Here is a 56,394-nt window from a genome sequence, read left to right as displayed (position 1 = left end):
GCGACCGCGGACGGACGCTGGCGCATCGTGGCGTTCGCCGACCGGCCGGCGGCCGGCCAGCCGTCTCGGTTGGCCGCGTTCGGGGAGTGGCTGGGCAGCTCGCCGGACTCCCCGGTGGTGCGCTTCACGCCCGCCGGCGGTGACGAGGACGCCTGGTTCGACGCCAAGGTCGTGTACCAGCAGCGCCACGCCGAGGTCGACATCAACGGCGTCCCGGCGGTCTTCAAGCCGCGCGTCGGCCGCTTCGGCCTCCACAACTGGGAGAAGGTCTACGCGATCACGCGCGACAGCGACATCTTCGAGGAGCGGGGGATCGGCCGCGACGGCGCCGTGGTGGTGGTGCGTCCCGACCAGTACGTCGCCCACGTCCTGCCGCTGGACGCGACGGACGAGCTCGCGGCCTTCTTCGCGGGGATCTTCGACCGTCGATAAGCTCGCACCATGACGTACAAGTTGATCCTGCTGCGCCACGGCGAGAGCGAGTGGAACCAGAAGAACCTGTTCACCGGTTGGGTGGACGTGGACATCAATGAGAAGGGGGTCGGCGAGGCCAAGAAGGCCGCCGAGCTCCTGTTGGCCGAGGACCTGCTCCCCGAGAAGCTCCACACCTCGCTGCTGCGCCGCGCGATCCACACCGCGTACCTCGCACTGGACGGCTGCGACCGCCACTGGATCCCGGTCTCCCGTAGCTGGCGCCTCAACGAGCGCCACTACGGGGGCCTCCAGGGCCTCGACAAGGCCGAGACCCTGTCGAAGTACGGCGAGGAGCAGTTCATGGCGTGGCGACGCAGCTACGACACCCCGCCGCCCGTGCTGGAGAAGGATGCCGAGTACAGCCAGTGGGACGACCCGCGCTACGCCGACATCCCCGAGGATGAGCGTCCGCAGACCGAGTGCCTGAAGGACGTCGTCGCGCGCATGCTCCCCTACTGGGAGTCCGACATCAAGCCCGACCTCGCGGCCGGGAAGACCGTCCTGGTCACCGCCCACGGCAACTCGCTCCGCGCGCTGGTCAAGCACCTCGACGGGATCTCGGACGCCGACATCGCCGGGTTGAACATCCCCACGGGGATCCCGCTGTACTACGAGCTCGGCGAGGACTTCATGCCGCTCACCAAGGGCGGTCGCTACCTCGACCCGGAGGCCGCCAAGGCGTCCATCGAGGCCGTCAAGAACCAGGGCAAGAAGTAGTCTGAGACAAGGGGGCGGACGAACGGATGACCGTTCGTCCGCCCCCTTCGTTCGCCGTGGGTCAGGCGATGGTCCAGTTCTCGCCCTCGGGGTGGAGGCCGGTGACGATGTAGATCACGCGGCTGCCCATGAGGACGGCGTGGTCGGCGATCCGTTCGTAGTAGCGACCCAGCAGGGCGCAGTCCACGGCGGCTTCGACGCCGTAGCTCCACGAGTCGTCCAGCAGGACCGCGAACTGGTGGGTGCGCAGCTGGTCGATCTCCTCGTCGTGGTCCGCCATCTTCTCGGCGTCCAGGACGTTGCGCTCACGGAGGGTGCGCCCGGCGACCTCCACCATCTCGCAGGCCAGCACGGCCATGCGCTGGAAGTTCGGCTGCATGGACTCGGGCACAGCGCCCTTGGGGTACCGCATGCGGGCGATCTTGCCGATGTGGGCGGCCAGGTCTCCCATGCGGGCGAGGTCCGCCACCATCCGCAGGGCAGCCACCAACGTGCGGAGCTCCCCGGCCACCGGCGACTGGCGGGCCAGCAGCGAGAAGCAGCGTTGTTCCAGGTCGTCGTGGAGCCGGTCGAGCACGGCGTCATCGCCGATGACCTTCTCGGCCGCGGCGAGGTCGGTGGTCAGCAGGGCCCGCGTGGCGTCCTGGACGGCGACCAGCACCCGGTCGGTCATGGTGATGAGGTCGTCGACCACACTGGTCAGTTCCTCGTGGTAGCTCTCGCGCATGTTGGGATCCTTCGCCTGGTGTCGTTCGGGGGTCGGCCCGAGCGAGCAGTGAGCCGCAACCCTACGGCCCATGCCCACCATAGTGGGACGCCTGTTGGAACGCAGGATGAACACTCGGTGAACGCTCGCGTTGCGACTGTGACTGGGGCGGACGGTGGGAACCCGGGATGCTCCCACCGCCCTATGCTGGGGCTCGTGACGCCCGCTCTCGCTGCCCTCATCGGTGTGGTCGTGGGACTCCTGGGTGGTTACCTGATCGCCTGGTCGATCCTGCGTCCCCGCGCGGATGGGGTTGCCTCCGACTCGCTCAGCGAGGCGCGCCGGGTGCTGGCGGCACTGCGGTGTGGTGGCGCACTCGTCGGGCACATGGACGAGATCCTCGTGGCCAACGACCAAGCCGTCGACCTGGGTGTCGTGCGCGGGAACCGCGTCGCCATCCCCGCGCTGCTCGACCTGGTCCGCGAGGTCCGACGCACGGGCGAGGGCCAGGCCATCAACCTCGATCAGACCCGGGCCGGCCGGGCGGAGCACCGCTTGGCCATCCGCCTCCTGCGGCTCACGGACGGGAACATCCTCGTCATCGCCGACGATCGCGGCGCCGCCCTGCGCGTCCAGGCGTCCGCGCGCGACTTCATGGCCAACGCCACCCACGAGCTGAAGACGCCGGTGGGTGCCATCACCCTGCTGGGGGAGGCCGTCGAGCAGGGGGCCGACGACCCGGAGTCCGTGGTCCGCTTCGCCCGCAAGATCCAGGCCGAGGCGGGACGGCTCTCGCAGCTGGTCGCCCAGATCGTCCAGCTCTCGCGCCTGCAGGGACAGGCCGTGGCCAACTCGGAACGCTTGGGCGTCGACGAGTTGGTCGCCGAGGCGCTGGACCGCAGCCGGCAGTTCGCCGAGACGCGCCGCGTCAGCCTGACCCGCGGCGGCATGCGCGGCTTGGCCGTCCGCGGCGCGAGGGACCAACTGGTGACCGCGCTGGCGAACCTCGTGCACAACGCGATCGCCTACTCCGACGAGAAGTCGAGGGTGGTCGTCACCACGCGTCCGGTCGAGGACCCGCAGGGGGACAAGGTCGCGATTGCGGTCTCCGACAACGGTATCGGGATCGCGCCGGAGGACACCAGGCGTGTCTTCGAGCGCTTCTATCGCGTTGACTACGCCCGCAGCCGCCAGACGGGCGGGACGGGGCTGGGCCTGTCGATCGTGGCGGAGATCGTGGAGGGGCATGGTGGCGAGGTCGCCGTGTGGAGCAAGCTGGGCAGCGGGTCGACCTTCACCATGACGCTGCCGGCCGCACCCGTCGAGGAGGAGGAAGTCGCATGAGCGTGGTCCTGATCGTGGAGGACGAGGAGAGCTACCGGGACGCCCTGAGCTTCATGCTCACGAAGGAGGGCTTCGAGGTCATCCTGGCGGCCGACGGGGAGGAGGGGCTGGCCCAGTTCGATCGACACGGCGCCGACATCGTGCTGCTCGACCTGATGATGCCCGGGCTCTCCGGAACCGAGGTCTGCCGCCGCCTGCGCCAGCGCAGCTCGGTGCCGATCATCATGGTCACGGCACGGGACGCCGAGATCGACAAGGTCGTGGGGCTCGAGCTGGGCGCGGACGACTACGTCACCAAACCGTTCAGCCACCGTGAGCTGGTCGCCCGCGTGCGGGCCGTCCTGCGGCGCGGCATCGAGACCGAACTCGTGCCGGACGTCATCGAGGGCTCCGGCGTCCGGATGGACGTCGAGCGTCATGAGGTCTGGGTGAACGGCGAACCCGTCCGGTTGGCACTCAAGGAGTTCGAACTGCTCGAGATGCTGCTCCGCAACGCGGGACGCGTCATGACCCGGGGCCAGCTCATCGATCGCATCTGGGGCGCTGACTACGTGGGGGACACCAAGACGCTCGACGTCCACGTCAAGCGTCTGCGCGGCAAGATCGAGCCCGACCCGGCCAACCCGCAGGTCCTGGTCACCGTTCGTGGCCTGGGGTACAAGTTCAACGGTTGAGGAAGCGTCGTCGTGGCGTGCGTCCTTGCGTAGGATGCGGCCCGTGACCAACGAAGTCGTCGTCTTCTCGGGCCAGGCCCATCCGGAGTTCGCCCAGGAGATGTGCGACCTGATGGGCGTCGAGCTGTCGCCCACGCGCGTGCAGCGCTTCAGCAACGACTGCATGCAGGTGCAGTTGCGCGCCAACTGCCGCCAGCGCGACGTGTACATCGTCCAGCCGCTCGTCCCGCCCACGCAGGAGAACCTCTTCGAACTGCTGATGATGGTGGATGCGGCTCGTGGGGCGTCCGCCGCCCACGTGAACGTGGTGATGCCGCACTACGCGTACGCCCGGTCCGACAAGAAGGATGCCCCGCGCATCTCCGTGGGTGGCCGGCTGGTCGCCGACCTGCTGGCAACGGCCGGTGCGACCCGGGTGCTGACGATGGCGTTGCACTCCGAGCAGGTGCACGGCTTCTTCTCCGTGCCGGTCGACCACCTGACGGCACTACCCGTCCTCGCCGACCACTACCGCGGACAGGACCTGTCCAACACGGTCGTCGTGTCACCGGACTTCGGCAACGCGAAGGAGGCCGGACGGTTCGCGCGCGCCCTGGGCGTCGAGGTGGCCGCGGGCTCCAAGCGGCGCACCGCGGACGACAAGGTCATCATCGACTCGATCGTGGGGGACGTCGCCGGCAAGGACTGCATCGTGCTCGACGACGAGATCGCCACCGGCGGCTCCATCGTCACGCTGATCAGGGCGTTGGAGAAGTACGGGGTGAACAGCGTCTCGGTGGCCTGCACGCACGGCCTGTTCACCGGCGCGGCACCCGAGCGGCTCAACGGGCTGACGGGCGTCAGCGAGGTCGTGACGACCAACACGGTGCCCCAGGGCAAGCAGGTGGACCGCCTCAAGGTGCTCTCGGTGGCCCCCCTGTTCGCCGAGGCGGTGCGACGCATCCACCTCGGCGAGTCGGTGAGCCGGCTGTTCTCCGAGGAGAACACCTACGGCCAGTGATGCCGGATCAGGGGGTCGGCGTCGCGGACGGCGTGGGCGCCGGGGAGATGGAGGCGTAGATCGCGCTCTTCGACGACATGACCGGGGCGATGGCCGACGCCTGGACGCCGGACTTGAAGGTCAGGGTGAGGTCGGCGGTCAGGCCCGGCTTGAGGTCGGAGCCTGAGACGGTGAAGCCATCGATGCCGGCCTCGGTCAGGACCGCCATGCGATGGGGCAGGAGTTCGACGGGACCTCCGCTGACGCGCAGCGGGGAACCCAGCGAGTTGTCGGCCTTGTGGGCCACGCCCTCCACCCTGACCAGCGTGTCCGCCACGGGGGAGACGATGGAGGCCGACAGGACGCCCTTGCCGGAGTCGTCGGCGACCACGAGGAGGTTGCGCACCTTGAGCTGGCGCCCGGCCTCGCCGGCGGCGACGTCCACGTTCACACCGTGCGCGGGCGTGTAGGGCTGGAGGGTCTGTGCGTTGAACCCACATCCGGCCAGCAGGAGGCTGACGCCGACACCGGCGACGAAGGTGCGTGCGGCCCGGCGACGGCGACGGGTGCTGGAATCCATGGCGGGAGCCTCCTGGGTCGGGACTTCGAATCTCGACGCCACAATAACGAAACAGCGCTGGGGATGGTTAGCCACATCATCCCGTCGCGGACAACGTTGCGAAACCGCGACCCGACGTGGGTTTCGCTGCCCTCGGCAACAGGGCTGCAACACGGGGTGTCGCTGGCGTCCGGCGGGTCGCGGTTCTAGGGTGGGGTCACGCGCTTGGATGGGGCTCACTGTGCCCAGCAGCACACTCCGAGCCGCTTGTCAAGACCTCGAACTTGCGTTGACAACGCCTTTCGGCCTCACCCGGCCATCGGAGGGCGTGGTAGACTGGTCGGCGGGAAAGGGGTCTATGAATATGACTTTTCAGGTCGGTGAAACGGTCGTGTACCCGAACCATGGTGCCGCTGTCATCGAAGACATCGAAACCCGGACGATCAAGGGGCAGGATCGCCTGTACCTCGTCCTCCGCATCGTCGGCCAGAACGACCTGGTGGTACGGGTCCCCGCCGACAACCTCGACTTGGTGGGCGTACGCGATGTCGTCGACGCGGACGGGTTGGAGCGGGTGTTCAGCGTGCTGCGTGCCCCACACACCGAGGAGCCGACCAACTGGTCGCGTCGGTACAAGGCCAACCTCGAGAAGCTGCACTCCGGGAACGTGATGAAGGTTGCCGAGGTCGTCCGCGACCTGTGGCGGCGCGAGCGCGAGCGTGGCCTCTCGGCCGGCGAGAAGCGCATGCTGGCGAAGGCCCGCCAGATCCTGGTGTCCGAGCTGGCCCTGGCTGAGAAGGTCTCCGATGACCGCGCCGAGGTCATGCTCGACGAGGTGCTCGCCTCGTAGCCGATGGGTGAACAGAACAACTCCGTGCCGGTCGTCGCCATCGTGGTGGCGGCCGGTTCCGGTTCACGACTCGGCGCCGAGGTCCCCAAGGCGCTCGTCCCGGTAGCCGGCATCCCCCTCGTGGCCCGCGCGGTCGCCCGGTTGGCGGCCGGGGGCGTCGACGAGGTGGTGGCCGTCATCCCTGCCGCGGAGCGGGACGCCTTCACCGACGCGCTCGCCGCGTCGCCCATCCCCGTGGTCCTGGTCGACGGGGGCTCGGAGCGCCAGGACTCGGTGGCCAACGGGATCGCCGCACTGCCCGACCTGCCCCAGGAGGACGCCGACGGCCAGGTCGTGCTGGTCCACGACGCGGCGCGCGCCTTCGTGCCCGCGGAGGTCGTCGCCCGGGTGATCGCGGCGGTGCGCGCGGGCGCCGAGGCCGTCATCCCGGTCGTCCCGGTCTCCGACTCGATCCGTGAGGTCACCGACGGGGGCAGCGCCGTCATCGACCGGTCGCGGCTCCGGGCGGTCCAGACGCCGCAGGGTTTCAGCCGGGGCGTCCTCGAGGACGCCCATGCCGCGGTCTTCGAGACCAAGGCGTCCGTCACCGACGACGCCGCCGCGGCCGAGTACATCGGGTGTGAAGTGACCCTCGTGGAGGGATCCCGCGACGCCTTCAAGGTCACCGAGCCCGTCGACCTCCTGGTCGCCGAGGCCATCGCCGCGCGAGAGGAATCCGCATGAGGGTCGGTATCGGCACGGACGTCCACGTCCTCACCGCTGGGGTGCCCCTGTGGTGCGCGGGCCTGCACTTCCCGGACGAGCCCGCCGGCCTGGCCGGCCACTCCGACGGGGATGTCGCCGCCCACGCCGCCTGCGATGCGCTCCTGTCCGCCGCCGGCCTCGGTGACCTGGGATCCAACTTCGGTACCTCCGACCCCGCGTGGGCGGGGGCGTCCGGCGTGGCGTTCCTGACCGAGACGGTCCGGCGCGTCCGAGAGGCGGGGTTCGAGGTCGGCAATGTCGCGATCCAGGTCATCGGCAACCGTCCGCGACTGGCCGGACGCCGGGCCGAGGCCCAGCGCGTCCTGTCGGACGCCGTGGGTGCGCCGGTGTCGGTGGCCGCCACCACGACGGACGGCCTGGGCCTCACCGGCCGGGGCGAAGGCGTCGCGGCGGTGGCGACGGCGCTGGTGCGCGCCGCCGGTTCGGCCGGGTGACCACGCTGGGCGGGGTCAGCGCACCTCGTCCGCCGGCGCCACGAACGCATTGCAGACCGAGATCGCGTCAGAGGACAGGCCTCGGCTGAACCAGTCCTGACGAGCGTTGCCGCTGCCGTGCCCGCCCGAGTAGCCGGGCTGTCCGGTCAGGACGTCGTCGCCCAGGTTCCACGCCAGTTCTCCCAGGGCGCGGAGCTGGTCGGGGCCCAGGGACTGGCTCTGGGCGACAGACCGGACGTACTGGCCCGACAGGCAGTCGGCCTGGACCTCGGTGCGACGGGACAGGTCCAGGGCGGCGCGCTCGGTGCGGGCGTCCTGCTCGAGGTACTTCTCCGAGATGAGGATGGCCGTCCGCGCCTGGACGGCGTGCCCGAACTCGTGGGCCAGGACCATCTCCGCCGCGTAGTGCGCGTTCGCCACGTTCGCCGGGAATGCGCGGAGCAGCGAGTTGGCGTAGTAGATGCGCTGGTCGCCGGTGCAGTAGGCGGCGTTCAGATCGGAGAAGTCGCCGCACGCGGTCTTGATCGGACGCGTGTAGACGGTGACGGGCGGGCGGGGCATCGCGAAGCCGGACGCCTCGACGGGGTCGGCGAACACGGCCATCAGGCAGCCCATGAGTTCGTTGAAGTGGTCCTGCTTCTGGGCGGCGGAGGCGCCGTTGATGTCGATCGCGTCCATCCGGCAGTTCGTCGGAGTGGGGATGGTCTCCTCGTAGAGGGGATTGGCCACGACGAGGCGACCGGCGGCGTCCAGCGTGCGGGGGCCGGGGACCGCGGGTGGGTTCCGGGAGGGGGGCGGGGGCGCGTAGCCCTCGTTCCGGTAGGGGGAGTTCGGGTCACCGGGTACCTGAGGGGCCGGAGCGGGGGCGTCCGGACGCGTCGGCTCGGGCCGGGTGGGGAGTTCGAGGCCGGTCGCCTCGTCGAGCAGGCCACGGACGAACGAGGCGAGCATGAGGATGGCCACCACGGCCATCACCACGCGGACGGCGTTGCCCAGCCCGCTGCGGCGCCGGCGCGGGGGTCTCGGCGGCCACGGCTGCTGCGGAGGACGCTGCCACTGCTGCTGGGGCCACTGCTGCTGGGGCCACTGCTGCCGGGGCGGCGGAGGGGCTCCCCATGGCGTCTGGCTCACGCCGCCACCCTAGCGGGCCTGCGATAGGTTCACCCCCGTGAGCATCGTCCGCACCGCCCTGCCCCGCCTCGTCACGGCGCTGGTCCTCACCATCGCCGTCACGGCCGCGCCGGTCCCGGCCGCCGCGGCCACCGAGGTGGAGTCCTACCTCGTGGACGCCGTGATCCAGCCCGACGGGGCCCTGCGTGTCTCCGCCACGATCACCCCGGCCGGGGGAGCGGGCGAGATCGTGCAGCGGTTCGCGACGACTCTCCCCACCACGGACGCGCGCGAGTACCGGTTCGACCTGGCGGAGGTGCGCGCCTCGCGCGGGGGTGCGGACGCCGAGGTCAGGGTCGTGTCCGAGGGGGCCTACGACGTGGTGACCATCCCGGTCACCGACGACCAACCGGTGGTGCTCGCCTACACCGTGCGCGGTGCCGCGATCGCCACCGAGGCGTCGACGACCGTGACCTGGCGCCTGCTCCAGGGCCTCAACCTGCCGGTGGGCACCTTCGAGGCCACGGTCGCGATCCCGGTGCCGTTCACGATGATCGACTGTGCCGCCGGCCCACCGGCCGCGCCGGGGGCGTGTGGCTGGTACTCCGGGGGCACGCACGACAACCCGCAACCGACGTTCCACGACGGTCCGCGGGGGGCGGGCGAGGTCGTTCAGGTGGTCGTCCGATTCCCGGCCGGCGCCGTGGCGTCCGACGAGCGGATCGTCCAGCGCTGGTCGCTCGACCGGGCGTTCTCGCTGGCACCCCTCCCGCTCGGGATCGCCGGCGCGCTCGCCGCCCTCGGCCTGGTCGGCCTCCACCTCGTGCGCCGTCGGTTCAAGGCCGCCGAGTCGCCGCACGCCCCACCGATCGTCGTGGGCACCTTCCGCCCGGTCGGGGCCGGCTCTTCCGAGTTCCAGGTGTCGGACGGCATCCGGCCCGGTCAGGTCGGCACGCTGGTCGACGAGACGGTCGACCCCGTCGACATCACCGCGACCTTGCTGGACCTGGCCGCCCGCGGCCACCTGCTGATCCGGGAACTCCCGCGCAGGACTGCGTTCGCCCGAGCCGACTGGGAGTTCGAGCGCAGGGCGTCCGACGATGGGCTGCGCCCGTACGAACGCACCCTGCTGGACGCGCTGGGCCCCGAGGGCGGCTCCGTCCGGTGCTCGGGTCTGGGCTCCTGCGTCGCCGATGTCCTGCCGAGCGTCCGTTCCCAGTTGTACGACGACGTGGTCGAGCGCGGCTGGTTCGCGCGGCGTCCGGACGCGGTGCGTTCGCTCATGACGCGGACCGGCTGGGCGCTGCTCGCCGTCTCCATCGTGATCGCCCTGCTCCTGATCATCCTGACGCCGTTCGGCGTGGCGGGGCTCGTGCTGGTCGCCCTCGCGGGCCTCTTCGGCCTCATGGCCCAGGACGCCCCGAACCGCACCCCGGCCGGCTCCGGCATGCTGTCCGGGCTCGGACTGTTGCGCGGGCACTTGCTCACCCAGCCCGTCTCGGAGATGCCGCCGGGCCGCGAGGTCGACGAACTGTCGAAGGTGCTCCCCTACGCGGTCGTCCTCGGCGGTACCGACCGCTGGTTGGACGGCTTGGCCGCGACCGACACCGACGACACCCCGGACGAGACCGAACTCGACTGGTACCACGGCCCGGACGGCTGGCACCTCTCCGATCTGCCGGATTCGTTGCGCAACTTCGTCACCACCGTGGAGGGATCGCTGCTGCAGCGCTGACTCCCGCGTGGGTGTGCTGCATTTTGTGTGGGCGAAGTACCGAGATCATGGGGGTACTTCGCCCACACAAAATGCAACACGGGGGCGTGCGGTGCCGCCCAAGGACAGGGCCCTGGTTCAGAGGGTCAGGCCCGGGTAGAGCGGGTTGGCGTCCAGCATCTCGGCGGCGGCGGCCCTGGTGCGGTCCGCGACACCGTCGGCGACGGTGTACTTGGCCTTGCCGGGCTGGCCGTTGGAGGCCGTCACCGGGGAGGTCTCCGTCAGGACGCCGACGATCAGCTCCGCCACGCGGTCGAACTCGTCCGCGCCGAAACCACGCGAGGTGAGCGCGGGCGTGCCGATGCGGACGCCGGAGGTGTACCAGGCGCCGTTGGGGTCGCGCGGGATCGAGTTGCGGTTGGTCACGACACCGGCGTCCAGCAGGGCCGACTCGGCCTGGCGGCCGGTCAGACCGAAGGACGACGCCACGTCCAGCAGGACGAGATGGTTGTCAGTACCGTCGGTGACGAGCTTCACGCCGCGCTTCATCAGGCCCTCGGCGAGGGTCTTCGCGTTGTCGGCGACGGCCTGCGCGTAGGACTGGAAGTCCGGCGTCCGTGCCTCGGCGAACGCGACGGCCTTGGCCGCCATGACGTGCGACAGCGGACCGCCGAGCACCATCGGGCAGCCCTTGTCGACGGAGTCGGAGAACTCCTTGGTCGCGAGCACGAAGCCACCACGCGGGCCGCGGAGGGACTTGTGGGTGGTCGAGGCCACGACGTCGGCGTACGGGACGGGGTTCTCCTCGCCCGTGAAGACCTTGCCCGCGACCAGGCCCGCGAAGTGGGCCATGTCGACGAACAGGACCGCGCCGACGGCGTCCGCGATCTCGCGCATCTTGGCGAAGTTCACCCGACGCGGGTAGGCGGAGTAACCGGCGACGAGGATCAGCGGCTTGAACGCCTTGGCCTCGGCGAGCAGCTTGTCGTAGTCGATGAGCCCCGTCTCGGGATCGGTGCCGTAGCTGTGTTGCTCGAACATCTTGCCGGAGATGTTGTGGCGGAAGCCGTGCGTGAGGTGGCCGCCGGCGTCCAGGCTCATGCCCATGACGCGCTGGGCGTTGAACTCGTGACGCAGCGACTCCCAATCGGCGTGGGAGAGGTCGTTGACCGTCTTGGCGCCGAGGCGCTCCAAGGTGGGGGACTCGATCCGCTTGTTCAGGATCGCCCAGTAGGCCACCAGGTTGGCGTCGATGCCGGAGTGGGGCTGGACGTAGGCGTACTCGGCGCCGAACAGCTCCCGGGCGTGCTCGGCGGCGACGCTCTCGACGGTGTCGACGTTCTGGCAACCCGCGTAGAAGCGGTGGCCGACGGTGCCCTCCGCGTACTTGTCGCTCAACCAGTTGCCCATCGTGAGCAGCGTGGCCAGGGAGGCGTAGTTCTCGGAGGCGATCAGCTTCAGCGAGGAGCGCTGGTCGTCGAGTTCGGAGCGGATCGCACCGCTGATCCGGGGCTCGACCGTCTCGATGACGGACAGGGCCTGCTGATAGGCGCTGGACGCGGTGGCGACGAGGTCGGACACGAGGAACTCCTTCACTGGGCGTGTACCCACACAACATACTGGCCGACAGGCCGACCCCCCGACCTTCGTCTGGCCGCGGGACGGTGCGGATCGCCCACGCGCCCGGATAGCGTGGCGAATCGTAAACCCCGCCAGCACAGGAGCGACATGAGCGAGAACACGCAGAACCCGCAGCCTCCTCAGGAGGTGCCTGGTACGCGACCCGATCCGTACCCGCGACCGGCCCAGCCGCCCTACGCCCCCCAGTACCAGCCCGGCCCGCACCCTCAGCCGCCGCCCCATCCCGCCCCGTTCCGTCACGGATTCAGCCTCGGTGCAGGTGCCGGGCTGGGCTTCGGCGGGGTGTTCCTGGTGCTTGGGCTCCTGGGCAGCCTCCTCACCGGCATGGTCCTGGTCGGCTTCACCGCGGCGGCCACCTCGGCAGTCTCGGGGGCCCGCACCGCTCCGGACCGGCTCGCCACCGTGTGGGGGAAGGACGCAGCCACGAGCACCATGCGGGCCATCCCCGTGCGGGGCGCGATCCTGACGCACGGCGGGGACGGCTTCACCCTCGACGGCGGGACGTACGGCTACGAGGTGGCCGACGTCCTCGATGGTCTCGACAAGGGGGCCGTCGGCGCGGTCATCTTGATCATGGACACCCCCGGCGGGTCGGTCACCGGGTCCAAGGCCATCTCGGACGCCGTGGATCGCTATCGCGAGCGCACCGACAACAAGGTCTTCGCCTTCGTCGAGGGCATGTCGGCATCGGGCGGCATGTACGCCATGGCGGGCGCGGACGAGGTCGTGGCCGACCACGGGTCGGTCACGGGGAGCGTCGGCGTGATCATGGGCCCGCTGTACCGCTACCGCGACGTCACCGAGTCCGGCAGTCTCCTGACCGGCAGCGTCACCGCCCGTGAGATCACCGCCGACTACATCACCGCAGGTCGGGGCAAGGACGCCGGCCAGCCCTTCCGGGACCTGACGCCCGAGGAGCGTGCCGGACTCCAGGCGATCGCGGACAGCATGTACGGCGACTTCGTCGACCACGTCGCCACGAAGCGCGGTATCGACCGCGACCGGATCATCAACGAGTTCGGTGCCGGCATCTTCGCCAACGACAAGGCCCAGGAGATCGGCTACATCGACGCCGAGATGGGGCGCGACGAGGCCATGCGGCACTTCGCCGAGGTCGCGGGCCTCGACCCGGCACGAACGAAGGTCATCCAGGCCATGGCGCCGAGCTTCATCGACAGCCTGCTCGGGGTGGAGGCCCGTCCGCTCGGGGTGGCCCCGGCAGCGCAGCCCATCGCTGGGCAGCCCGCGCGTGCCACCGCGCGGATGTGCACGGACCCGACCACCCCCATCGCGTGGCACGGTCCGCTCGTGGGGGCCTGCGGCTGAGCCACCGCCCCACCGTGCTGCATTTTGTGTGGGCGAATGACCCGGTTGATGACCAACTCTGCCCACACAAAATGCAGCACGGGGTCAGTCGCGGGCGCGTGCCACCTCGTACAGCGCGATCGACGCCGCCACGGATGCGTTGAGCGACTCGACGTCGGAGGCGATCGGGATCGAGGCCAGCACGTCGCAGTTCTTGCGGACGAGCTGGGCCAGGCCCTCGCCCTCGGAACCCACGACGAGCAGGACGGGACCATCCACGCCCGGGATGTCGGCGATGTCGGTCTCTCCCTCGCCCGCGAGGCCCACCACCACGAAGCCGGCCTCGGCGTACTCGCGCAGCACCCGGTTCAGGTTGGTCGCCAGCGCCACCGGGACGCGGGCGGCAGCCCCTGCCGAGGTCTTCCACGAGGCGGCCGTCATGTGCGCCGAACGGCGCTCGGGCACGATCACGCCCCGGGCGCCGAACGCCGCAGCCGAACGGATGATGGCCCCGAGGTTCCGCGGGTCGGTGATCGAGTCGCAGGCGACCATGATCGGGGCGTCCTCATCGGCCAGGACCTCTTCGAGCAGGTCTCCCGGGTGGGCGTACTCGTACTCGGGCATCTGCATAGCCACGCCTTGGTGCACGGCCCCGGCCGTGAGCCGGTCGAGCTCGGAGCGCGATGCCTGCAGCAGCGTGATCCGCTTCTCGGCCGCGAGCTTCAGGATGTCGGAGATCCGGGAGTCCCGCTCGGCGCCCTCCATGAGGTAGGCCCGGCGCACCGGCAGGTCCGCCTGCAGCGCCTCGAGGACGGGGTTGCGCCCGATGATCCAGTCGGCGCCGGGCGCCTTGGCCGCGCTCGCCTGACGAACCCGCTCACCCGGTGCGGAGCGGCGTTCGCGCGCCCGTTCGCCCGAGATGGGTGACTCGCCCGGCTTCCGGGGGCGGTAGCTCTTGTGGTACGGACGGTCCTCGGCCTTGGGCGTGGGGCCCTTGCCCTCGAGTCCGCGGCGGACGCGGCCGCCGGACCCGGCGGTGTTGCCGGTCGACCCGACTCCCTTGCCGCGCTTGCGAACGGCTCCCTTGCGCTGGCTGTTCCCGGGCATGTCAGCCCCTCTCCAGGGACCAACGGGCCCCGTCCTTGGTGTCGGTGATGGTCAGGCCGGACGCCGCGAGCGAGTCGCGGATCGCGTCGGCCGTCGCCCAGTCCTTGGCCGCGCGGGCCTCGGCGCGCTGGTCGAGCAGGGTCTTCACGAGGGAGTCCACGACCGGCGTCAGGTCGTCGGCCGGTGACGCGCCCCCCGCCCACTCCGGCGCGTCCGCGCGCAGGCCCAAGGCGTCCAGCATGGCCGTGACGGCCTCGAGCGCTTGGCGGACGGCCGCGGCGTCCGACCTGCCGAGGGCCTGGTTGCCCTCACGGACGGTGTTGAACAGGACGGCCACGGCGGCCGGGGTCCCCAGGTCGTCGTCCATGGCGGCGGCGAACGCCTCCGGCACCGGCAGCCGCGCGCCCACGGCGACGGACACCGGGCCGGCCGACTCGGCGGCGCGTGCGACGAACGAGTCGATGCGTTCCAGCTGTGCGGCGGACTCGGCCAGCGAGGCGTCCGACAGCTCGATCGCCGAGCGGTAATGGGGGCCGGCGAGGAAGAGGCGCACGGCCCGTCCGCCGTACTCGGCCACGGCGGCCATCACGTCGGCCGTGTTGCCCAGCGACTTGGACATCTTCTCGCCGGCGAGGGTCACCCACGCGTTGTGCATCCAGATGCGGGCGAACTCGCGCCCGGCGGCCCGGCTCTGGGCCAGTTCGTTCTCGTGGTGCGGGAAGCGCAGGTCCAGTCCGCCGCCATGGATGTCGAACGTGTCCCCCAGGTACTTGCCGGCCATGGCCGAGCACTCCAGGTGCCAGCCCGGGCGCCCGGGGCCCCACGGGGTCTCCCAGGACGCCGTCTCCGGCTCGCCGGGCTTGGGGGCCTTCCAGAGCGCGAAGTCGCGGGGGTCGCGCTTGCCGGCGGCCTGCTCCTCCTCGGACTCCAACTCGTCGACCTTCATGCCGCTGAGCTCCCCGTAGGCCGGCCAGCTGCGGACGTCGAAGTACACGTCGCCCGGACCGGCCACGTAGGCGTGCCCGCGGTCGAGCAACTCCGAGATCAGGTGCAACATCTCAGGGATGTGGCCGGTCGCCCGCGGCTCATAGGTCGGCGCCTTGACGCCGAGGGCCCGGTAGGCGGCGTGGAACTCGCCCTCGAAGTGGTAGGCGTGCGCCCACCAGGGGCGTCCGGCCTCGGCCGACTTGATGAGGATCTTGTCATCGATGTCGGTGATGTTCGCCACGAACGTCACCGCGTACCCGGACGCCTCGAGCCACCGGCGCAGGACGTCGAAGTTGACCTCCTTGCGGATGTGGCCCAGGTGTGGCGAGGACTGCACGGTGGGGCCGCACGCGTAGATGGAGACCTCCCCCTCCCGGAGGGGGCGGAACTCGACCTTCGCGCGGGTCGCCGAGTCATACAGGTGCAGGGTCACCGGTCAATCGTAGCGAAGCGAGCGTGAACGCATTTCCGGGTGGCATTACCCCAAGGATCCTTGGGGTAATGCCACCCGGAAATGCGCTCAACCCCGCGCGCGCCGCCGCAGCTCCTCGATGTCCAGGAAGTCCGGCAACACCTCGGTGCCGGGCGCATACGCCTCCGACTCCCACGGGTCGTCCGGCATCGGCTCCTCATCGATGTACCCCTGCGAGGGGTCCAGTGGATTGGCGAAGTGGCGCTGTTCGCCGAGCGGCGTGAAGGTGTCGTGGGAGATGACCTCGTCGGGGAGGGCGCTCAGCACGTCGCGCACGTACCCGTGGACGGCCTCGGTGAGCGGGACGTCCCGGTGCTCGCGCTGGCTCTGGTACCAGCGGTAGTCGAGTACCTCGTGGAAGATCTGCGCCGGTTCACGCTTCCCGGCCAACTCCGGCGGGATGGCGGTCACCACGGGCTCGAACGACTGGGTGAGCCACTGGTGGGCCAGCACGGACTCCTCCACGTGGCCCTGGTTGGTGCGCGCCCGGTAGGTGTCCAGGTCGTTCAACAGGCGGCGGGCCTGGTGCTCCTCGGTGTCCAGGCCCGTGAGGCGCAGCAGGCGGCGAGAGTGGTGGCCGGCGTCCACGACCTTCGGCTGGATGCGGATCGTGTCACCGGTGGGGGACGTGCGGATGTCGAGTTCGGCCACGTCGAAGCCGAGTTGGTTGAGCCGCTGCACGCGGGACTCGATGCGCGTCAACTCGCTCCCGGCGAACTCCTCCACGCCGGTCAGTTCCTTCCACAGCCCCCGGTAGCGGGTCTCGATCTGGTGCACCAGGGTGAGCGGGTTGAGTGACTCGTCCAGCATGTGGCCGGCCTCGAGGTCGCTGAACTCCCCGAAGAGGTTGACCATCGCGATGTCCAGGTCGTGCAGCCGCTGGCCGTCCGAGAGCTGCTCGTGCAGTTCGGCGGTCTCGGCGTCCACGAGGTAGGCCGCGAACTCGCCGGCGTCACGCCGGAACAGGATGTTGGAGAGCGAAACATCGCCCCACAGGAACCCGATCAGGTGCAGGCGGGCGAGCAGGACGACCATGGCGTCCAGCAGCCGCGACACCGTGTCCCGCCGGACGCCGGAGGAGAACAGCGACCGGTACGGCAGGGAGAACTGGAGGTGGCGCGTGAGCAGGATCGAGTCGAGGGGCGCCCCGTCGGCGGTGGCGCGGTTGGTGACGACACCGGTGGGTTCGACGGCCGGCGTGTTGAACCGGTGGAGTTCGGTGAGCACCCGGTACTCGTGGACGGCGGACGTCTCGATGACCTCCTTGGCGGCGTAGACCTCGTCACCGACCCGGATGAATCGGACGACGTGGCGGGAGATGCCGCGGGGCAGGGCGACGAGGTGTTCGTGCGGCCAGTCCGCCAAGGGGGTGTGCCAGGGCAGGGGCAACAGCCGGGCGTCGGGTTGCGCAGCCAGGAATCGAGGCACGGGGACATCCTCTCAGGAATGCCGGTCGGGTGAGCGGTCGAGGTGCCCACGCACGGAATGCGAGCAGGGCCCCTGCCCGCGAGGAGCAGGGGCCCTGGTGAGGCTCGGGCTCAGCTGATGCGGTCGCCGGTCCTGTTGCTGAACACGTGCATGCGACCGGCGTCCGGCACGAGCCGGACGGTGTCGCGCCTGGTCAGCGGGTGACGGGACTGCAGGCGGGCCACGATCTGGTTGGCGTTGAGCTTCTCGTCGGGCGTCAGCCCGGCGAGGGTGCCGTAGAGATACGAGTCGGCGCCCAGTTCCTCCACCACGGCGACATCGACCGCGATGCCCTCGCCCTCTGCCGAGGGGTGGAAGTGCTCCGGACGGATGCCGATGGTCAGGTCGGACTCGCCCTGTGCCCTGCCCATGATCTCCCGCTCGACCGGCACGACGTAGTCGCCGATCTGGACGCCGCCGTCGACGACGCTGCCCGAGATGAGGTTCATCGCGGGGGAGCCGATGAAGCCGGCGACGAAGAGGTTCCTCGGCGCATCGTAGAGGGCCAGCGGGCTGTCGACCTGCTGCAGCAGGCCGTCCTTGAGGACCGCGACCCGGTCACCCATCGTCATGGCCTCGACCTGGTCGTGCGTGACGTAGACGGTCGTGACACCCAGGCGCTGCTGGAGGGCCGCGATCTGCGTACGGGTCGAGACGCGGAGCTTGGCGTCCAGGTTCGACAGCGGCTCGTCCATGAGGAACACCTGCGGCTGGCGGACGATCGCACGGCCCATCGCGACACGCTGGCGCTGGCCACCGGAGAGGGCCTTGGGCTTGCGGCTCAGGAACGGCTCCAGGCCCAGCAGCTTGGCGGCCTCCAGCACGCGCTTCTCGCGCTCGGCCTTGGGCACGTTCTGCATCTTCAGGGCGAAGCCCATGTTGTCCGCGACGGTCATGTGCGGGTACAGGGCGTAGTTCTGGAAGACCATCGCGATGTCGCGATCCTTGGGCGGCAGGTCGGTGACGTTGCGGTCCCCGATGTGGATCGCGCCCGCGTTCACCTCCTCCAGCCCGGCCAACATGCGCAGCGACGTCGACTTGCCGCAACCGGAGGGGCCGACCAGCACCATGAACTCGCCGTCGCCGATCTCGAGGTTGAGCTTGTCGACGGCCGGGTGGTCAGCGCCGGGGTAGACGCGCGTGGCGTCCTTGAATGAAACCGTGGCCATGCCACACATCCTTTCCACGGGCAGGTACGTGCCCGACGATCCGTAGTGGAAACAAGAAGCGCGTCACCGCGCTTCACCTGGTCATTGAACCCGGCTCCGGGCGATCAGGCAAGCTGGGACCCGCCAGCTGTGATGGAAGCGCAACCTTGCGTGGAGGGTGGCCCGGTGGGGACGGGTATCCTCGGCGCGTGACCGGACAGCCCGCCCCCGACGCGCAGGACGCCTCCGCGGCGTCCCCCGAGCCCGAGTGGTGGGACGACCCCGCGCTGCCCTGGCGACACAAGCCCGGCCGGGCCGACCTGGTCGCCATGGGCGCCCTCTCGGTGGTGGCCGCCTACTCGTTGGTCATGTTGCCCCTGCGCCCGATCATCCTGGGCCTGGCCCCGCACCTGCTGGGTTCGCTGGGCTATCGCACGGGCCTCGTGCTGGTCGGCGCGCTCGCCGCGGTGGGGGATCACTGGTGGCCGGTCGTGCTGGTGCTGGGCTCGCTCATGGCGATCAAGTTCGACTGGGTCTACTGGTGGGCCGGCAGGCTCTGGGGCCGCAACATCATGGACGTGTGGGCCGCCAACAAGTCGGCGCGCACGCGGCGGCGCTGGGACCGGATCTGGAACGGCGCACGCCGCTACGAGACCCTCGCGATCTTCATCACGTTCCTGCCGATCCCGGTGCCCGCCGGCGTGATCTACGCCGCCCTCGGCGCCGCCGGGACGAAGCTGTGGAAGTTCCTCACGGTCGGCTTCCTGAGCGCCCTCCTGACGACGGCCGGGTACCTGGCGCTGGGCTACTGGATCGGGGAGCCCGCCGTCCAGGCCGTCGACGCGTACGGCCGTTACCTCTGGTACCTGTCCATCGCGATCCTCGTGGGCATGCTCGCCGTCGTCTGGTGGCGACGGCGCAGAGCGGGCGAGGCCCTCGACCCGCCCACCGCGTCCCAGCGGCGATGAAGGCCCACGACGCCGGGCCGGTCTGAAGGCCGGCTGGCCGGGGCGGGTCACGCCCGGCCGAGCACCGCCACCAGGAACGTGGACTCCTCGGTGAACAGGTGGAGGTCCCACGTCGAGAAGGCCTGTTTGAGCAGGAGGCCCGAGGAGGCGGCGTCCGTCACGAACTCGCCGAAGTCGTAGCCGCGTCCTGCACCGAAACCGACGACCGCGCGCCCGTCCGGCTTCAGCCAGGAGGCGAAGTTGCGCAGCACGTCCAGACGGGTCTCGGGGTGCAGGAATCCCATCACGTTGCCGGCGGAGAAGACCAGGTCGAACTCCTGGGGCCCGTCGTCGGGCAGCATGACCTCGGCGAGGTCACCCACGACGTAGCGGGGGCCGGGGAAGTCCTCCTCGGCGGCCGCGATGAGCACGGGATCGAGGTCGACCCCGACCACGGTGTGGCCGGCCGCGTGCAGGTAGCCGGCGTGGCGACCCGGACCACAACCCGCGTCCAGGATCGTGGCGCCCCGGGGTGCCATGGCGTCGATCAGGCGGGCCTCGCCGACGAGGTCGGCCCCCGTGGCCGCCATCTGCCGGAAGCGCTCGACGTACCACGTCGAGTGGTTGGGGTTGTTGGCCACGGCATCCGCCCACTTGCTGCGCCGGACGGCGCGCAGCATCGCGGCGGTGTCGTTGGTGGGCTGCACCTTCGTGGGATCCATGAGCCTCCGACAGGATTCGAACCCGCGACCCTCCGCTTACAAGGCGGACGCTCTACCAGCTGAGCTACGGAGGCCTGGCCCCCAAGGGCCGAGGACCATTGTGCCCGAAGTTGGTGGGGTGCGTGGTGGCCGCAGGGCCGCGGGGGACTAGGAGCGTCGTCCCTTGGAGCGCTCGGTCTCGGAGCGCGTCTTCTCGGCGCGACGGGCCTCGGCCTGGCGCTTGGCGAGTTCGCCCGGGGAGTTGCCCTGGTTCGTGCCCCACTGGGGTGTGCCGAAGATCTCCGGAGCGGGATTGCGTGCGGTGTCGAGGTCGAACGGGACCTGCGTGGCGCCTGCCGGGCTCTCGTCGTGGGTGCCCTTGCGCGGAACGATGTGCATGAGCGCAACGATAACCGCACCGACGGCGAGGCCGGCCAGGAAGGAGAAGAAGGTGTTGGTGAGCCAGCCCAGCAGCCCGCCGAGCGGTCCGCCGGCGGCGGACACGACCTCTTCGGCGTGGTGGACGAAGCCGTAGGGCGCGTGCCACCCGAGTTCGTCGACGCCCACGAGCAGGATGTGGCCACCGACCCAGAGCATGGCGATCGTGCCGACCACCGAGAGGACGCCCAGCACCCGGGGCATGCCCTTCACCAGCGCGTTGCCGAGGGCGGGCGCGCGGCCCGACTCCGCGAGGTGGAGGCCCATGTCGTCCATCTTGACGATGAGCGCCACCACGCCGTAGACGCCCAGGGTGAGGGCGACGGCCACGACCACGAGGATGACGGCCCGGGAGAGCAGGCCCTCGTCGGCCACCTCGTTGAGCGAGATGACCATGATCTCGCTGGACAGGATGAAGTCGGTCCGGATCGCTCCGGCCGTCATCGCCTTCTCCTGCTCCTGGCCGGAGGCCGCGACGGGGGCCTTGTTGTGGGGGTCGGCCTGCGAGTGGCCCGACAGCTTCTCCCAGATCTTCTCCGCGCCCTCGTACGACAGGTAGAGGCCGCCGAGCATCAACAGGGGGGTGAGGATCCAGGGGAGGAACTGGCTGAGCAGCAGGATCGCCGGGAGGATGAACACGAGCTTGTTGCGGAGCGACCCGATCGCGATGTTCTTGATCATGGGCAACTCGCGTGCCGGGGACATCCCGGTCACGTAGCGGGGCGTCACCGCGGCGTCGTCGACGACCACGCCCGCAGCCTTGGCGCTGGCGCGGCCCGCGGCCGCGGTCACGTCGTCCACCGATGCTGCGGCGAGCTTGGCCATCGCCGCGATGTCGTCCAGCAGTGCCGCGAGACCGCCACTCATGGGTTGACCCTTCTCCGGGTGAGGTGTGCGCCCCCAGAGTAGGTGCCGGACGCGGTGTGCGTCAGCCCAGGCCGGGGGCGGCGAGGAAGACCTGGCCCGAGCCCGTCGCGGTGATCGAGGGGCTGGTGGCGGGGATGAAGACGGAGCCGCCGCTGCCCAGGTGGAGGGTGTGCTCCGTGCTCGACAGGGTCACCTCGCCCCGGGTGACCAGCGCGATGCGTGCACCCTCGGGGGCCGGCACGGTCAGCGACGCCCCGGGGGTGACCTCGAGGCGCCACACGTCGAACTCGTGGCAGTGCGTCGGGTAGCTCCACACCCCGGGGTCGGTCTCGGTGCCGTCGACCACCTCGGGGTCGCCCCAGCCGAAGTCGACCACGCGCACGAGTTCGTCCACCGAGACGTGCTTGCTGGTGAGGCCTCCGCGCAGGACGTTGTCGCTGCTCGCCATGACCTCGATGCCGGTGCCGTGGAGGTGCGCGTGCATCGTGCCGGCCGGGGTGTACAGCCCCTGTCCCGGAGTCAGTTCCACCCGGTTCATGAGCAACGCCGCCAGGATGCCCGGGTCGCGCGGGAACGTGTCGTCGAGTTCGAGGGCGGTCCGGGCGAAAGCGCCGAGGTCGCCGTCCGCGTCGCGGTGGGCCATCGCGGCGGCGAGGACCTCGTCCACCGTGTCGCCCTGGCGTTCCTTCATCGACAGGACTTCGAGGAACAACTCCTGCAGGCCCGCCTCGCCGCCGCGGGCCCGGAGGGGGGCGATCAGGCGCTCGACGAGCGGGCCGGCCTCCAGCGCTTCGAACAGCGCGATCGTCCGGACGGGGTCGCGGAAGCCGCACAGGGCATGGAACTCGGTGAGCGCGACGAGGATCTCGGGCTTGGGCCACGTGTCCTTGTAGATGCGGTGCGGCGCGGTCCGCGGGATGCCCGCGGCATCCTCCGCGGCGAACCCGTCCTCCGCCTGCTTCCGTGACGGGTGTGCCTGCAGCGACAGGGGATGACGGGCGGAGAGCACCTTCAGCAGGAAGGGCAGCTGGGGGCCGAACGCGGCCACGCTCGGGCCGCCCAACATCTCGGGCCGTTGGGCGAGGGTGGTGTCAAGGGTGGCGTCGGCCAGTTCGGACGGTGCGAGGGGGTGGGCTCCGAGCCACAACTCGGCCAGCGGCCGCCCGTCGGGTTCCGTCCCGAGCAACTCGTGGATGGTGTCGAACGTCCCCCACGGGTAGTGGACCAACGTGCCCCGCAGGTGCTCCATGCCGTGCGCACCCTCCTCATTGATCGTGGCCCACGGTGGACGGGGCGTCCTGTCCATTCTTCTCCGGGACCCCCGCAAGGGCAAGCAGCGAGGCCCGGTTGCCCCCCGCCCGGGTGAATGACACCGGTGTGATTCGTGGCTTACCATGAGGGCATGTCCGACGCACTGGCCCACGCCGCAACCGGTCTCCCCGAGTCCGGCCTCACGGAGTTCGAGGCCGACCTGCTCGACTTCGAGGCGGTCTCCTGGCGGGCCGCCGAGGGCAAGGACGCCGCGATCCTGCAGAGGTTCGACCTCTCCGTGCCGCGGTACTACCAGGAGATCAACGCCTTGATCGACCGTCCCGAGGCGCTGGCCCACGCACCCCTGCTCGTCAAGCGGCTGCGACGCCTCCGTGACCGTCGCCAGCAGGACCGCTCGGCGCGCCACCTGCCGTTCTCCTCGACCGTCTGAGCGGACGCCGGGGCCACAGTGCCGCCAGCCCCGGACGGCCGCGGAACATCCACACCGGCCCGAAGGGGGTGCCCGTCTCCGCGTGGGCGTAGCCGCCGCTGTGCAGGCCCGCATGGCGCTCCAACGGGTTCTCCCAGGCGGGGTTGCCCGTCCGGGCCAGGGACCACGCCGACCCCAGCAGGTAGGCGGGCAGGAACCAGACCCCGGCCACGGCGTACTGGAGGGCATGGCGGCGCTCATGGTCGAGGACCCCGGGGGTCTGCTCCTCCAGGCGTGCCATCGTGCTGGTCGTGACCACGACGTCCCCGATCGTGAACGCGCCCGCGGGGGGAAACCGGAGCCGGTAGCCCTCGGCCAGGAGCAGGCCGGACGCGGCGCGACTGACGCGTGCGCCGCCCAACCCGGCGACGAGGAGCCCCACGGGCGTGGTGAGGTTGAGCCAGTTGGCCGCGTGGCGGAGGCGGTCGCGGGGGCGCATGTCCGAAGCCTAGGGTGCCCGTCCCACGAGCCGGGGGAGCCGGAGGGGAGATAGCACTCGCTTGTCTCGAGTGCTAATCGGCTGGTAAACATGGTGTTGGCACTCTCGGTGAGGGAGTGCCACCAGCACCGGCCGTGTGAGACCTGCCGATCAGGTCGTCCGTCGCGGGCACCGTCCGGAGCACGTCAAGACATTCGAAAGGGCTGCCGCAGTGGCAAAGCTTATTGAATTCAACGTCGAGGCCCGCCGCGGGCTCGAGCGGGGCATGAACACCCTCGCCGACGCGGTGAAGGTGACGCTCGGTCCCAAGGGCCGCAATGTCGTCCTCGAGAAGAAGTGGGGCGCCCCCACGATCACCAACGACGGCGTCTCCATCGCCAAGGAGATCGAGCTCGAGGATCCGTTCGAGAAGATCGGTGCGGAGCTCGTCAAGGAGGTCGCCAAGAAGACCGACGACGTCGCGGGCGACGGAACCACCACCGCCACGGTCATCGCCCAGGCGATGGTCCGCGAGGGCCTCCGCAACGTGACCGCCGGCGCCAACCCGATGGGCCTGAAGAAGGGCATCGAGAAGGCCGTCGCCGCCATCGCCGAGGAGCTGGCCGCCCAGGCCAAGTCCGTCGACACCAAGGAGCAGATCGCCGCCACGGCGTCCATCTCCGCCGCTGACCCGACCGTGGGCGAGATCATCGCCGAGGCCATGGACAAGGTCGGCAAGGAGGGTGTCATCACCGTCGAGGAGTCCAACACCTTCGGGCTCGACCTCGAGCTCACCGAGGGCATGCGCTTCGACAAGGGCTACATCTCCCCGTACTTCGTGACCGACGCCGAGCGCATGGAGGCCGTCCTGGACGACCCCTACATCCTCGTCGCCAACAGCAAGGTCTCCAACCTGAAGGACCTCCTGCCCGTGCTGGAGAAGGTCATGCAGGCCGGCCGTCCGCTGCTCGTCATCGCCGAGGACGTCGACGGTGAGGCCCTCGCCGGCCTGATCGTCAACAAGATCCGTGGCACCTTCAAGTCCGTGGGCGTCAAGGCCCCGGGCTTCGGCGACCGCCGCAAGGCCATGCTGGGTGACATCGCGATCCTGACCGGTGGCCAGGTCATCTCCGAGGAGGTCGGCCTCAAGCTGGACGCCGTGACCGTCGAGCTGCTCGGCCGCGCGCGCCAGGTCATCGTCACCAAGGACGAGACCACCATCGTCGATGGTGCCGGTGACTCCGCGCAGATCGAGGGTCGCGTGGCCCAGATCCGCCGCGAGATCGAGAACAGCGACTCCGACTACGACCGCGAGAAGCTCCAGGAGCGCCTCGCCAAGCTGGCCGGCGGCGTGGCCGTCATCAAGGTCGGCGCGGCCACCGAGGTCGAGCTGAAGGAGCGCAAGCACCGCATCGAGGACGCCGTGCGCAACGCCAAGGCGGCCGTCGAGGAGGGCATCGTCGCCGGCGGCGGCGTCGCGCTGCTCCAGGCCGCTGCCGCGGTCAAGGACAAGGTCGCGGACTCCCTCGAGGGCGACGAGCTGGTCGGCGCCAACATCGTCTTCACCGCGGCCTCGGCCCCGCTGAAGCAGATCGCCGAGAACGCGGGCTTCGAGGGTGGCGTCATCGCGGAGAAGGTCGCCGGTCTCGAGCCGGGCAAGGGCCTCAACGCGGCCACCGGCGAGTACGTCGACATGCTGGCGGCGGGCATCCCCGACCCGGCCAAGGTGACCCGCTCCGCGCTGCAGAACGCGGCGTCCATCGCGGCGCTGTTCCTCACCACCGAGGCCGTCATCGCCGACAAGCCGGAGAAGGCTCCGGCCATGCCGGCCGGCGACGGTGGCATGGGTGGCATGGACTTCTGAGTCCGGTCGTTCCGAAACACCACGGGCGCTCCTGCATCGCAGGGGCGCCCGTGCTCGTCCGGGGTGAGGGTGAGCCCCCGGTCAGTCCACCTGACCCAGCCGCGGGCAGGGCGGCAGCGGGACCTCGTGGAGCCAGGCCGCGAACAGGGCCGCCCGGTCGCTCCCGGTGGCCCGGGTCACGTGCTCGATGAAGCCCTGCGTGGTGACGACGCCACCCGTGGCGACCCAGTCGCGGCAGAGGCCGAAGAAGGCCTCGTCACCGACCGCCGCTCGCAGGGCGTGCAGCGTCAGGGCGCCCCGCTTGTAGACCCAGTCGTCGAACATGTCGTCCATCCCGGGATCCGACAGCGGGGTGGACTGGCCCTCGGCGGGCAGAGCCCTCCAGTGCAGGACGGCGCGCTCGTCGGCGGTCCCGAGACCGCGTTGCTCCGACCACAACCACTCCGTGTAGCAGGCGAACCCCTCGTGCAGCCAGATGTCCTTCAGGAGCCCTGCGGTGACCGTGTTGCCGAACCACTGGTGGGCCAGTTCGTGCATGACCAGGCGCTCGTTGTCCCAGTCGTCGACGAGGTGGTTGATGCCGAAGCTCGCCATCGCCTGCGCCTCGAGCGGGATCTCGAGCGGCTCGTCCACCACGACGGCCCGATAGGAGTGGAAGGGGTAGGGGCCGAACCAGCCCTCCAGGGCGTCCAGCATCGCGGGCAGGCGTAGCAGCGGTGACGAGGCCGGGACCGGGCGCGTCCGGGGACGGACCAGCGTCACGCGCCCGTGGGAACCGGGCAGCGGCTGGTCGACGAGGCGTCCGATCGCGACGCTCACGAGGTAGGGGGCGGTCGGGGCATCCTCGACGAAGACGGACGTGGTGCGTCCGCCCTTCGTGGACTTCTGGACCGGACGCCCGGTCGCGACGCCGGTGTACTCCGCCTCGGTCGTGAGGGCGATGCGGTAGGTGGCGCGGTCATCGGCACGGTCGTTGCACGGGTAGAGCGACGGCGCGCCGTAGGGCTGCGAGGCGACCAGGATGCCGTCGGTGAGTTCCTCCCACCCGGCCGGCCCGTGGGCGCCGGGTACCGGGCCCGGCTTGCCGCTGTAGACGACCTGAAGCGTGGCCGTCCCGCCCGCGGCGAGGGGTTTGGCCAGCGGGATCGTCAGCTTGCGCGCCTTGTGGGTGTGCTTCTTGATCTTGGCCCCGTCGACGCGCACCTTGTCGACATGGAGGCCGCTGAGGTCGAGCCGCACCGCGGGCAGCTCTTCCAGCGCGCGGACGGTGAGGGTCGCCGTCGCGTCGAGCCTGTTGGTCGCCATGCGGTACTCGAGGGCGAGGTCGTAGTGCTCGACCTGGAAGGAGGTGTCACCGTGTCCGGGGAGGTAGGGATCAGGGACGGCGCGCACCGGATGATCCTGCCACACCCGCACGCCTCACTCGACCCACGGGCCGATGGGGTTCCCGATCCAGCGCGTCCGGCGCGGCACGGACTCGCCGCGCATCACCAGGGACGCCGGACCGATGGTCGAGTGGCGTCCGACCGTGGCGCCCGGCAGGACGACGCTGTTCGGGGACAGCGTCGCGCCGGCCTTCACGACCACGGTGTCCAGGGCGAGGACGCGGTCGTGGAACAGGTGGGTCTGGACGACGACGCCGCGCGAGATCGTCGCTCCGTCGCCGATCTCGACGAGGTCGGGTTCGGGCAGCCAGTACGACTCGTTCCACACGCCGGAGCCGATCCTCGCACCCATCGTGCGCAGCCAGATGTTGATCAGCGGCGTCCCGGTCGCCCAGCGGACGAACCACGGGGCGGTCACCAGCTCCACGAACTGGTCGGCCAGTTCGTTGCGCCACACGAACGAACTCCACAGGGGGTGCTCCCCGGGGCGCACGCGTCCGACCAGCAGCCGTTTGGGGATGACCGACAGCCACGTCGACAGGTAGCCCGCGGCGACCAGGACGTGGCCGCCGAGCGCCGCGGCCAGCCACCAGGAGACGGACGCCAGCGCCAGCAGCGCCGCGACCACCAGGACACCCAGGGCCATCGAGAACATCACCGCGACGATCCGGAACAGCTCGACGACCCCGCGCAGGACGCGGAGGGAGCGGGACGGGTCGTGGGTCAGGGAGGTGTCGACCTCCTGGACCGCCCGGCGCAGCGGGGACGGCGGGGAGCCGATCCACGACGTGGTCTTGCGGGCCTTGGCTCGCGGCGGCGCGGACGAGAGCACCGCGACCAGGCCGCGGGCGGGCACCTTGCGGCCCGGGGCCGCCATGCCGGAGTTGCCGAGGAAGGCGTCCTTGCCCACGCGGGTGCGGCCGGTGCGAAGCCAGCCGCCCCCCAGCTCGTAACCGCCCACGAGCGTGTCGTCGGCCAGGAACGAGTGCTCTCCGACACTGGCCAGCTTCGGGATCATCAGCACGGTGGACGCCTCGGCGTCCTTGCCCATCTCGGCGCCCAGCAGGCGCAGCCACACGGTCGTGAACCAGCCGGCGTACAGCGGGTAGAGCCACGTCCGGGCCTCGTCGAGGACACGGACGGTCGCCCACGCGGCGAGCCCGCGTCCGGAGTGCACGGGGACGTGCCCCTCGGAGACGAACAGGCCCAGGAAGCGGACCAGGCCCAGCACGAGCAGTGCGACGAGGGTGAAACCGGCGAGCACGGCCGGCGGCAGCCACGCGAAGGCGTGGCCGAGCAGGGTCGGGAGGTCCGTGCCCACCGGGGCGGTGGCGAGGACGAGGGCGGTGCCGGCGGTCAGGCCCGCGACCGGGATGCCCGCGATGGCGAGCGAGGCGAGCAGGTAGCCGAACCACCACAGGGGACGCCGACGCGGCGGCGCCTCCCAGGGGCCGCGGGCGCGGCGCTTGGCCTTCACGGCGGGCGAGCCCGTCCAGTACTCGCCGGCGGGGACGTCGGTGACCACGGCGGAGCCCGGTCCGACCTCGGCGCCCGCGCCGACCACCGTGTCGGGTCCGAGCGTGGAGCGCATGCCGATGCGGGCGTCGGCCCCGATCACCACGCGACCGACGTACAGCGTGTCGCCGTCGATCCAGTAGCCCGACAGGTCGGTCTCGATCTCGATGCTCGCCCCCTCGCCGACGGTCAGCAGCCCCGTGATCGGCGGCATCGTGTGGAGGTCGACGTTGCGCCCGATGGTCGCGCCGAGGAGGCGGGCGTACCAGGCCATGCCCGGTGCGGACGCGTTGCCGGTGGCCACGAGTTCCTCGGCGAGCCGCTCGGCCAGCCAGATGCGCAGGTGGGCGCGTCCTCCGCGGGGGTAGGTGCCCGGGACGACGGGGGCCAGGATGAGGCGCGCGCCGAGCGCGGCGAGGATCATCCGGCCCGGCGGAAGGACGAGCAGCAGCCACCCCAGGGTGACGATCCACCAGGGGGCGGGGGCCACCGGCAGGCCCAGCCAGCCGCCGAGGTTCACCCCGGTGGCCAGCAGCGTGAGCCAGCGGAGGGCGCCCACGGTGCGCAGCGGGACGATCGCCAGCAACTGGGCGACCCGCGTCCGGCGGCGGACTGGGGACACCCGCTCGTTGCGGCGCGACTCGGGGGCCTCCATCGCGGTGAGGTGGGCCGCCATCGCGTTCAGGCGCGGGTGGTCGTAGATGTCCGTGACGCCGGCCTCGGGGAACCGCCGGCGGATGCCGGCCAGGAGGTGGGCGACCGCCAGCGACGTGCCGCCGAGGTCGAAGAAGTCGGACGACGGGTCGGTCACGACGGTGCCCAGGGTGTCCGCCCAGAGGCCGGCGAGCCAGGACTCGTCCTGGGTGAGGGGCGTGGCCGACGCGTCCGCACCGTCGGACGCGCCGGCCAGCGGCCAGGGCAGGGCCGAGCGGTCGATCTTGCCGGACGTGCGCGTGGGCAGGTCCTCCACCACGGCCAGTCGGGGGACGAGGGCGGCCGGCAGTTGTTCGCGCAGCAGCGCCGTGGCGGCGTGGGTGTCGAAGTCGGGATCGGCGGCCAGGTAGCCGACGAGCACCTGCGTGCCGGCGGCGGTCCGCTGCACGGCGGAGGCGCCACCCCGGACCCCCGGCAGCGCCGAGAGGGCGGCGTCCAGCTCGCCGAGTTCGATGCGGCGTCCGCCCACCTTGACCTGGTCGTCGGCCCGCCCGAGGAAGAGCATCCCCTCGGGGTCGTCGACCACGAGGTCGCCCGACCGGTAGGCGCGCTCCCAGCCCAGCGACGGGAGCGGCGCGTACTTCTCGGCGTCCTTCTCGGCGTCGAGGTAGCGGGCCAGCCCCACGCCGCCGATGACGAGCTCGCCCTGCTCGCCGTCGGGGACGGGGCGGCCGTCGGGGTCGACGACGGCGAGGTCCCAGCCGTCGAGGGCCCAGCCGATGCGCACCGTCCGGTCGGGGTGCACCCGGGCGGCGGTCGCCACCACGGTCGCCTCGGTCGGCCCGTAGGTGTTCCACACCTCGCGGTGCTCGGTGGCGAAACGGAGGCCGATCTCGGGCGGGCAGGCCTCGCCGCCGAGGATGAGCAGGCGCACCTTGGCCAGCGCATCCGGGGGCCAGAGCAGCACCAGCGTGGGGACCGTGGAGACGACCGTGAGCCGGTGGGCGATGAGCCACGGCCCCAGGTCCATGCCGGACTTCACCAGCGAGCGCGGTGCGGGCACGAGGCAGGCGCCGTAGCGCCAGGCGAGCCACATCTCCTCGCACGAGGCGTCGAAGGCGACCGAGAGGCCGGCCATGACGCGGTCGGTCTCGTTGATCGGGTCGGACTGCAGGAAGAGCCGGGACTCGGCGTCCACGAAGGCGGCCGCCGAGCGGTGCTGGACGGCCACGCCCTTGGGCTTGCCGGTGGACCCGGAGGTGAAGATGATCCAGGCGTCGTCGGTGAGGTGGACCTCGGGCAACGCCTCGCGGGCCGGACGCCGGGGGCCGCGGGGTGTCAGGACGAGTCCGTTGCCCAGCACCCCCGCGACGTCGGCCTCCTCGAAGACGGTGCGGGCGCGCTCGTCCGGGTCGTCCGCATCGACGGGGACGTACGCCGAACCGGCGAGCAGGATGCCCATGATGGCGACGTACAGGTCGGTCGTGCCCGAGGCGATGCGGACCCCGACGCGGTCCCCGCGGCCGATGCCCGCGGCGGCGAGGTCGGTGGCGACCTCCTCGGCTGCGCCGGCGAACTCCTCGTACGTGAGCAGCTCCACGCCGTTGTCGAGGGCGTGCGCGTCGCCGAAGGCGTCCACGGTGGCGCGAAAGATGTCCACGAGGGTGCGGGCGGGCGGCGCGAGGTGCGCTCGGAGCTGGGTCACGGGGTGGCTTCTCCTTGGGTTTCAGCGTTACCGATGTATCGCCAGCGATGCATCTTAACCCATGGTGGCACCACTCTCCCAGCCACGGCGGTGCAACCCGCGGAAACGAGGCCGTTCCGGCATCATGTCTCTCATGAGCGGGACGCTGGAGGTCCGGGTGCTGGCGGCGCACGACGCCGTGCCGGCCGAGGCCGGTGGTGCCGACCGACTGGAGATCGTGGGGGAGCCGGCCGACGACGCGCGCTCGCCCGAGCCGGGAACGGTGGCGGCGATCCGGTCGCGCACGAACATCCACCTCCGTCCGGTGGTGCGGTTGCGCGCGGGCTATTCGACCGACGGCGGTGAACTGGTCCGGTTGCGGGGCCTGGTCGCGGCCTACCTGGACGCGGGTGCCGACGGTCTGGTGCTGGGCTTCCTGAACGGCCTGGGCGAGGTGGACGTCGAGGTCATCGGCGCGCTGCTGGAGGGGTACTCGTGCCCCTGGACCTTCTCGCGCGCCTTCGACACCGTGCTGGACCACGACGACGCCTGGGCGGCCGTGCTCGCGTTGCCGGGCCTGGACGGCGTCCGGACGGCCGGCTCGGCCCGCACGCTGGAGCACGGCCTGGACGAGTTGCTGCGTCGCGCCCGGGCGAGCGAGCGGGTGGCGTCACTCGTCGTCGCGGACGGCACGCTGCACCCCGATCACGTCCCGTGGTTGGTGCGCGCCGGCGTCCGCCAGTTCCACCTGGACGACCAGGTGCGTCCCGGCGGCTCGCGCAAGGCCTACGTGGACGAGGAGTTGGTCCGTTCGTGGCGGACCCTGATCGATGCGCAGGTGCAGCACGCACGGTTCTCCGTGCGGTAGGCCTGAGTGAGGCGTCCGGGCCCTCCCGGCCCGCGTGGACCCTGACGCACGCCCGTCAGACGGGGTGCCCCTCCAGGTCCGACTCGCCGCCCTCGGCGGGGCTCGGCGGGGCGGGGTGGTCCGACGGGCCCGGCTCGATGTGCACCACCGTCTGGCACTCGGGGAACGTCGCGGACACGGCTGCCTCGATGTCGTCGGCCAGGTCGTGGCTGCGGGCCACGGTCCAGTGGCCGGGCACGATCACGGTCGCCTGCACGAAGCGCTGCCGCCCGGACTCGCGGGTGCGCAGGTCGGCGACCGTCACGCGGCTGTCGCCGACGACGCTGTCCATCGCGCCACGGATCTGGAGGACCTCCTCGGCCGGGAGCGCCGCGTCCAGCAGGCCCACGGCGGAGCGGCGCAGGAGCCTGAAGCCCATCCAGAGGATGTTGACGCCCACGATCATGGCGACCAGGGGGTCGATCCACAGCTGCTCCGGGAAGATCAGCAACAGGCCGATGCCGCCGATGACGCCGACGGTGGTCCACACGTCCGTCATCAGGTGGTGCCCGTCCGCCTCGAGCGTGATCGAGCGGTGCTTGCGGCCCTGCCGGATCAGCACGAGGCCCATCACCAGGTTCAGCACGGTCGCCAGCACCGACAGCGCCAGGCCGATGCCGATCTCCTCGACCGGCTGGGGGCGCACGAAGCGGTTGATGGCGGACACGATGATGCCGGCGGCGGCGACGAAGATCAGCGCGCCCTCGACCAGCGAGGACATGTACTCGGCCTTGCCGTGGCCGAAGTCGTGGTTGTGGTCGGCCGGCTTGCCCGAGACCGCGAGCGCCCACAGGGCGACCAGGGCGGCGACCAGGTTGACCACCGACTCCAGCGCGTCGGACAGGAAACCCACCGACCCCGTGATCCAGGCCGCCGCGGCCTTGATCGTCACCGTCAGGACGGCGGTGAGCACCGACAGCAGGGCGAACTGCATCAGGAACTTCGTCGACACCACCTCAGGGGCGGGCGACACGTTGCTCTGCATGGGGATCCTTTCGCGCGAACCGCAATGCAGTGTAGTCGCGGCCCGGCCCCGAAGACCATCGGTTGCCGTCGGATGCGGCCGGGGTCCGGGTCAGATGGGGACGGTCGACTCCTCGACGTGCCCCACATCGCCCGGCCAGTCGTCGGGCTCGTCGACGGACGCCACGAGCTCGGCCAGGCCGGCGGGCCACACGGGCTCCGGCAGGGCGTCCAGCTCGTCCAGGCGGAGCCAGGCGTGGCCGTCCAGCGTGATGTGCTCATCGGGCGTGAAGCCGGCGACGTCCACCTCGAACCGCGACGTCCGCAGCACGTAGAAGCACTCGGCCTGCACGCAGACCTGGTCGGAGTAGCCGTGCGCGGCCACGCGGCGCATCACCGGCCCCACCAGGTCGGACGCGCTGGCCACCAGCCCCGTCTCCTCCGCGAGTTCCCGCAGGGCGGTCTGCACCTCGGTCTCGCCCGGATCCATCCCGCCGCCGGGCGTCGTCCACCACCGCGACCCCGGGACGCCCGGGTCCGTGTCGGCGAACAGCAGGACGTGGGTCCCGTCGGTGACGACCACCCGGGCGCCGCGGCGCGTCCTGTGTGGACGCTGGCCCGGGGGGACCGGAGTGAAGTCGCGCGAGCGGAACGGAACGGTCATCGGCCCTCCTCGGGGTCCTCACCCCGGCGCATCGCGTCTCCCACGACCAGGGGCACGACCACGAACAGCGCCAGGTCGACCAGTTGGGCGACGTCGGTCGCGTTGCTGTACCACGTGAGCGGGTCGAAGGAGCCCGGCTGGGTGAACGGGGCGACGAAGCCGAGGGCGAAGGCGCCCAGCACCCCCCACGAGAAGAGCCGGCCGATGAGGCGCCGCCGGTACCGCACCCGGGCCGCGAGCACGGACGCCACGACCAACATCACCACGGAGAACGGGTTCACCACGGCGCCCACCCCCAGGCAGACGAGCACGCCCGGGGTCACGTTGCGGGCGATGGCGCCCAGCGTGACCGGCTCGAAGTGGTGCGGGGCCGGGACGGGCTGCTGCCACGGCGGGGGGCCGGGCTGCGGGAAGCCGTCCGGGTTGACCTGGGCCGGGGGCCACGCCGGTGGCGGCCCCGGGACGTGGTGCGGTGCGGGCGGGCCGCCGGTGGGGAACGGATCCTGGGGAGCCCAGGCCGGTGGGGGACTCGCCGGTCGGCCGGGGCCGGCCGGGGCGTGGGCGTGGCCCCAGGCGGAGGGCCCCCCGGGGGGCGGTGCGAGCGCCACGGGTTCCCCCTCGGGGGGAGGTGCCGTGCGCGGCGACCACGAGGTCATCGGGGTGGAGGCCACGTCGAACGCCTCGAGCGGATCGCGGCTCGGCGCGGCGGGGGGCACGACGGCGTCCAGGGGCGCGGCCTCCGGGCCCGCGAAGTCGGGGCGGGTGCCGGGCTCCTCCGCCGAGGCGGCCGGGTGCGCGTGCCCCTCCTCGGGTGCGAGGTCCGGAACCCCGGCGAGGTCGGGCTCCACGAACACGTCGGGGCGCTCGGTGGGCGCGTACTCGGGACCGTCGGTCCAGTCGGCCACGGCTCCTCCTTCCGCGTCGCTCGTCGCGTCGTGCCGTTCAGGCTACCCGAGCCGGTTTGTCGCCAACCTGCGGCCGCGCTGTGCCCCCGGGGGCTATCCGGTACGATGGCGCGGTCCCCAGTGTGACCAACAGGAGTGAGTGCCATGCCGACCGGCCGTGTGCGGTTCTTCGATGCCGACAAGGGCTTCGGGTTCATCGCCAAGGATGGCGGGAGCGACGAGGTGTACGTGCACGCCTCCGCGCTGCCCGCGGGGACACCGACCCTGAAGAAGGGCCAGCACGTCGAGTTCGGCGTCATCGAGGGCCGGCGAGGTGAGCAGGCCATCTCCCTGCGTCTCCTGGACGCGCCCGTGTCGCTGTCCAAGGCGCAGCGGAAGTCGCCGGAGACGATGGCGGTCATCGTCGAGGATCTGATCAAGATGCTCGACGCGATCGGCAACGGGTACCGCCACAACCGCCACCCTGATGCGAAGCACGCCGCCAAGACTGCCCAGGTGCTGCGCGCCGTGGCCGACGAACTGGAGTTGTGAGTGGCCACGAAGACCATCGAGGTGGACGCCGCCTGCGCGGCGGCCGTGGACCTGGCCCGCGCGGCCGCCGAGGCGCGCGCGGACGTCGCGGGGGTCGGTGAGCACCTGGCCGTCATCGGGGAGGGTTCCCGGGTCGCGACCCACTACTTCGCGGTCGAGCACCCCGGTTACACCGGCTGGCGCTGGGCCGTCACCGTCGCACGCGCAGCCCGCGCGAAGGTGGTGACCGTCAGCGAGGTCGTCATGCTGCCCGGCGACGGTGCGCTGCTCGCTCCGGCGTGGGTGCCGTGGTCGGACCGCATCCAGGCCGGCGACGTGACCCCCGGCGTCCTCATGCCCACCGCGGACGACGACCCGCGCGTCGAGGCCGGTTTCACCGGTGGCGACACCGCTCGGGACGCCGACCCCGCCGAGTGGGCCGCCACGCGGGTGGTCGTGGCCGAACTGGGGCTCGGGCGCGAACGCGTCCTCAGCCAGTACGGGCGTGACGAGGCCGCCGATCGATGGATCGACGGCGACGGCGGTCCCCACAACGCGATGACCAGGCAGGCGCCCGGGCTGTGCCAGGGCTGTGCGTACTTCATCCGGCTGTCGGGCTCGCTCGGCCGCTCGTTCGGCGTCTGCGCCAACGAGTTCTCGCCGCAGGACGCCCACGTCGTCTCGGTCGACCACGGCTGTGGTGCGCACTCCGACGTCGTCGAGCCCGAGCGGGGCGTGGACCTTCCGCGCCCGGTCTGGGACACGATCTCCATCGACGACCTGCTGTTCGACTGAGCACATCCGGACGGGGTGGGATGCCACCCCTGTCGACGCGAGACGGTGCGATCCATCGGTAGCGATGGGCCTTAGGCTTCGGCCATGTCTTCCAGCACCACGGCGCCCGCGCCTTCCGGGCTCGACCGCTACTTCGGCATCTCGCGCCGGGGGTCGAGCGTCGCCCAGGAGGTCCGCGGCGGCCTCGTCACCTTCTTCACGATGGCCTACATCATCGTGCTCAACCCGCTCATCATCGGCACCACGCCCGACATGAACGGCAACCTGATCAGCGGCCTGCCCGCGTCCGACCCGGCGAACGTCGGCCCGAGCATCGCGATGGTGGCGGCGGCCACGGCGCTGGTGGCCGGCCTGATGACGCTCCTCATGGGCGTGTACGCCCGCTACCCGCTCGCGCTCGCGGCAGGCCTGGGCCTGAACGCGATGCTCGCCTTCGTCGTCGCACCGCAGGTCACGTGGCCGCAGGCGATGGGCCTCATCGCGTGGGAGGGCCTGATCATCCTGGTCCTGGTGTTGACCGGCTTCCGTGAGGCCGTGTTCCGGGCCGTTCCCCGGGCCCTCCGCACCGGCATCGCGGTCGGCATCGGCCTGTTCATCGCGCTGGTCGGCCTCGTCAACGCCGGTGTCGTGCGCCCCGGCGCCGGCACGCCCCTCACCCTCGGCATCGACGGCACCCTGGCGGGCTGGCCGATCGCGATCTTCACCCTCGGGCTGGTGCTCCTCGTGGCGCTGTACATCCGGCGGGTGAAGGGCGCGATGCTCATCTCCATCGTCGGCATGACCGTGCTGGCCTTCATCGTCGAGGCCGTCGCGCCCGTCGGCGCGCGGACGGCCGAGAACGCCGCCGGCTGGTCGCTGACCGTGCCGGCCCTCACCGGCCAGGGCGTCGTCAGCCTTCCCGACCTCAGCCTGATCGGCCGCGTCGACATGCTGGGTGCCTTCCAGGTGAGCCCCCAGGTCACGCTCACGATGCTCATGACGGTCTTCGCCCTGCTGCTGGCCGACTTCTTCGACACCATGGGCACCATCGTCGCCGTGGGTGCCGAGGGTGGCCTGCTCGATGCGGACGGCAACCCCGAGCGCACGCGCGAGATCCTCGTCGTCGACTCCCTGGCCGCCATGGCCGGTGGCCTCGGCTCGGTCTCGTCCAACACCTCGTTCGTGGAGTCCGCCGCCGGCGTCGGTGAGGGTGCGCGCACGGGCCTGGCCTCGGTGGTGACCGGCGTCGCCTTCCTGGTCAGCCTCTTCGTCGCCCCGCTGGTGGCGCTGGTCCCCTCCGAGGCGGCCGCGACCGCCCTGGTGTTCGTGGGCTTCCTCATGCTCGGCCAGGTGATCCATGTCGACTGGACCGATCCGGAGGAGGGCTTCCCGGCTTTCATGACCATGGTCATGATGCCGTTCGCCTACTCGATCACCGCCGGGCTCGGTGCCGGCTTCATCTTCTGGGTCATCATCAAGGTGGCGCGGGGCAAGGCCCGCGAGATCCACCCGCTGCTCTGGGTGGTCGCCGTGGCCTTCGTCCTCTACTTCTCCCTGGGGAACCTCACGAGCCTGATCGGCTGATCAGGAGCGGTACCACGCAACGAGGTCGGGCGCAGGGCGTCCGGCCTCGTTCGCGTCCCGGGACCATCGTTCGAAGCCGGCCAGCCACGCGGCCACGTCGCGGGCGAGCGGGGCCTCCTGCTCGAGTGCGGCCACCGCCTGCCTCCACGCGGATGCCATGGCCACCGCCTGATGGCCCCGCACGTAGCCGTCCGCCATGCCGGGCAACAGCTTCACCGGGATCGCGACGTCGCCGGAGAAGAGCTGGCGCATCCCGAAGCGGCTCGGCAGGCCGGCGGCGGCGAGCGTGAAGTCGAGGTCGTCGATCGTCCTGTCGCCCGCTTCGAAGCGGTGGGTGCTCCAGGCGGTGTGGACGACGAACGCGTCCACGAGCGCCCAGGCCGCCTCGCGTCGGTCGGGAGGGACCTCCCGGCCCGCGGCGACGTCGGCCAGGTCGCGGCCGGTCGGGACGCCGGGACGGACGACGGGGGCGCCGACGGCCCGGCGCGAGAACGGGCCCAACTTGGACAGCAACCCACCACGCCGCGCGGTGGGCGCCGGATCGGGCGGCCAGGTCGCGAGCGCCACCGCCCGCAGCCGCGCGACGGCGGCGTCCGTGCCGGAGAAGGCATCGCGCAACTCGTCGATGCTGATCGCGTGGAGGCTGACGGTGCCCATGCCCACAGCCTAGGTCGACCGGGGGGCCGGAGCGGGGCGACAGCTAGACTGGCGCGGTGAGGCTGAGGGCGCAGAACCGCATCGTGACAGGGGCTTTGGTGCTCCTGCTGTTGCTCGTGGTGGTCGGAGCCCTGCTGTCCGCCGCACCCCCGGCGCGGGCCGAGGAGGCCTTCCGCCTCCAGGTCCGGACGCCGCCCGCGGGCATGACGACCGACCACGAGCGCTCCCGGTACTGGTTGCTGGACAAGGCGTCCGGACGCCTCGCGCTCACCGCCCTCGCCGAGGACGGCACGGTCCAGGGGCGCATGACCTCGCGGGACAGCCTCGTCGACGCGGCCGGCATCGCCTACGACGCCGGCGAGTTGTACGTCGCCGACATCGGGGGCCCACGGTCCGAGGTCACGGTGCTCCAGATTGTGGAGCCGTGGCCCGGCACCGACATCCTCAAGGCCGTGCCCTTCGTGCTGACCTACCCCGACGGCAAGCAGGAGGGCACCGCGATCCTGCTGGGTCGCGACGGGCGGCTCCACCTGGTCACCGGCGGGGAGACGCCCGGCATCTACGAGGCACCGATGGTCCCGTCCAGCAGGGCACCCAACCCGCTGACGCGCATCGCGGACGCCCCCGCCGGGGTCACCGACGGGACGGTCCTGTCCGATGGGCGCTGGGTGCTCCGGACGGACACAGCGGTGCTGACCCTGGACCCGCAGACCCACGCGGTGCTCGGCCAGACCGACATCGGTACCAAGGAGCAGGGCCAGGTGCTCACCCAGGCGCTCAGTGGCCCGGCGGTGCTCACGGCGGTCGGAGCCCAAGGCCTCGTGACGCGCACCGCAGTGCCGGGCCCGCAGCCGACCACCGCGCCCGCCCCGGCGCGCACCCGGGCCGCGGCTCCCCGCCCCGACACCGCGCGGGGTGACGCCGGAGCGTCCGCCCTCCAGCAGGCCGGGACGATGCTGGCCCTCGGCGCCGCCGCGGTCGTGGCGGTGCTGGTCGGGTTCGTGGTGCTGATCCGGCGCTAGGGTGGTCCCGTCGCGGCAGAAGGAGACGGCGTGAGTGACCTGATCGACACCACCGAGATGTACCTCCGGACCGTGTACGAACTCGAGGAGGAGGGCGTCCCGCCGTTGCGCGCGCGGATCGCCGAGCGGTTGGCGCAGAGCGGCCCGACGGTCAGTCAGACCGTCCAGCGCATGGAGCGGGACGGTCTGCTGCGGGTCCTCGACGACCGGACGATCGAACTCACCCCCGAGGGACGCGCCAAGGCCACCAGCGTGATGCGCAAGCACCGGCTCGCCGAGGTGCTCCTCACCGAGGTGATCGGCCTGCCACTGGAGCTCGTCCACGACGAGGCCTGCAAGTGGGAGCACGTGATCTCCGACGCCGTGGAGGACCGGATCGTCGCGATCCTCAACGCTCCCACCCGGTCGCCCTACGGCAACCCCATCCCCGACGCCGGGACGCTGGGTCCCCGGGCGAGTGACGCCGACGACGTCCACAGCCTCTCGGCGGTCCTCGGCCGCGAGCGGTCCACCACGGTGGTCGTGGAGCGGCTGACCGAGGTCATCCAGGCCGACCCGCCCCTGATCCAGCTGCTGCAGGGTGCCGGCGTGGTCCCCGGTGCGACCGTGACCGCCGAGCCGGCGGATGGCCGGCTGCTGCTCACGGCGTCCGGCCGGGCGACCACGGTCGACGTGGACGTGGCGCACCACCTGTTCGTCCGCCTCCCATGATGGATGCCGCCCTCCTGCGGCCGCTCCTGGCGGGCCACTGGTACGACGCGCTGTCCGCGGTCCTGGACGCCGAGGTCCGGCGCGGCGCGGGAACCCCGAACCTCATCCGTGCGCGCGACCTGGCCACGGCCGCCAAGCGCGTCCTCGACCTGGACGCCGAGGACTTCGGCGCGATCGCGGCCGCCTTCCCCCGGGCGGAGTGGCGCGACGGGCTGAACGGGGCGTGCTTCCCCGCCGAACCGCGCAGCCACGAGCGTGGGGCCCTGGGGTCCCTCGTGCCCCTGTACGAACTCATGCTGGAGGTCCTCGACCTCCGCGCCCTGCGCCACGAACCCCTGCAGGTCGTCGTCACGGCGCACCTGATCGGGGAGTACCTGCCCCAGCTGGCCTGGGAGTCGACGCTCGGACACGCCGGGGACCCGCTCCGGCTCGGCGAGTACGTCGGGGAGCGATGGGGAACCGGGGACCCGGCCTGTGCCCACTCGTCGGCGCTGCGGACGACGGCCCGCCGCGCCCTGCACGCGTGCTGGGGCGACGAGGCGGGCTACCGCTCCTACCTGGACCGCTTCCACAGCCGGCAGGGGGCCGCGCTGGCCGTGTGCGCGATGCACCACGGGGCCACCGACGCGGGGGAACGCCCCGACGTCGGCGAGACCTGCCCGAACCCGTGCTCCTGGGCGGCCCGGGGCTCACGCGAGCAGCAGCGCGACCTGGACGCCCGCGTCCGGCTCGCGCTCATCTACCAGGGCTCCCCGATCGTGGCGCTCCGCCACCATGCGCCCGTGGGCCACTTCTTCGGCGTGCCCAGCACGTCGGAGATCTCCGAGGCGTGGCTGGCCACCTGGCAGCGGCTCGTCGCGCCGTGGCCGGACGGCAGCAACCCGCTCACCCTCGGTGCCGCACCCGGGCGCCCCGACCCGTCCGAGGCCCTGCCGGGGATGGCCGCGCTGGTCTCGGCCGTGGCGGGGGCCAGCCTCGGCCCCGGACGCCTGCTGCGCGACATCGGGGCGACCATCGCCGTCCTCGAGGACGCCTGATCCGGCGGGCCCGGGAATGTCGGGCCGCGCCTTGTTGTTGAGTGAGAGCACCAACGAGAGGAACATGCCCCATGGCCACCATTGAGCTGACTGCCGACAACTTCGCCAGCACCATCGAGAACTCCGACACCCTCTTCATCGACTTCTGGGCCGCGTGGTGTGGCCCGTGCCGCATGTTCGCCCCGGTCTTCGAGGGCGCTGCCGAGAAGCACGAGGACGCCACCTTCGCGAAGCTGGACACCGAGGCGCAGCAGGAGATCGCCGCCGCGCTCGAGATCCAGTCGATCCCGACCCTGATGGCGTTCCGCGGTGGCGTCCTGGTCTACCGCGAGGCCGGTGCCATGAACGCCTCCGGCTTCAACCAGCTCGTCGAGGCCGTCAAGGCCCTCGACATCGACGAGGTCCGCCAGCAGGCCGCCGCCGCGCAGGCCGCCCACGAGGCTGGTCATGACCACGATCACGACCACGATCACGACCACCAGCACTGAGACGCGTGGAACTCCAGTTCGGCCTCGACACCTTCGGTGACGCCACGGTCGACGACGACGGGCAGCCGGTCTCACAGGCCCAGGTGATCCGTGACGTCGTCGCGCAGGGCGTCCTCGCCGACCAGCTGGGTGTCGACTACTTCGCCGTCGGCGAGCACCACCGGCCTGACTTCGCGGTCAGCGCGCCGGACACGGTGCTCGCCGGTCTGGCGACCGCCACGAAGGACATCCGCCTCGGCTCCGCCGTGGTCGTGCTCAGCTCGGACGACCCGATCCGCGTCTACGAGCGGTTCGCCACGATCGACGCCATGAGCGGCGGCCGCGCCGAACCCGTGCTGGGTCGCGGCTCGTTCATCGAGTCGTTCCCGCTCTACGGCTTCGACCTCGCCGACTACGAGAAGCTCTTCGAGGAGAAGCTCGAGGTGTTCTCCCTCCTGCGCGAGGAGGAGCCCGTCACTTGGTCGGGCACCTACCGGACGCCGATGGAGGCGGTCGACGTCTTCCCCAAGACCGAGGGCGGGCGCATGCGCTCGTGGGTGGCGGTCGGCGGTTCTCCGCAGTCCGTCGTCCGGGCTGCCCACTTCCGCTTCGGCCTCCAACTGGCGATCATCGGCGGCCCCGCCGAACGCTTCAAGCCGTTCGCGGACCTGTACCGCCGCGCGGTCGACGAGTTCGGCGTGACCACCGAGATGCCGATCGCGGTCCACAGCCCCGGGCACGTCGCCGAGACGGACGAGCTCGCCGCCGAGCAGCTCTACCCGCACTTCAAGGCCAACCGCGACCGCATCGGCCGCGAGCGTGGCTGGGGGTCGATGGGGCGCGACGAGTTCGTCAACGAGATCGAGCACGGCGCCCTGTACGTCGGGTCCCCGGAGACCGTGGCTGCCAAGATCGCCGCGACCGTCCGCGACCTGAAGGTCGACCAGTTCGACCTCAAGTACGCCAACGGTCCGATGCCGCACAGCCAGCTGATGCAATCCATCGAGCTCTACGCCACGCGCGTGGTCCCGCTGGTCAAGGAGATGCTCGCCTGATCGGCTGACTTCGTCAGTGGCGGACCAGGCCGCGCAGGGCGTCGAGCCCGACCGGCTCGACTGCCTGCGTCGCAACGACCGCGAGTCGGGGGGCGAGCTGGGTCGCCCGTTCCACTTGGGTCTGTTCGGCGTGGGCGCGACGGGCCAGCAGGGGCGAGGTGGGGGACGCCCCGAGCAGCGAGTCGTTCACCACGCAGGCCCACGGGCGGATGCCCGCGCGGGACAGGTCGTCCACGAGCGCCTCGGCCTCGAGCACGGGGGTGGGCTCGGGTGACGTGACGATGATGACCTGGGTGTGTGCCGGATCCTGCAGCCTCATGAGGGGCGTGGTGAGTCGTCCCCGCTGGTCGTCGTCGAGGTGGCGGATGATGTCGCGATGGTAGGAACCGGTGGCGTCCATCAGCAGCAGGGTGTGGCCGGTCGGCGCGGTGTCGATCACGACGAACTGCCTGCGTGCCTCGTTCACGGCCCTGCTGAACTGCTGGAAGACGGCCACCTCCTCGGTGCAGGGGCTCATCAGGTCCTCGTGCAGGGCGGCCCGGCCGGCATCGTCGAGGTGCCTGCCCTTGGTCGCCATGACACGGTCACGGTAGGTCTGGGTCGCCTCCCGGGGGTCGATGGCGTCGACGGTGAGGCCCGGAACGTCGCCGCACAGGGTCGACGTCAGGTGGGCTGCCGGGTCGGTCGTCGTGAGGTGGACCTTGTGTCCCCGCTCGGACAGGGCCAGCGCAATGGCTGCGGCGATCGTGGTCTTGCCGACCCCGCCCTTGCCCATGGTCATCACCGCCCCGTGGCCCCGGGACGCCAGCTCGTCGACGAGGGTGGCGAGGTTCGCGGCCGGTGACGGGACGGCAGCAGCGGCGGGCCCGACGTCCGGGGTGGGGGAGAAGAGGCTGTCGAGGGCGGCGAGGCCGACCATGTTGGCCGGCTTGAGGGCTATGTGGTCGACGGTCAGGTCGCTCAGCTCGGGCGGCAGCGCCGCCAGGGTGCGCTGCTCGCGCTCACGAATCGCGACGTGGAGGGGGTCGCCCTCGTCGGCAGGCAGGACTCCGTTGATCACGAGATGGGTGGCCCGAATGCCCAGGTCGGCCAGTTCGGTCTGCGTGCGAGCCACCTCGCGGACGGTTGACTGCTGAGCCCGTGCCACCAGCACCAGGCGGGAGATGGCGGGATCGGTCAGGGAGAGCACGGCGTCGCGGTACGTCGCGCGGTTCCTCTCCAAGCCGCTCATGGGACCCAGGCAGGAGGCGTCGCCGGTGCCCTGGTCGAGGAAGGTCGTCCAGTCGCCCGGCAGTTGCAGCAGCCGGAGCGTGTGGCCCGTGGGTGCCGTGTCGAAGACGACGTGGTCGTAGTCGGCGGTCTGTTCAGGGTCGGCCAGGAGGGCTGCGAACTCGTCGAACGATGCGATTTCGGTGGTGCACGACCCCGAGAGCTGCTCGGTCAGGGCCTCGATCTCGGCCAGGGGGAGTACCGAACGCACCGGGGCGATGATGCGCTCCCGATAGCCGGATGCCGCCTGCTCGGGGTCGATCTCGAGCGCGGCGAGGCCCGGCACGTGGGGGATCGGGGTGACCCGGTTGCCGACCGTCAGGCCGAACACCTGCCCGACATTGCTGGCCGGGTCGGTGCTCACGATGAGCACGTGACGCCCCGCCCTCGCGAGGGCGACCGCGCTGGCGCAGGCGATGCTGGTCTTGCCGACACCCCCCTTGCCGGTGAAGAACAGGTGCCGGGGCGGACTGGCGAGGAAGTGCACGGAACTCCTTGTCATGTGGATCAGCAGCGGCGCGCGGACTCGGTGAGGGGGTCCGCCTCGGTCAGCTTCTCGAGGTGGTGGCTGATCGCGGCCAGCCTGGATCGGGTCACGTCAGCGATCCCCATGCCCGCAGGCGTCCGGCGGCCACACCAGTACTGGCGGCCCCGGGAAGATTCGAACTTCCGACACATGGTTTAGGAAATCCTTCAGGCCCCCCGAACGACTAGCTTGCGACACCTAAAACCCCTAGCCATACGGTGATGGCCGAACATCACCAAACATGCGGTTTGACGGCTTTACCGACCATATACCGACCAAACTCGAGGGTGTTCGATTATCCCTCGGGGCCTGTGTGGGTCCCAGTCGGAGGCGTCGGTCGGGCCGACCCGCTTCCTTGTCCACAGTCCGGCTTTGAGAAGATCGCGAGCCTCGTTCAGAAGCAGTTACTGTGTGAACAGATCCCACCCCCGGGACTGTGCTTGGCGTTCGTTACTCCGACATCGCTGTCGGACGCCTCGCTCTTCTTGGAACTCAGGTGGATTCGCGTGTCCCTATACGGGGATTTGCGTGCTTGTGGAGTTCGAGGAGGCCTGCATGAACAACCGCACCAAGGCACTGGCCAGCGCCATCACTGCTGCGCTGTCCCTCGGGCTGGCCGGGTGCATCACCACCAGCTCGCCATCGCCGACCCCGACACCCGTGGTCTCGGAGTCCCTGACGCCGAGCCCGACCCCCACGTCCAGTCTCACGCTGTCGCCCGAGCAGGAGGCTGCGGCAGATGCGGTCGCCAAGTTCTACGAGGTGGTCAACCAAGTGGCAACCAACAATGAGGTAGACCTCAACAGCATCTACGAGGTAGCAGGTGGGGACGCAGCCCAGGCGTGGTTGCGAGACCTGCAGGCGATGAAGGTGGCTGGGCTGGTCCAGACAGGTGTCGCGGTACCAGAGGTCCGCGATGTCGAAGGGGACAACGAGCCCTACGTCGTCGCGACTTGTGTGGATACCACCCAAGCAGATGTCATTGACAAGCAGGGCAAGTCCGTGGTCGGAGAAGGCAATCCGACGCGGATCCTCTACCACTTCACGGTTGAGACGGTGGGGTCGGGGCTGCGCGTCACCAAGTCTGAAGCGGTGAGCACAGGATGCTGAGGGCCCGCGTCGCTGTTCTCGTTGCGGCCCTTTTGGCCCTCATCTATCCGCCTGCGGCTTCGGCGGCCCCGCCGCCTCCGTCCGCGGTCTCCTGCCCTGAGGGGGAGACCATGGTCGGCGGCTTCTGTGTGCTGGTCGTGGCCCTTCCGGGGGGTGATTCAGGCAGTCCCGGAGTCGCAGCCATCCCCGCCCCTCGACAGTGCTTCGACCGGGGTCGGGTGGTCGCGTGCTTCCACGAGGAGTATGGGTCGTGGAGTGCGGCTAATGGGTGCTACTTGTCGCCGGCGCCATTGCAGCCGGTTGCGGGGCATCCGGTGTGGGAGGCGCGGACGGACGGGGTGATCTACAACTGTGTTCATCCGTCGAATCCGGGGTTCGTCACGATGGTGTGGGGGCCGGCGTCGGAGATGGTGCAGCCGCGGGCTCTGGCGGAGCAGTTGCGGGCGTCGATGAGGTTCGATCCGGTGTCGATCGGGATCGTGCCGGAGCCGGGTCCGGACCGGTTGGGTCTGGTGGGTTTGCCGACGTGGATGTGGGCCTCGAACCCGGGGCCGACGACGTTGGGACCGCAGACGCGGAGCTTGTCTGCGGGGGGCGTGTCGGTGACGTTGAGCGCTGAGGTCGTCTCGACCCGTTGGGAGATGGGCGATGGCGGGGTGGTGACCTGCCGTGGTCCGGGCACCCCGTATGAGGACCGCTTCGGCGCGATCGATTCCCCCACGTGCGGCTACCGGTATTCGGAGCAGGGCACCTACACGGTGCGCGCGTTGACGAACTGGTCGGCGGTGTGGAGGTCGAACACCGGTGAACACGGCGTCTTCACCTGGCAGGTCGTGAGTTCGACCGTGATCAACATGGGCGAGGCCCAGGCACTCAATCAGTAGAAGGAACCGATGATGACCACCACCCCCACCCGGTCAACCACGAACAACCATCCCGCTCCCGTCCAGCCGCCCCCGTCTGACGGGGTCGTGACCCCACCGAAGCTGCGCCGTCGCCCCTTGGTGGGTGGCATCGCGGCTGCCCTGGTGTTGCTGGGCGGTCTGGGTGGTGTGTGGGCGTGGCAGTCGTCGACTTCAACGGTCGAGGTACTCGCCACCCGTGCCCCGGTCCAGAGGGGGGACAGCATTGGCGCGGACGCGCTGATGGTGGTGCGGGTGAACCCGGACCCCGCCCTGCAGCTGGTGCCAGCCGATCACTTCGACTCGGTGGTGGGGCAACGCGCGGCTACCGACTTGGTGGCGGGCGGCCTCCTGGCTGCGGGCCAGTACTCAGACGTGCTGCCGCCAGCGGAGGGCATGTCGGTGGTCGGAGTGTCGCCCGAGGTGGGGCTGATGCCGGCCGAACCGTTGCGGCCCGGGGATGAGGTCCGGATCGTGCAGACCCCGGGCGCCCAGGGCGATGTGGTGGCTGAGCCGGTGTCGTTGTCGGCGCAGGTGCTGGCGGTGCGGACCGTGGACACTCGCGTGGTCGTGGACGTGCTGGTGCCCTCGACCTTGGCACCTGAGGTCGCTGCCCGCGCGGCGACGGGCCGAGTCGCGATCGTGCTGGATGCCAGGGAGCGCTGAGGCATGGCGATCATCACGCTGGTGTCGGCGTCCGGGGCGCCGGGTGTGACCACGACGGCGTTGGCGCTGGCGGTGCGTTGGCCCCGCCCGGTGATGCTGGTGGAGGCCGACCCGCGGGGCGGCTCGAGCATCCTGGCGGGCTTCTTCAAGGGCACCATCGACCAGCCGGGATTGCTGCAGCTGGTTGTTGCTGAGCGGCAGGGCCAACTTGTTGCGGTGCTGCCGAGCCTGCTGCTGCCGATCGACGGCTCACAGGCCCACGTGTTGGCGGGCACCCGTTCGCACGACCAGGCGGTTGGCCTGGAGGGCTTGTGGGTGCCCCTGCTGGGGGTTCTGCGTGACTTGAGCGTCCGGACGGGTCAGGACGTGATCGTCGATGGCGGCCGGCTGGGGTGCGACGGCACTCCGATGCCGCTGTTGGTGGGGTCGGATGCCACCGTGCTGACGGTCGGCTCAAGCTTGCCGGCGGTGGCGGGCGCGCGGTCGTGGGCGGGGACGCTGCGGGAGCGGGCGAGCGGCGCGGTAGGTGCCTTGGTGGTCGGCGAGGGTCGACCGTATGCGGCCAAGGAGGTCGCCCGAGCGTTGGCGTTGCCACTGTTGGGCGCGGTCGAGTTCGCACCTGAGCACGCCGTTGTGTTCTCCGAGGGTGCGGCGCATCCGCCGGCGCGCGGGCTGGCGCGGTGGCGCCGCCGTTCGGCCGCTGACGCCTTCGCGCACTCGGGGTATGTGCGCAGCGTCGCCGCGGTGGGGGAAGCCCTCCGCGCTGTGAGTGGGACGGGTGCTGCGGTGACGGTCGAGGCTGGGGAGCGTGCATCATGAGCGAACGGATCAATGGGCACGACCTGACCCGCCTGCCGCTGTTCACCGGCGAGGTACCTCCCACGATGGCCGGCGAGCGGCCCGGGCGGGTGCGGGGCACCTTCCGGCTCACGGACCGCACCATCCCTACGGCCAGCCCTGACGGGATCTCGCCGACGCTGACTCCGAGCGTGGGGTTGGGGGCGGTTCCTGCCTCACAGCTCCCGGCGGGTGTGTGGCCGGTCGCGTCGGGTGAGGTGTTGGATTGGTCGCTGGTGGCGGCGTTCCGGGCGCAGGCCTCGGAGCAGTTGACGCGGGTGTTCGGGGAGGACCGGACCCATGTGTCACGGGAGTTGCAGGAGGAGCAGGGCCGGGCGATCGTGGTCGAGCTGCTGGACTCGGCCGCCGCTGACCTGGTGATGGCGGGAAAGCCGGCGTGGTCGCCGGGCTTGCAGGGGCGGCTCGCGCAGGCGGTGTTCGACGCGTTGTTCCGGTTGGGACGTTTGCAGCCGTTGGTCGAGGACGACCGGGTGGAGAACATCCTGATCGATGGCTGCGACCGGGTGTGGTTGGGCCTCACTGATGGCACGACGGTGCCGGGTCCGCCGGTGGCCGACTCTGACCAGGAGCTGATCGACTTCTTGTCGTTCTTGGCGTCGCGTTCGGAGGTGAATGCTCGTCCGTTCTCGGAGGCGCAGCCGTCGTTGCACCTGCGCCTGGATGGTGGCTACCGGCTGGCCGCGACGGCGTGGGTGACCCCGCGGCCTGCGGTGGTGATCCGCCGGCACCGGCTGATGCAGGTGCACCTGTCGGACCTGGTGGCCCGTGGTGCCTTGTCGGGGTTGGCCGCGTCGTTCTTGTCGGCTGCGGTGGCGGCACGGCAGTCGATCATCGTGGCGGGCATCCAGGGGGCGGGGAAGACCACGATGATGCGCGCCCTGGCTGCCGAGCTTCCCAAGGATGTTGTGATCGGCACGTTCGAGACTGAGTACGAGCTGCACCTGCATGAGTTCCCCGACCAGCATGATGTGGTGTTTGCGTGGGAGTCGCGCCCGGGTTCGGGGGAGCGGCACGCGGATGGGCGGATGTCGGGGGAGTACTCGATCATGGAGCAGCTCAACGACTCGTTCCGCTACGCGTTGGGTGTGCAGTTGGTTGGCGAGGTCCGCGGGCCGGAGGCGTGGCCGATGTTGAAGGCGATGGAGTCCGGCCCTGGGTCGATGTGTACCACGCACGCCACCGACGCCGAGGGCACGATCGGCAAGCTGGTGACCTGCGCGATGGAGGCCGGCTCGCACGTGACCAGCGACCTGGCGGTTCGCAAGCTCGCTCAGGTGGTCGACTTGATCGTCTACCTGCGCGTGGAGAGCATCACCCAACCGGACGGCTCGAGCCGCAAGGCCCGCTGGGTGTCGGAGATCGTGCACGTCACCCCGGGTGAGAGCGAGAAGGGCTACGCGCTCACCCACGTCTTCCGCGCAGCCCCGGGAACGCGCATCGCCATGCCGGGCACCCTGCCGGACACCTTGCGTGGCCTGGCCGGTCACGGGTTCGACCTGGCTGGCTTCTACGCCCAGGCGCAAGGGGGACGACCGTGATCCCCGTGGTGCCCGCCCTGTCGGGAGCCCTGCTGGTGGCAGGCCTGATGCTGGGTGTGTGGGCGATCGTCCCGCGCCCTGAACCGGTCGCGCGCCCCGCCCGGCATCCTGCCCGCAAGGGTCGCGTGCAGGTGTGGTGGCAGCAGCTGGGTCCACGGATGCGGTGGGTGTTCCTGGGGGCCGTGGTGGCCGGGGTGCTGGTGGGCGTGCTGACCGGGTTCGTGCTCGCAGCCGTTGTGTTGCCGCTGGCGGTGGCTGGCATCCCGTACTTGGCGGCGACCTCGCCAGAGACCCGTCGGATCGCCCGGTTGGAGGCGATCGCGGAGTGGACGCGCAGCCTGGGTGGGGTGTTGTCGGTCGGCGTGGGCTTGGAGCAGGCGCTGATCGCGACCCTGCGCTCGACCCCGGAGGCGATCCGCCCCGAGGTGGCCCGGCTGGTGGCCCGCTTGCAGGCCCGCTGGCGGACCGAGCCGGCGTTGCGGGCGTTCGCCGACGATCTGGATGACGCGACCGGTGACATGGTGGCCGGCGCCCTGATCCTGAGCGCCCGCCGGCGCGGCGCCGGACTGGCTGCCGTGCTGTCGGGTCTGGCCGAGACTGTTGCCGAGGACGTGACCGCCCGCCGCAAGGTGGAGGCCGACCGGGCCAAGCCCCGTCAGACGGCACGCATCGTGACCGGGATCTCGGTGGTCGCCTTGGGCGGACTGGCCTTGTCGGGCACGTTCATGGCCCCCTACGCCACCCCGCTGGGACAGGTTGTCCTCGCGGTCCTGCTCGCCGCCTACGCCGCCACGCTGGTGTGGATGCGCCGGATGACCCAGGGCACCCCGCTGCCCAGGTTCCTCGTCCGGTCCACCCAAGCCGAAACGGGAGCGGGGGCATGATGCCGACCAGTCTGCAGATCCTGATCCTATCTGGACTCCTCGTCGGTGCCGGCGTCGCCCTGCTCGCCGCCCGGCTGGTGCCGGCCCAACCCGACCTGGTCAACGCCCTGGACCGGCTCGCACCCTCTTCCCGAGTTCGACGCGCCCTCGACACCGACCCGACACCCACCGACCTGTCCGGACGGATCGGGGCGCGGGCCATGCGGCTGCTGCCGGCCGGCGTGTGGGGTCCGGTCCCGCTGCGGGAGCTGCGCCTGTTGCGCCGTCCGGTGGCGGTGTTCTACGGCCAGAAGGTCCTGTATGCGCTGGCCGCCTTGGCGATCGTGCCCGTGCTCGGCTGGCTGGTGTCGTTGTCCCTGCCCGTCCCTTGGCCGATCACGGCAGCGGCCGGCCTGGTGGGAGCGATCGTGATGTGGTTCGCCCCCAACTACGACGTGCGTGTCGAGGCGAAGGCGGCCCGGGCCGACTTCACCCGCTCCCTGGGGTCCTACGTCGACCTGGTCGCCTTGGAACGCAACGGTGGCGCGGGCGCCCGCCAAGCCCTGGAGAACGCAGCCCAGATCGGGGACTCGTGGGTCTTCCAACGCCTGCGCGAGGAACTGGGCCGCTCCCGCTGGTCGGGCCAAGCCCCCTGGGACGCGCTCGCCAGCCTCGCCGACGAACTCGGCCTCCCAGACCTGGCCGATTTGGCCGACATCATGCGCCTCTCCGGGGAGGAGGGCGCCCAGGTGTACGCCACCCTCCGCGCCCGCTCGACCGCCCTGCGCTCAACGCTGCTCGCGATCGAGACCACCAAGGCCAACGAGGCCAACGAGCGCATCGCCATCCCGGGAAACCTGCTCGCGATGATCTTCATCGCCATCATGCTCGGCCCGGCCATCTTCCGGCTCTTCTTCCCCACCTGAGACCTTTCACCACCCTCAACCCCCACCGAAAGGAACCCTGATGAACACCCTCACCACCGCCCTGTTCACCCGCTTGCTGATCGTGCGAGCCACCGTGGACGGCTGGCTCACCGACCGCCCCCAGCGCGGGGAACGAGGCTCGGCCAGCACCGACTTCGCCCTCTGGGCGGCCGCGGTCGTCGCGATCGCCGCCATCGTGATCTTCGCGATCACCGCCTTCGTCCAGACCCAGGTGGCCAAGCTCCAGTGACCAGCCGTCGACGCCGCGACGAGCGCGGGTCAGCCACGATCGACATGGCGATCTGGCTGCCCGTGCTCTTCGGCGTGGTCTTCCTCACCATGCAGGCTGGTCTCTACCACTACGGACGATCCGCCGCCCTCGCGATCGCCACCGCCGGCGCACGCGCCGGAGCCGTCGAACACGGCACCAACACCACCTGCCAACAAGCCGCCCACGCCCTCCTGGCGAAGGCGGGCGACGCCCTCGCCGGCGTGGCCATCGCCTGCGACCGCGGCCCCACCACCGTGACGGTCACCGTCACCGGCACCACCTTGTCCGTCATCCCTCTGGTCGTCCCGGCCACCACCCAGACCGTCACCCTCCCGGTGGAAAGGCTCACCCGATGAACCGGAGCAAGGGGGAACGCGGCAGCGCCAGCATCGAGGTCGCCATGGGCGTCCCCGCCATCGCGCTGTTCCTCGCCCTGGTCATCCTCGGCGGCCGAATCGCCCTCGCGCAGCAAGCCGTCCAAGCCGCAGCAGCCGATGCGGCCCGCACCGCGTCGCTCGCCCGCACCCAAGCCGACGCGCGCAGCCAAGCCCACCACGCCGCCAACCGGGTGCTGGCCAACCAAGGCGTCCACTGCACACCCGCCACCATCACCATCGACACCAGCCAATTCACCCGCCCACCCGGCACCCCAGCGGTCGTGACCGCGAGCATCACCTGCCGCCTCACCGCCACCGACCTCGGCCTCCCCGGCCCCACGTCCTTCACCGTGACCGCCCACCAGACCAGCAGCATCGACACCTACCGAGGACGCTGAACATGAACCCCCAACACCCCCGCCGCAGCGACGAGCGAGGCTCAGCCACCATCTGGATGGCCCTCACCGTCGTGGCGTTCATGCTCATCGTCGGGCTCGCAGTCGACCTCGGCGGACGCCTCCACGCCGTCCAAGCCGTCAACGACATCGCCGCCGAAGCCGCCCGCACCGGCGCCCAACACCCCACCACCGGCCAAACCATGCGCGGCCAAACCCCTACCCTCGACCCAGCCCAAGCAACCACGGCCGCCCTCGCGCACATCCACGCCACCGGCCACACCGGCACCGCCACCGTCCAAGCCGGAACCCTGCACGTCAGCGTCACCGGCACCTATGCACCGGTCTTCCTCACCAGCATCGGCATCGGCCCCCTGACCGTGACCGGCACCGGCCAAGCCCGACTCGTCCGCGCCCAGAACGGAACCGAACGATGAACCGCCTCAAGGGACTCGCCGCCACCCTCGGGATCGCCGCACTCGTGGCCGGACTCCCCGCCGCCCTCCTCGCCGTCGGAATCCCCGCCCTGTTCACCCGCCACGCCAACCCCCTCGAGGCACTCCTGCGGCCCGACGACGGCACCCTGTTCCTTGCCGTGCTGTGGATCCTCGGCTGGCTCGTCTGGGCCTACCTCACCCTCACCGTCGCCCTCGAGACCATCGCCGCCATCGGCCACACCCAGCCACGCCGGCTCCCCGCCCTGCCACACGCGTGGGCCCACCAGCTCGTCACCACAGCAGCCCTGCTGTTCGTGGCCACCAGCAGCCTCACCCCCAGCCCAGCCCACGCAGCCCCCACACCCATCACCACCGCAGCAGACCCCGTCCCAGCACAGGACTCGGCTCCGGTCGAACAGGCTGCCCAGCCGGTGACGACCACCGCGTATGTCGTGCAACCCGGAGACACGCTGTGGCGCATCGCGCAACACCACCTCGGGGCAGGGGAGCGCTACCCCGAGATCGTCGCCCTCAACGAACACCTGCTCGGCGGCAAACCCGACTTCCTCCGCGTCGGCTGGACCCTCACCCTGCCCGCCAGCCAACCCCGGAACTCCAGTGAGGTAGTGGTCATCCAGCCGGGGGACACCCTCACCAAGATCGCCGCACGCCACCTCGACGACCCCACCCGCTGGCCCGAGATCTACCAAGCCTCCACCCACATCAGCCAACCCGACGGACGCCACCTCACCGACCCCGACCACATCGACATCGGCTGGACCCTCCACCTCCCCACCAACGCCCCCGACACGGCGACGACCGAACCCACCCCGGAGGCCCAGCACTCCAGCACCACCCCCACCCAGCCTGCCCACACCATCCGGCCGAGTGTGCCCACGCAGGAAGCGACCCGAGCCCCGGCCGTTGAAGCAGACGCGGCCAGCGACACGACCGAGGCGCCCGAGCCGGCCGGAGACGAGGCGGAAGTGGATGACGCGGTGCCGGTGGCATCCTGGGTGGTCGCCGGACTCGCCGGCGGCGGACTATTGTGCGGGTCCCTGGCCCTCGGCCTGGGCAAGCGTCGGGCCATCCAGGCCCAACACCGCCGGCCCGGACGCACCATCCAGCCCACCCCGGCAGCGATCGCCCCCATCGAGAAGACGATCACCACCCGCCCCCAAGCCCGCCTCGACGTCGAAGACCTCGACGCCCTGCTGTGGTGGACCGCCCACGAACTGGCCCGCACCGGACAGACCGTCCCCACCCTGATCGCCGTCTCAGTCTCGGCCACCCACGTCGAACTCCACCTGACTGCGTCCCAGCCCGCGCCCAGCCCTTGGCAAGCCACCCCCGACGAACTCCGCTGGCAGCTGGACCGCAACCAGCAACCCCTCGTCGGCCCCGACCGACCCGGCGCTCCCGCCTGGCCCCAACTCACCACCATCGGCATCAGCGACGACGGCACCACCTGGCTGCTCAACCTCGAGGCAGCAGGCGTCCTCACCCTCACCGGGGACCCCACCAACACCAACGACCTGCTGCGCCACGTCATCGCCGAACTCGCCCTCAACCCCTGGGCCAGAGACGTCCGCATCGACTGCCTCAACACCTGCCCAGAACTCGTCGACCTCGACCCCAGCAAGATCCGACACCACACCACCGACACGGTCCTCAACCGCATCGCAGATGCAGGCGCCAACACCAGCAGCGAACTGGCCGACACTCCCGCGCCCACACTGGCCGACGCACGAGCCAGCAACGCCGGCTACGACCTGTGGCCCAGCCGCGCCCTCATCATCGGCCCCACACCCTCCACGGCCGACGTCGAAGAACTCGCCAGCCAGATCCTTACCGACCCCAAGCGGCGGACCGGCACCAGCCTCCTCCTGACCCACCCCACCGACAAGGAGGCCGGCTTGGAACTCCAACTCACCAACAGCGGACGCCTCCACGTGCCCGACCTCGGATGGGACCTCATCGCCGTCGGACTCACCAGCGACGAAGCCGAAGGCTGCGCCGCACTCCTCGCCACAGCCGACAACCTCGACGACACCCCCATCCCCGTAGAGACCGCACACGCCGACGCATCCGGAAACCTCATCACCACCGAACCCAGGAACCCAGCCGAGGCCAACCCCGGCTCGCTCCTGCCCGAAGCAGACGACGTCTACACCGCCCTCGGCGCCACCACCAGCGAAGACCTCAACGCCCTCGCCCCACCCGTGGCCCACCCGGTCATGGAGCAGATCAGCGAAGCCGACCCCAACCTCGACAACGATCTGGCCGAATGGCGAGCCGGCCACGGGGCGCGCCCCCGCCTTTCAGTGCTGGGTCCCATCCACGCCCGCGTAGGCACCGGCGGGAACCCACTGGCTGCCGCCAAGCGCAGGGCCTACTACACAGAACTCCTGGCCTACCTGTGGACCCAACCCCACGGCGCCACCACCGCCCAGGTCACCGAAGCCTTCGGCATCGCCGAGGAACGCGCACGCCGCGACCTCAGCAAGCTCCGTGAATGGCTCGGGACCAACCCCAACAGCGGCCAACCTCACCTCCCCACAGCCCGCAAGAGCCGCACCGGCCAACTCCTCGGCGTCGGCGTCTACGAGGTCAACGACCTCCTCGTCGACGCGGACCTCTTCAAACGCCTCCGCACTCGCGCACTCGCCCGCGGAGAAGCAGGAATCACCGACCTCGAAGCAGCCCTCAGCCTCATCGAGGGAATCCCGTTCACCGACGTCCGGCGCACCGGAGGAGCCTGGCTGGTCAGCACCGGCCTGCCCCAACACCTCACCTGCGCCATCGTCGACACCGCCCACCTCGTCAGCGTTCACGCCCTCGCCCACAACGACACCAACCTCGCCCAATGGGCCGCTGACATCGCCAACCGTGCCGCACCCGACGAACTCATCCCCCAACTCGACCTCGCCGCCACCGCCCAAGCCATGGGCCAACCGGCCGCAGCCCTCCGGCTCGTCCAAGAAGCGCTCGACCCCGACCCCGACGAAGCCCCCATCGAACCCAGCCACCGAACCAGCCAAGTCCTCACCAACCGCCGCTGGAAGGGACTGTCGGAGTAACGGTGTGTGGGGGTCCGGCCTGATCCGAAAGGAGATGGCCGTGACTGACACGACCGAGATGACCGAGATGATCGACCCCGTGACGGGAGAGATCATCGATCAGAAGCAGCTCGCCGAGCAGCTGCTCGCCCAGGCCAAGGCTCAGGGAATGTCCCTGGTCGGCCCGGGCGGGTTGTTGTCGGGGCTGACCAAGCAGGTCCTGGAGACCGCGCTGGAGGCGGAACTGACCGAGCACCTGGGCCACGAGCACGGCGCAGCGCCGCTGGGCACGAACATGCGCAACGGCACCCGGTCGAAGACGGTGTTGACCGAGATCGGGCCGGTCGAGATCGAGGTGCCCAGGGACCGGGACGGCTCGTTCACGCCGGTGATCGTGCCGAAGCGGAAACGGCGCCTGGACGGGATCGACCAGATCGTGTTGTCGCTGTCGGCCCGCGGCCTGACGACCGGTGAGATCGCCGCCCATTTCGAGGAGGTGTATGGGGCGAAGGTGTCCAAGGACACCATCAGCCGGATCACCGAGAAGGTCGCCGGCGAGCTCGCTGAATGGTCCAGCCGGCCACTGGACCCGCTCTATCCGGTGATCTTCGTCGACGCGATCGTGGTCAAGGTCCGCGACGGCCAGGTCCGCAACACCCCGTTCTACGTGGTGATGGGCGTCACCACCAACGGCGAACGAGACATCCTGGGGATCTGGGCCGGCGACGGCGCCGAGGGCGCCAGGTTCTGGCTGCAGGTGTTCTCCGAGCTGAAGAACCGCGGCGTCGACGACGTGCTGATCGCCGTGTGCGACGGGCTGAAGGGACTGCCGGAGGCGATCACCACCACCTGGGACCGCACCGTCGTCCAGCAGTGCATCGTCCACCTCATCAGAAACTCGTTCCGCTATGCCGGCCGGCAACACCGCGACGCCATCGTCAAGGCCCTCAAGCCGGTGTACACCGCCCCGTCGGAGGCCGCGGCCAGGGATCGGTTCGCCGAGTTCGCCCACGATTGGGGCGGGCGCTATCCGGCGATCGTCAGGTTGTGGGAGAACGCGTGGGCCGAGTTCGTGCCGTTTCTGGAGTACGACGTGGAGATCCGACGCGTGATCTGTACGACGAACGCGATCGAGAGCATCAACGCCCGTTACCGCCGGGCGGTGAACGCCCGCGGCCACTTCCCCAACGAGGCCGCCGCGATGAAGTGCCTGTACCTGACCACCCGATCGCTTGACCCCACCGGCCACGGAAAGGCACGCTGGGTCGTCAGGT

General features: G+C 70.8%; 53 protein-coding genes, 1 tRNA gene and 1 pseudogene (1 of these 55 only partly in view). 35 read left to right on the top strand and 20 right to left on the bottom strand.

The features are described 5' to 3' along the window. Together AC5YDA_RS10540 and AC5YDA_RS10535 are read left to right on the top strand one after the other, a co-directional pair. A pseudogene (locus AC5YDA_RS10540) lies at positions 1 to 432 on the top strand (FAD-binding monooxygenase); it begins 1,457 nt to the left of the window's first position. 9 nt (positions 433 to 441) lie between these two features. Then, positions 442 to 1,191 carry a phosphoglyceromutase gene (locus AC5YDA_RS10535; protein ID WP_496188421.1) on the top strand — a complete coding sequence of 250 codons (750 nt, stop codon included), beginning with the start codon at positions 442 to 444 and terminating at the stop codon, positions 1,189 to 1,191. A gap of 61 nt (positions 1,192 to 1,252) precedes the next feature. On the opposite strand, the gene phoU is transcribed toward AC5YDA_RS10535, so the two are convergent. Beyond that, positions 1,253 to 1,918 (bottom strand): phosphate signaling complex protein PhoU, encoded by a 666-nt coding sequence (gene phoU / locus AC5YDA_RS10530; RefSeq protein WP_496188422.1) that lies wholly within the window; start codon positions 1,916 to 1,918, stop codon positions 1,253 to 1,255. Positions 1,919 to 2,113: 195 nt separating this feature from the next. Here phoU and AC5YDA_RS10525 point away from each other — a divergent pair, with 195 nt between their 5' ends. From AC5YDA_RS10525 to AC5YDA_RS10515, 3 genes are read left to right on the top strand one after another with little or no spacing between them, the layout of a single operon-like run. After that, entirely contained in the window at positions 2,114 to 3,241 is a 1,128-nt protein-coding gene (locus AC5YDA_RS10525; RefSeq protein ID WP_496188423.1) for a sensor histidine kinase, read from the top strand. Continuing rightward, the gene (locus AC5YDA_RS10520; RefSeq protein ID WP_496188424.1) at positions 3,238 to 3,915 is read left to right on the top strand and encodes a response regulator transcription factor; all 678 of its coding nucleotides are present in this window, start codon (positions 3,238 to 3,240) and stop codon (positions 3,913 to 3,915) included. Before AC5YDA_RS10525 ends, AC5YDA_RS10520 begins: the two co-directional genes overlap by 4 nt. 34 nt (positions 3,916 to 3,949) lie before the next feature. Beyond that, entirely contained in the window at positions 3,950 to 4,915 is a 966-nt protein-coding gene (locus tag AC5YDA_RS10515; RefSeq protein ID WP_496188425.1) for a ribose-phosphate diphosphokinase, read from the top strand. A gap of 7 nt (positions 4,916 to 4,922) precedes the next feature. Here AC5YDA_RS10515 and AC5YDA_RS10510 read toward each other — a convergent pair whose 3' ends face one another. Beyond that, positions 4,923 to 5,474: a hypothetical protein gene (locus AC5YDA_RS10510; RefSeq protein WP_496188426.1), complete on the bottom strand. Its 552-nt coding sequence runs from the start codon at positions 5,472 to 5,474 to the stop codon at positions 4,923 to 4,925. A gap of 343 nt (positions 5,475 to 5,817) precedes the next feature. Between AC5YDA_RS10510 and AC5YDA_RS10505 the strand changes: the two genes are divergently transcribed. Genes AC5YDA_RS10505 through ispF form a run of 3 tightly spaced genes read left to right on the top strand, consistent with a single transcriptional unit; the run spans position 5,818 to position 7,502 of the window. Then, on the top strand, positions 5,818 to 6,303 hold the full coding sequence (locus AC5YDA_RS10505) for a CarD family transcriptional regulator (protein ID WP_496188427.1): 486 nt from the start codon (positions 5,818 to 5,820) through the stop codon (positions 6,301 to 6,303). Positions 6,304 to 6,306: 3 nt separating this feature from the next. Then, a complete protein-coding gene (ispD, locus tag AC5YDA_RS10500; RefSeq protein ID WP_496188428.1) occupies positions 6,307 to 7,026 on the top strand; it encodes a 2-C-methyl-D-erythritol 4-phosphate cytidylyltransferase in 720 nt (239 codons plus the stop codon). Beyond that, positions 7,023 to 7,502 carry a 2-C-methyl-D-erythritol 2,4-cyclodiphosphate synthase gene (gene ispF, locus AC5YDA_RS10495; RefSeq protein WP_496188429.1) on the top strand — a complete coding sequence of 160 codons (480 nt, stop codon included), beginning with the start codon at positions 7,023 to 7,025 and terminating at the stop codon, positions 7,500 to 7,502. Before ispD ends, ispF begins: the two co-directional genes overlap by 4 nt. Positions 7,503 to 7,517: 15 nt before the next feature. Here the strand turns inward: ispF and AC5YDA_RS10490 are convergent, their stop codons facing one another. Beyond that, entirely contained in the window at positions 7,518 to 8,633 is a 1,116-nt protein-coding gene (locus AC5YDA_RS10490) for a neutral zinc metallopeptidase (RefSeq protein ID WP_496188430.1), read from the bottom strand. 37 nt (positions 8,634 to 8,670) lie between these two features. Between AC5YDA_RS10490 and AC5YDA_RS10485 the strand changes: the two genes are divergently transcribed. Further along, positions 8,671 to 10,347 carry a DUF2207 family protein gene (locus tag AC5YDA_RS10485; RefSeq protein ID WP_496188431.1) on the top strand — a complete coding sequence of 559 codons (1,677 nt, stop codon included), beginning with the start codon at positions 8,671 to 8,673 and terminating at the stop codon, positions 10,345 to 10,347. A 117-nt stretch (positions 10,348 to 10,464) separates the two neighbouring features. Here AC5YDA_RS10485 and AC5YDA_RS10480 read toward each other — a convergent pair whose 3' ends face one another. Further along, positions 10,465 to 11,907: a glycine hydroxymethyltransferase gene (locus AC5YDA_RS10480; RefSeq protein WP_496188432.1), complete on the bottom strand. Its 1,443-nt coding sequence runs from the start codon at positions 11,905 to 11,907 to the stop codon at positions 10,465 to 10,467. 147 nt (positions 11,908 to 12,054) lie between these two features. On the opposite strand from AC5YDA_RS10480, the gene AC5YDA_RS10475 reads away from it, so the two are divergent. Then, positions 12,055 to 13,293 carry a S49 family peptidase gene (locus AC5YDA_RS10475; RefSeq protein ID WP_496188433.1) on the top strand — a complete coding sequence of 413 codons (1,239 nt, stop codon included), beginning with the start codon at positions 12,055 to 12,057 and terminating at the stop codon, positions 13,291 to 13,293. A gap of 84 nt (positions 13,294 to 13,377) precedes the next feature. On the opposite strand, the gene rlmB is transcribed toward AC5YDA_RS10475, so the two are convergent. The 4 genes from rlmB to AC5YDA_RS10455 all read right to left on the bottom strand — a co-directional run bounded on the left by rlmB (position 13,378) and on the right by AC5YDA_RS10455 (position 18,474). Next, positions 13,378 to 14,379, bottom strand: a complete 1,002-nt coding sequence (gene rlmB / locus AC5YDA_RS10470) for a 23S rRNA (guanosine(2251)-2'-O)-methyltransferase RlmB (protein WP_496188434.1) — start codon at positions 14,377 to 14,379, stop codon at positions 13,378 to 13,380. A gap of 1 nt (position 14,380) precedes the next feature. After that, entirely contained in the window at positions 14,381 to 15,799 is a 1,419-nt protein-coding gene (cysS, locus tag AC5YDA_RS10465; protein ID WP_496188435.1) for a cysteine--tRNA ligase, read from the bottom strand. A gap of 87 nt (positions 15,800 to 15,886) precedes the next feature. Beyond that, positions 15,887 to 17,266, bottom strand: a complete 1,380-nt coding sequence (locus tag AC5YDA_RS10460; protein WP_496188436.1) for a DUF4032 domain-containing protein — start codon at positions 17,264 to 17,266, stop codon at positions 15,887 to 15,889. Positions 17,267 to 17,376: 110 nt separating this feature from the next. Continuing rightward, positions 17,377 to 18,474 carry an ABC transporter ATP-binding protein gene (locus tag AC5YDA_RS10455; RefSeq protein ID WP_496188437.1) on the bottom strand — a complete coding sequence of 366 codons (1,098 nt, stop codon included), beginning with the start codon at positions 18,472 to 18,474 and terminating at the stop codon, positions 17,377 to 17,379. A gap of 188 nt (positions 18,475 to 18,662) precedes the next feature. Here AC5YDA_RS10455 and AC5YDA_RS10450 point away from each other — a divergent pair, with 188 nt between their 5' ends. Then, positions 18,663 to 19,421 carry a DedA family protein gene (locus AC5YDA_RS10450; RefSeq protein ID WP_496188438.1) on the top strand — a complete coding sequence of 253 codons (759 nt, stop codon included), beginning with the start codon at positions 18,663 to 18,665 and terminating at the stop codon, positions 19,419 to 19,421. A 47-nt stretch (positions 19,422 to 19,468) separates the two neighbouring features. Here AC5YDA_RS10450 and AC5YDA_RS10445 read toward each other — a convergent pair whose 3' ends face one another. The 4 genes from AC5YDA_RS10445 to manA form a co-directional block, all read right to left on the bottom strand. Beyond that, on the bottom strand, positions 19,469 to 20,122 hold the full coding sequence (locus AC5YDA_RS10445; RefSeq protein ID WP_496188439.1) for a class I SAM-dependent methyltransferase: 654 nt from the start codon (positions 20,120 to 20,122) through the stop codon (positions 19,469 to 19,471). Position 20,123: 1 nt separating this feature from the next. Then, positions 20,124 to 20,196 (bottom strand) — tRNA-Thr (locus AC5YDA_RS10440). A gap of 73 nt (positions 20,197 to 20,269) precedes the next feature. Next, positions 20,270 to 21,406 carry a DUF808 domain-containing protein gene (locus tag AC5YDA_RS10435; protein WP_496188440.1) on the bottom strand — a complete coding sequence of 379 codons (1,137 nt, stop codon included), beginning with the start codon at positions 21,404 to 21,406 and terminating at the stop codon, positions 20,270 to 20,272. 61 nt (positions 21,407 to 21,467) lie between these two features. Continuing rightward, the gene (gene manA, locus AC5YDA_RS10430; RefSeq protein ID WP_496192959.1) at positions 21,468 to 22,712 is read right to left on the bottom strand and encodes a mannose-6-phosphate isomerase, class I; all 1,245 of its coding nucleotides are present in this window, start codon (positions 22,710 to 22,712) and stop codon (positions 21,468 to 21,470) included. A gap of 96 nt (positions 22,713 to 22,808) precedes the next feature. Here manA and AC5YDA_RS10425 point away from each other — a divergent pair, with 96 nt between their 5' ends. Next, a complete protein-coding gene (locus AC5YDA_RS10425) occupies positions 22,809 to 23,108 on the top strand; it encodes a DUF3263 domain-containing protein (RefSeq protein ID WP_496188442.1) in 300 nt (99 codons plus the stop codon). Here AC5YDA_RS10425 and AC5YDA_RS10420 read toward each other — a convergent pair. Continuing rightward, the gene (locus AC5YDA_RS10420) at positions 23,029 to 23,586 is read right to left on the bottom strand and encodes a hypothetical protein (protein ID WP_496188443.1); all 558 of its coding nucleotides are present in this window, start codon (positions 23,584 to 23,586) and stop codon (positions 23,029 to 23,031) included. The two genes, AC5YDA_RS10425 and AC5YDA_RS10420, sit on opposite strands and share 80 nt — an antisense overlap. A gap of 211 nt (positions 23,587 to 23,797) precedes the next feature. Here AC5YDA_RS10420 and groL point away from each other — a divergent pair, with 211 nt between their 5' ends. Continuing rightward, positions 23,798 to 25,429 (top strand): chaperonin GroEL, encoded by a 1,632-nt coding sequence (groL, locus tag AC5YDA_RS10415; protein ID WP_496188444.1) that lies wholly within the window; start codon positions 23,798 to 23,800, stop codon positions 25,427 to 25,429. Between the two features lie 81 nt (positions 25,430 to 25,510). On the opposite strand, the gene AC5YDA_RS10410 is transcribed toward groL, so the two are convergent. Together AC5YDA_RS10410 and AC5YDA_RS10405 are read right to left on the bottom strand one after the other, a co-directional pair. Continuing rightward, complete coding sequence (locus AC5YDA_RS10410) at positions 25,511 to 26,821, bottom strand: M1 family metallopeptidase (RefSeq protein ID WP_496188445.1); 1,311 nt, start codon at positions 26,819 to 26,821, stop codon at positions 25,511 to 25,513. 27 nt (positions 26,822 to 26,848) lie between these two features. Continuing rightward, a complete protein-coding gene (locus AC5YDA_RS10405; protein ID WP_496188446.1) occupies positions 26,849 to 30,688 on the bottom strand; it encodes a Pls/PosA family non-ribosomal peptide synthetase in 3,840 nt (1,279 codons plus the stop codon). A gap of 133 nt (positions 30,689 to 30,821) precedes the next feature. Between AC5YDA_RS10405 and AC5YDA_RS10400 the strand changes: the two genes are divergently transcribed. Next, a complete protein-coding gene (locus AC5YDA_RS10400) occupies positions 30,822 to 31,535 on the top strand; it encodes a copper homeostasis protein CutC (protein WP_496188447.1) in 714 nt (237 codons plus the stop codon). 55 nt (positions 31,536 to 31,590) lie between these two features. On the opposite strand, the gene AC5YDA_RS10395 is transcribed toward AC5YDA_RS10400, so the two are convergent. The 3 genes from AC5YDA_RS10395 to AC5YDA_RS10385 form a co-directional block, all read right to left on the bottom strand. Then, positions 31,591 to 32,559 (bottom strand): cation diffusion facilitator family transporter, encoded by a 969-nt coding sequence (locus AC5YDA_RS10395; protein WP_496188448.1) that lies wholly within the window; start codon positions 32,557 to 32,559, stop codon positions 31,591 to 31,593. A 90-nt stretch (positions 32,560 to 32,649) separates the two neighbouring features. Next, on the bottom strand, positions 32,650 to 33,201 hold the full coding sequence (locus tag AC5YDA_RS10390) for an NUDIX hydrolase (protein WP_496188449.1): 552 nt from the start codon (positions 33,199 to 33,201) through the stop codon (positions 32,650 to 32,652). After that, entirely contained in the window at positions 33,198 to 34,106 is a 909-nt protein-coding gene (locus tag AC5YDA_RS10385) for a hypothetical protein (protein WP_496188450.1), read from the bottom strand. The genes AC5YDA_RS10390 and AC5YDA_RS10385 overlap by 4 nt, the downstream gene beginning before the upstream one ends. Before the next feature lie 144 nt (positions 34,107 to 34,250). Here AC5YDA_RS10385 and AC5YDA_RS10380 point away from each other — a divergent pair, with 144 nt between their 5' ends. The 3 genes from AC5YDA_RS10380 (at position 34,251) to AC5YDA_RS10370 (ending at position 36,974) form a co-directional block, all read left to right on the top strand. Continuing rightward, positions 34,251 to 34,637: a cold-shock protein gene (locus tag AC5YDA_RS10380; protein WP_496188451.1), complete on the top strand. Its 387-nt coding sequence runs from the start codon at positions 34,251 to 34,253 to the stop codon at positions 34,635 to 34,637. Then, on the top strand, positions 34,638 to 35,411 hold the full coding sequence (locus AC5YDA_RS10375) for a DUF3027 domain-containing protein (RefSeq protein ID WP_496188452.1): 774 nt from the start codon (positions 34,638 to 34,640) through the stop codon (positions 35,409 to 35,411). Positions 35,412 to 35,495: 84 nt separating this feature from the next. Next, a complete protein-coding gene (locus tag AC5YDA_RS10370) occupies positions 35,496 to 36,974 on the top strand; it encodes an NCS2 family permease (protein ID WP_496188453.1) in 1,479 nt (492 codons plus the stop codon). On the opposite strand, the gene AC5YDA_RS10365 is transcribed toward AC5YDA_RS10370, so the two are convergent. After that, complete coding sequence (locus tag AC5YDA_RS10365) at positions 36,975 to 37,631, bottom strand: hypothetical protein (protein WP_496188454.1); 657 nt, start codon at positions 37,629 to 37,631, stop codon at positions 36,975 to 36,977. 56 nt (positions 37,632 to 37,687) lie between these two features. Here AC5YDA_RS10365 and AC5YDA_RS10360 point away from each other — a divergent pair, with 56 nt between their 5' ends. The 5 genes from AC5YDA_RS10360 (at position 37,688) to AC5YDA_RS10340 (ending at position 41,923) form a co-directional block, all read left to right on the top strand. After that, positions 37,688 to 38,653 carry a hypothetical protein gene (locus tag AC5YDA_RS10360; RefSeq protein WP_496188455.1) on the top strand — a complete coding sequence of 322 codons (966 nt, stop codon included), beginning with the start codon at positions 37,688 to 37,690 and terminating at the stop codon, positions 38,651 to 38,653. Between the two features lie 30 nt (positions 38,654 to 38,683). Beyond that, a complete protein-coding gene (locus AC5YDA_RS10355; protein WP_496188456.1) occupies positions 38,684 to 39,364 on the top strand; it encodes a metal-dependent transcriptional regulator in 681 nt (226 codons plus the stop codon). Next, positions 39,364 to 40,401, top strand: a complete 1,038-nt coding sequence (locus AC5YDA_RS10350; RefSeq protein WP_496192958.1) for a hypothetical protein — start codon at positions 39,364 to 39,366, stop codon at positions 40,399 to 40,401. The genes AC5YDA_RS10355 and AC5YDA_RS10350 overlap by 1 nt, the downstream gene beginning before the upstream one ends. Positions 40,402 to 40,472: 71 nt before the next feature. Further along, complete coding sequence (gene trxA / locus AC5YDA_RS10345) at positions 40,473 to 40,889, top strand: thioredoxin (protein ID WP_496188458.1); 417 nt, start codon at positions 40,473 to 40,475, stop codon at positions 40,887 to 40,889. A 5-nt stretch (positions 40,890 to 40,894) separates the two neighbouring features. Beyond that, the gene (locus AC5YDA_RS10340; protein ID WP_496188459.1) at positions 40,895 to 41,923 is read left to right on the top strand and encodes an LLM class flavin-dependent oxidoreductase; all 1,029 of its coding nucleotides are present in this window, start codon (positions 40,895 to 40,897) and stop codon (positions 41,921 to 41,923) included. A gap of 13 nt (positions 41,924 to 41,936) precedes the next feature. Here AC5YDA_RS10340 and arsA read toward each other — a convergent pair whose 3' ends face one another. After that, positions 41,937 to 43,679: an arsenical pump-driving ATPase gene (arsA, locus tag AC5YDA_RS10335; RefSeq protein ID WP_496188460.1), complete on the bottom strand. Its 1,743-nt coding sequence runs from the start codon at positions 43,677 to 43,679 to the stop codon at positions 41,937 to 41,939. Positions 43,680 to 44,273: 594 nt separating this feature from the next. Between arsA and AC5YDA_RS10330 the strand changes: the two genes are divergently transcribed. From AC5YDA_RS10330 to AC5YDA_RS10270, 13 genes are all read left to right on the top strand, one after another. Then, entirely contained in the window at positions 44,274 to 44,828 is a 555-nt protein-coding gene (locus AC5YDA_RS10330; protein WP_496192957.1) for a hypothetical protein, read from the top strand. 602 nt (positions 44,829 to 45,430) lie between these two features. Then, entirely contained in the window at positions 45,431 to 45,712 is a 282-nt protein-coding gene (locus AC5YDA_RS10325; RefSeq protein ID WP_496192956.1) for a hypothetical protein, read from the top strand. A 12-nt stretch (positions 45,713 to 45,724) separates the two neighbouring features. Then, entirely contained in the window at positions 45,725 to 46,396 is a 672-nt protein-coding gene (locus AC5YDA_RS10320; protein WP_496192955.1) for an SAF domain-containing protein, read from the top strand. A gap of 3 nt (positions 46,397 to 46,399) precedes the next feature. Then, positions 46,400 to 47,215: a CpaE/TadZ family protein gene (locus tag AC5YDA_RS10315; RefSeq protein ID WP_496192954.1), complete on the top strand. Its 816-nt coding sequence runs from the start codon at positions 46,400 to 46,402 to the stop codon at positions 47,213 to 47,215. Continuing rightward, entirely contained in the window at positions 47,212 to 48,792 is a 1,581-nt protein-coding gene (locus AC5YDA_RS10310) for a TadA family conjugal transfer-associated ATPase (protein ID WP_496192953.1), read from the top strand. The genes AC5YDA_RS10315 and AC5YDA_RS10310 overlap by 4 nt, the downstream gene beginning before the upstream one ends. Then, positions 48,789 to 49,676 carry a type II secretion system F family protein gene (locus tag AC5YDA_RS10305; protein ID WP_496192952.1) on the top strand — a complete coding sequence of 296 codons (888 nt, stop codon included), beginning with the start codon at positions 48,789 to 48,791 and terminating at the stop codon, positions 49,674 to 49,676. Before AC5YDA_RS10310 ends, AC5YDA_RS10305 begins: the two co-directional genes overlap by 4 nt. After that, positions 49,673 to 50,581 carry a type II secretion system F family protein gene (locus AC5YDA_RS10300; protein WP_496192951.1) on the top strand — a complete coding sequence of 303 codons (909 nt, stop codon included), beginning with the start codon at positions 49,673 to 49,675 and terminating at the stop codon, positions 50,579 to 50,581. Before AC5YDA_RS10305 ends, AC5YDA_RS10300 begins: the two co-directional genes overlap by 4 nt. A 40-nt stretch (positions 50,582 to 50,621) precedes the next feature. After that, entirely contained in the window at positions 50,622 to 50,831 is a 210-nt protein-coding gene (locus AC5YDA_RS10295) for a hypothetical protein (protein WP_496192950.1), read from the top strand. Next, complete coding sequence (locus AC5YDA_RS10290) at positions 50,828 to 51,208, top strand: TadE/TadG family type IV pilus assembly protein (protein WP_496192949.1); 381 nt, start codon at positions 50,828 to 50,830, stop codon at positions 51,206 to 51,208. The genes AC5YDA_RS10295 and AC5YDA_RS10290 overlap by 4 nt, the downstream gene beginning before the upstream one ends. Then, the gene (locus AC5YDA_RS10285; RefSeq protein WP_496192948.1) at positions 51,205 to 51,627 is read left to right on the top strand and encodes a TadE/TadG family type IV pilus assembly protein; all 423 of its coding nucleotides are present in this window, start codon (positions 51,205 to 51,207) and stop codon (positions 51,625 to 51,627) included. Before AC5YDA_RS10290 ends, AC5YDA_RS10285 begins: the two co-directional genes overlap by 4 nt. A 2-nt stretch (positions 51,628 to 51,629) precedes the next feature. Continuing rightward, positions 51,630 to 52,061, top strand: coding sequence for a TadE/TadG family type IV pilus assembly protein (locus AC5YDA_RS10280; protein ID WP_496192947.1), 432 nt, complete (start codon positions 51,630 to 51,632; stop codon positions 52,059 to 52,061). Beyond that, the gene (locus tag AC5YDA_RS10275; protein ID WP_496192946.1) at positions 52,058 to 55,141 is read left to right on the top strand and encodes a LysM peptidoglycan-binding domain-containing protein; all 3,084 of its coding nucleotides are present in this window, start codon (positions 52,058 to 52,060) and stop codon (positions 55,139 to 55,141) included. Before AC5YDA_RS10280 ends, AC5YDA_RS10275 begins: the two co-directional genes overlap by 4 nt. A gap of 58 nt (positions 55,142 to 55,199) precedes the next feature. Further along, a partial coding sequence (locus AC5YDA_RS10270) for an IS256 family transposase (RefSeq protein WP_496193017.1) occupies positions 55,200 to 56,394 on the top strand: 1,195 nt, incomplete at its 3' end.

The organism is Propioniciclava sp. LT294, from assembly GCF_059516005.1.
Note: the sequence above shows the minus strand (reverse complement) of the source record. Positions and strands in the feature narration are given on the sequence as shown.

Excerpts from the sequence above, each read along its gene's own strand:
- AC5YDA_RS10535 (WP_496188421.1), top strand. The coding sequence starts at position 442 with ATGACGTACAAGTTGATCCTGCTGCGCCACGGCGAGAGCGAGTGGAAC.
- phoU (WP_496188422.1), bottom strand. The coding sequence starts at position 1,918 with ATGCGCGAGAGCTACCACGAGGAACTGACCAGTGTGGTCGACGACCTC.
- AC5YDA_RS10520 (WP_496188424.1), top strand. The coding sequence starts at position 3,238 with ATGAGCGTGGTCCTGATCGTGGAGGACGAGGAGAGCTACCGGGACGCC.
- AC5YDA_RS10515 (WP_496188425.1), top strand. The coding sequence starts at position 3,950 with ATGCGGCCCGTGACCAACGAAGTCGTCGTCTTCTCGGGCCAGGCCCAT.
- AC5YDA_RS10510 (WP_496188426.1), bottom strand. The coding sequence starts at position 5,474 with ATGGATTCCAGCACCCGTCGCCGTCGCCGGGCCGCACGCACCTTCGTC.
- AC5YDA_RS10505 (WP_496188427.1), top strand. The coding sequence starts at position 5,818 with ATGACTTTTCAGGTCGGTGAAACGGTCGTGTACCCGAACCATGGTGCC.
- ispD (WP_496188428.1), top strand. The coding sequence starts at position 6,307 with ATGGGTGAACAGAACAACTCCGTGCCGGTCGTCGCCATCGTGGTGGCG.
- ispF (WP_496188429.1), top strand. The coding sequence starts at position 7,023 with ATGAGGGTCGGTATCGGCACGGACGTCCACGTCCTCACCGCTGGGGTG.
- AC5YDA_RS10475 (WP_496188433.1), top strand. The coding sequence starts at position 12,055 with ATGAGCGAGAACACGCAGAACCCGCAGCCTCCTCAGGAGGTGCCTGGT.
- rlmB (WP_496188434.1), bottom strand. The coding sequence starts at position 14,379 with ATGCCCGGGAACAGCCAGCGCAAGGGAGCCGTTCGCAAGCGCGGCAAG.
- AC5YDA_RS10455 (WP_496188437.1), bottom strand. The coding sequence starts at position 18,474 with ATGGCCACGGTTTCATTCAAGGACGCCACGCGCGTCTACCCCGGCGCT.
- AC5YDA_RS10445 (WP_496188439.1), bottom strand. The coding sequence starts at position 20,122 with ATGGATCCCACGAAGGTGCAGCCCACCAACGACACCGCCGCGATGCTG.
- AC5YDA_RS10435 (WP_496188440.1), bottom strand. The coding sequence starts at position 21,406 with ATGAGTGGCGGTCTCGCGGCACTGCTGGACGACATCGCGGCGATGGCC.
- manA (WP_496192959.1), bottom strand. The coding sequence starts at position 22,712 with ATGGACAGGACGCCCCGTCCACCGTGGGCCACGATCAATGAGGAGGGT.
- AC5YDA_RS10425 (WP_496188442.1), top strand. The coding sequence starts at position 22,809 with ATGTCCGACGCACTGGCCCACGCCGCAACCGGTCTCCCCGAGTCCGGC.
- AC5YDA_RS10420 (WP_496188443.1), bottom strand. The coding sequence starts at position 23,586 with ATGCGCCCCCGCGACCGCCTCCGCCACGCGGCCAACTGGCTCAACCTC.
- AC5YDA_RS10400 (WP_496188447.1), top strand. The coding sequence starts at position 30,822 with ATGAGCGGGACGCTGGAGGTCCGGGTGCTGGCGGCGCACGACGCCGTG.
- AC5YDA_RS10395 (WP_496188448.1), bottom strand. The coding sequence starts at position 32,559 with ATGCAGAGCAACGTGTCGCCCGCCCCTGAGGTGGTGTCGACGAAGTTC.
- AC5YDA_RS10390 (WP_496188449.1), bottom strand. The coding sequence starts at position 33,201 with ATGACCGTTCCGTTCCGCTCGCGCGACTTCACTCCGGTCCCCCCGGGC.
- AC5YDA_RS10380 (WP_496188451.1), top strand. The coding sequence starts at position 34,251 with ATGCCGACCGGCCGTGTGCGGTTCTTCGATGCCGACAAGGGCTTCGGG.
- AC5YDA_RS10370 (WP_496188453.1), top strand. The coding sequence starts at position 35,496 with ATGTCTTCCAGCACCACGGCGCCCGCGCCTTCCGGGCTCGACCGCTAC.
- AC5YDA_RS10365 (WP_496188454.1), bottom strand. The coding sequence starts at position 37,631 with ATGGGCACCGTCAGCCTCCACGCGATCAGCATCGACGAGTTGCGCGAT.
- AC5YDA_RS10350 (WP_496192958.1), top strand. The coding sequence starts at position 39,364 with ATGGATGCCGCCCTCCTGCGGCCGCTCCTGGCGGGCCACTGGTACGAC.
- trxA (WP_496188458.1), top strand. The coding sequence starts at position 40,473 with ATGGCCACCATTGAGCTGACTGCCGACAACTTCGCCAGCACCATCGAG.
- AC5YDA_RS10330 (WP_496192957.1), top strand. The coding sequence starts at position 44,274 with ATGAACAACCGCACCAAGGCACTGGCCAGCGCCATCACTGCTGCGCTG.
- AC5YDA_RS10320 (WP_496192955.1), top strand. The coding sequence starts at position 45,725 with ATGACCACCACCCCCACCCGGTCAACCACGAACAACCATCCCGCTCCC.
- AC5YDA_RS10315 (WP_496192954.1), top strand. The coding sequence starts at position 46,400 with ATGGCGATCATCACGCTGGTGTCGGCGTCCGGGGCGCCGGGTGTGACC.
- AC5YDA_RS10310 (WP_496192953.1), top strand. The coding sequence starts at position 47,212 with ATGAGCGAACGGATCAATGGGCACGACCTGACCCGCCTGCCGCTGTTC.
- AC5YDA_RS10300 (WP_496192951.1), top strand. The coding sequence starts at position 49,673 with ATGATGCCGACCAGTCTGCAGATCCTGATCCTATCTGGACTCCTCGTC.
- AC5YDA_RS10295 (WP_496192950.1), top strand. The coding sequence starts at position 50,622 with ATGAACACCCTCACCACCGCCCTGTTCACCCGCTTGCTGATCGTGCGA.
- AC5YDA_RS10285 (WP_496192948.1), top strand. The coding sequence starts at position 51,205 with ATGAACCGGAGCAAGGGGGAACGCGGCAGCGCCAGCATCGAGGTCGCC.
- AC5YDA_RS10280 (WP_496192947.1), top strand. The coding sequence starts at position 51,630 with ATGAACCCCCAACACCCCCGCCGCAGCGACGAGCGAGGCTCAGCCACC.
- AC5YDA_RS10275 (WP_496192946.1), top strand. The coding sequence starts at position 52,058 with ATGAACCGCCTCAAGGGACTCGCCGCCACCCTCGGGATCGCCGCACTC.